The organism is Pantoea sp. RCC30.1, from assembly GCF_058148845.1.
On record NZ_JBXUHX010000022.1, the window covers coordinates 1 to 57671 of the forward strand.

Consider the following 57671-nt stretch of genomic DNA (forward strand, 5'->3'; position numbering starts at 1 on the left):
ACCCACATCGCCGACGCGGAACTGACGGCGGAGAGTAATCCCGGTGCGGTTTTCCCGGCTGCCGCCAGCACCTGCTCATCGCTGCCGCTGAAGCCGAGCTGACGCAGCGCCGCAATATTGGGACGCTCGTGCGGGGGGATCACTCCCTGCACGTAGCCCATATCGGCCAGCGCTTTCATCTTCAGCAACCCCTGCTTTGCCGCCAGACGGGGATTCGACGGCTGCAGCTGATTGCGGGTCGAGGCCTCGTTACCAAACGACAGCCCGGCATAGTGGTGCGTTAATCCCACCAGCCCATCAAAGTTGGCTTCGATTGCCTTCATGAACTCTTCTCCTGCGCGGAGAAATCGAGTCCCGGTGACAGCGTAGCGGGCAGCGTCAGGTCCGGCGTCTCCAGCGAAGCCATCGGCCAGGCGCAGTAATCCGCCGCATACCAGGCGCTGGCGCGATGGTTGCCCGAGGCACCAATGCCACCAAACGGCGCGGTGCTGGCCGCGCCGGTCAGCGGTTTGTTCCAGTTGACGATACCGGCACGCGCTTCAAGCAGCAGCTGATCGAACTGCTCGCGCGAAGGGGAGATCAATCCACACGACAGGCCGTAACGGGTCTGGTTCGCCAGCGCGATCGCCTCGTCAAAGGTGTCATAGCGGATCACGCCGAGCAGCGGGCCAAAAACCTCTTCATCCGGAATGCCCTGCACACCGGTTAAATCGATAATGCCCGGCGTCAGTATAGCGCTATGGCGATCCGGCCAGCGCATTGCCAGCAGCATCTCGCCGCCCGCCTCAACCCGCCGTTGCCACTCACTCATAATCTTCTCTGCCGCGCTGGTGGAGATCACACTGCCCATAAAAGGCTGCGGTTCAGCATTCCAGGCGGCCGGTTGCAGTCGCCCCGCCACCTCAGCCAGCCGCTGCAGAAAGGCATCACCCGCCTCGCCGCGTTTAACCAGCAGACGCCGGGCGCAGGTGCAGCGCTGACCGGCAGTAATAAAGGCTGACTGCAGCGTGATGTTAACGGCCGCATCCAGATCGGCCGGATCTTCCACAATCAGGGCGTTATTCCCGCCCATCTCCAGCGCCAGCATCTTCTCAGGCTGACCGGCAAACTGACGATGCAGCTGATAGCCGGTATGGGCGCTACCGGTAAACAGCAGGCCATCAATCTGGCTACAGTTTGCCAGCGCCTGGCCGGTTTCACGGCCGCCCTGTAACAACGCCAGCACGCCGGCAGGCAGGCCCGCAGCCAGCCAGATCTCAACCGTTTTTTCGGCGGTCAGCGGCGTCAGTTCGCTGGGTTTAAAGACCACGCAGTTGCCCGCCAGTAGCGCCGGAACGATATGACCGTTTGGCAGGTGGCCAGGGAAATTATAAGGACCAAACACCGCCAGCACGCCATGTGGACGATGGCGCAGTGAGCTTTCGCCCTCATGCTGCTCACCAGTGCGGCTATGGTACGCCTTCACCGAAAAGCCGATTTTGTTGATCATCGCGCCGACTTCAGTCAGTGCCTCCCAGCGAGGCTTACCGGTTTCACGGGCGATGGTTTCTGCCAGCTCCGTTTTATTGGCTTCAAGCCCGGCCGCAAATTTCTCAATGATCGCCTGCCGCTCCGCCAGCGGGCGTCTGGCCCATCCTGGAAAGGCGGCACGCCCCACGTCACAGGCTGCCGTGACCTGCACGGCTGAGGCCGCCTGGCCCTGCCATAACGTCTCGCCACTGACCGGATCCGCTTTGGTCAGGACCTCCGCGTCACCGTCTACCCATTCTCCCTTTATCAGGTGCGTCATGCTGTTTTCTCCTCTTTGCAGAGCGTCACCACGCGCAGGCTGTCGCCCGGCTGGCAGTGGAGCGCCCGCATCTGTTCATCCGAAAGTTGCACGCTGTCGCTATCGGCATGGGCCGGGATCAGCACAACACGGAACTGACGGTAATTGTTATTGGCAACCAGGCAGAGCGGCGCATCCGCCGGGTTTTCACCTCGTTCTGCGCTGCGCAGACGGCTTTTGCGTACGGCGCGGATGTGGTCGATATCGCACTCCAGCGTCGGGCCGCCATCAAAAATGTCGACATAGTTGAGGTAGCGGAAGCCCTCGGCCTCCAGCACGGCACGGGCAGGAGCCGTTTGTGGATGCACCTGTCCGATGACGGCTTGCGCCTCTGGCGTCAGGTAGTCGATATAGAGCGGATGCTTCGGCATCAGCTCAGCAATAAAGGATTTCTGGCCGGTGCCGCTGAGGAAATCGGCTTTACTGAATTCCATAGAGAAGAAGCGGCTGCCCACACTCTCCCAGAACGGTGAATGCCCCTGCTCATCGCTGACGCCACGCATCTCAGCCACCACGCGGTCTGTGAAGCGTTCACGGAAATTCGCCATAAACAGGAAGCGGGACTTCGAAAGCAGATAACCGTTTTTGCCGTCACGGTAATCGGGATCGAGAAACAGCGTGCACAATTCACTGCTGCCGGTGTGATCGTTACTCAGCGACAGAGTGGGCAGCGCGGCATAGACATTCAGCTCTTTCGAGGCGTGCACCTGTGTGCCGACGCGAAAGTTGTACCAGGGATCCTGCAGGCCGACCGCCACCTCAATGGCGCAGATGCCGACGGCGCGATTATCTTCACTGTCCGCCAGAACAAAGACATAGCCCTGCTCAGCGCGGGGCAGCGACTCCTCCCAGGTCTGCAGCGATCGATCAATACGTGCCTGTAACGTGGCGCTATCGACGGGCAGCGAGGTCAGTCCGCCACCGGTTTTGCCAGCCAGTGCCATCAGCTGGCTTAAGTCATCGCGTTCAACCGGACGGATTACCATCATGATGCGGACCCTCGTACCAGGCGTTCACATACCTCGGCAAAGCGAGCCATACCCAGCTTCACTTCCTGCTCACTGATATTCAGTGCCGGGGCAAAACGCACCACGTTAGCACCGGCAATCAGTACCATCACACCCATCTCAGCAGCGGCCAGGTTGATCTCTTTGGCTTTACCAGCAAAGTCGTCGCTCAGTACCGCGCCAATCAGCAGGCCCAGACCGCGCACTTCTTTAAACAAATGCAGGCGCTGATTGATCTCATCCAGTGCCGCAACAATCCACTCGTGACGCTGCGTGACACCCGCCATCAGTTCAGGCTGATTGATCAGCTCCATCACTTTTCCGGCCACTGCACCTGCCAGCGGATTGCCGCCATAGGTGGTGCCGTGGGTGCCGACGCCCATCACCATCGCCAGATCTTCGCGGGTGAGCATGGCACCAATCGGGAAGCCGCCGCCCAGCGCTTTGGCGCTGGTAAGGACATCTGGCGTGACGCCATAATGCATATAGGCGTAAAGCGAGCCGGTGCGGCCAACGCCGCTCTGCACTTCATCGAAAATCAGTACAGCCTGATGCTTATCACAGAGTTCGCGCAGTCCGCGCAGGAACGCCGGATCGGCAGGCAGCACGCCGCCCTCACCCTGAATCGGTTCAACAATCACCGCACAGGTGTGGTCATTAATCAGTTCAGCCGCCGCAGCCAGATCGTTGAATGGCGCATGCTGGATTTCTGGCGGCAGCGGTGCAAAATCTTTTGAGTAGGCGGGCTGCCCCCCAGCTGACACGGTAAACAGGGTGCGGCCGTGAAACGCATTTCTGAACGCCACGATGCCACTTTTATGGGGGCCGACACGGTCATGCGCCACTTTACGCGCCAGTTTCAGCGCCGCTTCGTTCGCTTCCGCGCCGGAGTTACAGAAGAAGACCCGGTCAGCGAAGGTGGCGTCGATCAACTGCTTCGCCAGACGCAGGATCGGTTCATTGGTGTAGCCATTACCGGTATGCCATAAACGTGCGGCCTGTTCCTGCAACGCCTGTTGTAACGCCGGATGCGCATGACCCAACGCATTGACGGCAATGCCACCGGCAAAGTCGATATAATCTTTGCCGTTCTGATCCCAGACGGTGGAGCCTTCCGCGCGAACGGGTACAAAGGTCGCAGGTGCATAAACCGGCATCATCCATTGATCGAAATCGTGACGTGAAACGTGCAGTGCCATAACCCACTCTCCTGCTTTACTTTACCGACTGGGTAAAGCTTATGTTTTGAAATTGTTAAAAGATGTTGTAATGCAGCCCTACTGTAGAGTGCAGATAACATGCCAGCCAGAGAATTAATGCATAAAATGGTCTTCATAACGGAATATCAATGGGTTACGAGCTGGCAACATTCACTTAATTTGCATAAATAGTGAATAATTGTCTGATTGCAACAGCAAAACCGGGTTTTAAACAGCGGAATTATGCATTCGCGGGATGAAATATCGCTTTTGTGATCGCTGATAAATTATCTCTCCAGAAAAGCCCATCTGGCGCCCTGTTTTAACGCAGTTTGCCTCACGCTGGTGCAGCGTGGGATGGGTGAGTCTTCCCAAAAAGCAGACGCTGACCAGCGAGATTTAACAAAATATTTTCATTTATCGCGGCCAGCGTGCGACTCTTCTCGCCTTTATATGGCTAAATTACCGGCAAACCGATCATTATTTAACCAGTGCGCGGGCGGATTACTTCTGAAGTGATTATCTGCAATAAAAATAGTATTTCTTAAAACATGAACAGATATTAATACGCAGACTAATGGTTAGGATAAAATCCTTATATTGTTAATACTTTAAAGGAGTAACCATAATTAAATCAGGTATTTTGTTGATTTAAAAACGCACAAATAATTCCCGTTTTTACGATCCAGTCAACGCATATGTTATTGATATTTATATTATTAAATAGATTTTATTGAGGATTGTGCATCAGAAGAAAATCTTATTACTTTGTTATTTAATCTTCTTTTACTCGCGCTTATCAGCCTGATGAATAACCAAATCACAATTTGTTACTTATATTCCACTTTGTAAATTTATCCTTTTGTGTCATTTTCATTTCACTCCGAAAACAGGGGAATAATAATTAATAAATACAGGGTAATAATTAAATGATGAAGCGCACTTTACTGGCGGCTGTGATGCCGTTACTGATTGGTCTCTCCTCCACGCAGGCCGCAGAAGTTTATAACAAGGATGGCAATAAGCTGGATCTGGTCGGCAAGATTAACGTGTCTCACCTCTTTTCTGACGACGATCAAAACAATGGTGACACCTCCTCTTATGCCCGCTTTGGTTTCAAAGGCGAGACTAAGATTACTGACCAGCTCACCGGCTATGGTTTCTGGCAATATCAGTACAGCCTTCACAACTCCGAAGGCAGTGACGCACAGGCCACCAACCGCACCCGTCTGGGCTATGCAGGCCTGAAATTTGGTGAGGCGGGTTCGCTGGATTATGGCCGGAACTATGGCCTGGTGTATGACGCGCTGAGCTACACCGATATGCTGCCGTTCTTTGGCGGTGACTCCGGTTATACCGACGCCTTCCTCTCTGGCCGCTCAACCGGCGTGCTGACCTGGCGGAACAGTAATTTCTTTGGTCTGGTCGATGGATTAAACCTTGCCGCACAGTATCAGGGCAAAAACGATCGCAGCAGTAATATCGACGGGGTGCGTCGTTCCAATGGCGATGGTTTCGCCCTCTCCGCCTCTTATGACTTCGACTTCGGCCTGAGCTTCGCGGGTGCGTTTGCCAGCCTGGATCGCACCACGGCGCAGAATGCGGCCGCACGCGGTGAAGGCGAGAAAGCCCAGCACTGGGCGACGTCGGTCAAATATGATGCAAACCAGATTTATCTGGCCGCGATGTACGGTGAAACCCTGAACGCTACACCCATTAGCGGCGGCTTCGCCAACAAAGCGCAGAACTTTGAAGCCGTGGCACAGTATCAGTTCCTGAACGGCTTCCGTCCGTCGCTGGGTTACGTCTCATCAAAGGGCAAAGAGATTGAAAATATCGGCGATGCCGACATCATTAAATACACCGCCGTGGGGGCGACTTATTACTTCAACAAGAACATGTCGGTGTACGGTGAATACCGCATCAACCTGCTGAAAGACAATAATCCGCTTAGTCTGGCGACCGACGACATCACCGCACTGGGTCTGATTTACCAGTTCTGATGAGACAGCGGGCCTGGCATTTCTCGCCAGGCCCGCTTATTGCCTCACGCCAGACCCTTACGGTGTCACACGACGTCTAGCCCAACGCCCTGACTAAGCTGACGGCCACCGCCTCTTCCTGCATCAACTCTTCTACATTGGCGGACGCCAGCAGCGTAGTTGCCTGCCCGGCGGGTATCGGACGACTGAAAAGATAGCCCTGACCGTAATCACAGCCGCGCTTTCTCAGCCATCTCAGCGTGGCGACATCCTCAATGCCCTCTGCCGTAATCACCACATTCAGTCCCTGACAGAGCGCCAGCAGCGTTTCCACCACTTTTCGCTGCTCCGCTCCATTTACGATCCCGGCGATAAACGATTGATCAATTTTTATTTTGGTAATACCCAGTCCCAGCAACACCGACAGGTTGGAGTAGCCGGTGCCGAAATCATCCAGTACCACGCCGATGCCTGACTCTTTCAGCAGACGAATCGCCTCGCGGGCGTCATCAGAAATAGCCATGACTTTCTCTTCGGTGATTTCAAGCTCCAGCATGACCGGGCTGGCATGCTGCATAATGCGGGACAGACAGGTGGTCAGCGACGGTCTCAGCAACTGCTCCGGAGTAATATTCAGCGACAGGCAAAGCCCGGCAGGCCATGCCCGTGTGGCACTGACCGCATCCTGCAGCAGCGCCACGGTCATGCTGTCCATCAGTCCCAGACGCTCGACCACCGGCAGAAACTCTGCAGGTGAAACGGTCTGGCCCGACGCGGTGATCCAGCGCGCCAGGATCTCAAAACCGGTAATGTTTCCGGTGCGCAGTGAAACCAGCGGCTGCAGGAAGGGAACAATGGCGTGACCGCTGACGGCGGCAACCACCTCCTGCTCCAGCCTTTCCCGCTGGCGAAAACGCAGCTCCATGTCTGGCGAGAAGCGCGCCAGATGAGAGCTCATATCCTGCTTCGCCTCGAACAGCGCCAGATCCGCCGCCCGCATCACATCAGCCTGCGCCGTGCAGGCCGAGCTGGCAATACCGGCTGACAGACTCAGGAACGTGTGCGGACCGGTGCGGATGGATGTCGCCTGCTCGCAAAAACGCCTGGCGGCGTCCAGTGCCTGGTCCGTCTGGGAAGCGTCGGCAACAATGGCAAATTCATCTCCACCCACTCGAAACACCTGACTCCCGCTGTCCGTCGAGGCCGTCAGCAGACTGGCCAGCGCAATCAACGTGGCATCGCCCTGACGATGACCGTTCATATCATTGATACTTTTAAATTCATTGATGTCGAGCAGCGTCAGGGTATAGGGCGTCCCACCAGCATCAAGTTCCGCAATATGCTCATTAAAGGAACGGCGGTTCAGGACCCCGGTCAGCGCATCGGTTCCGGCCAGTCTGAGCGCATCTTTTTCCGCAATCAGGGTTTTGCGGATCAGATTCACGATCAACAGCGACGGAATAAACATCGCCAGAACAGCAAACGAGGAGGAGGTCAGGATAAATCGCAGTCGCTCGCTGGTTTCAAAACTGGGATCATAGTCCAGGCCCAGCAGGATACAGATCCGTCCCTCCAGCCCAAATTCCCACAGCGTGGAGAGTAAAATGATGGTCGCAATATTCAGCATTGCGAGCCAGAAAAGTTTCAGGCGCATGCGTTAGTTCCCGGTGATGGCAAGTGTCAGAGTGTTGTTTTAATTGTCAGTAAAAACCGGGGCGTACTGCTCATAGCCTGTCAGCAAAGCTGCCGACAATAATCACCCCGTGGTATTTCTACTCATAGCATTCGCACGTTCTCAGCCACCTTACGGCAGCAAGGCAGACGATCGGCGGAGCCCCGCTCATGTCGGTTCCGTCATCGATCCTGCTGAGTGTTCTATCGGCAGCACGGGCAAAATTAACAGCCCCGTCCAGTTAATTTTGTGCATTTCGGCCGTTCTGGCTGGCTCAGTGAAGCGCCAAAAGGGTCACACTCACCAGACGCTAAAAGCAGAGTAATCAGTTTATTGAAGGGAATTACAGTCCCGCCACTGCCCACAATTTACTGACGTAAAACGATGAAGATGAATGCGGTTTTTTATTGCACAAAATTAAATAGCAAGCGATTAAGTTAAATGTAACCCTCCAGAATCCTTTTCTCCTGCCGATACCGTGGTATTCAATAAACTGTCCCGGAAAGAAAGATGAAAATTTCAACGCGCCTTGGCGCTGGTTTTGGCTTGCTTATTCTGCTGTTTGTTATCTGTGTCGGTACTGCGATTCACGCGCTGAATAGCGCCCGCACCAGTATGGATGAGGTGGTCAATGTCAGGCTGAAGAAGTACCAGACGGTACTGGATATGCGCGGCGGTGTGCGGGACATGGCCATTGCGGTGCGTAACCTTGCCCTGATGACCGATCCGATTGCGATGCAGCCAGAATGGGAACGTCTGCAAAAACAGCGGGCGCTTTATATCAGCAACCGCGAAGAACTTTCGCGCATGATGCAGGCGGATGGTGGCCAGGATGGAAAGGAGGCGATGAACCGAATCGTGTCCACAGAAGAGGCCGCCCTCTCTACCCTGATGACCGCCGGGAAACTGGGACTGGAAAACCGTCAGCAGGAAGTGACCGGCTATCTGTTAACGGTCGCACGCCCTGCTCAGCAGAGTCTGCTGAAGGCGATCAACGATCTGACCGAGCTTGAGATGCGTAATAGCCGGGATGCCGTTACAGATAACGCCAGTGCCATTACCCGCACCATCTGGATACTGATTATTCTGGCGGCGCTCTCCGTGCTGGCTGCGGTCGTTACCTGCGTACTGATTGCGCGGATTCTGATGCGACAGCTAGGTGGCGAACCGGGCCAGGCTCAGACACTGGCTGCGGCGATTGCCGCGGGCAATCTGACGTCGCCGGTGACGCTACGTCGGAGTGACAGCACCAGCTTGCTTGCCTCGTTAAGCGGCATGCAGACCAATCTGCGCGGGCTGGTGACGCAAATCAAGGATGCCTCTGCCTCCGTGGCGCTGGCAGCCGATGAGATTTCCCAGGGCAACACCGAGCTTTCATCCCGTACCGAGCAGCAGGCTGCTGCACTGCAGGAAACTGCCGCCAGCATGGAGCAGCTCACCGCCACGGTGAAAAGCAACGCTGCGGGCGCACAGCAGACGGCGGGTTCAGCGCGCGAGGCCGCTACTCTGGCTCAGGCCGGCGAAGCGGATGTTCAGCGCCTGTCGGAAACGATGCATGACATTTCTCTGAGTGCCGTTAAGGTGCGCGATATCACGTCGGTGATCGAAGGCATCGCTTTCCAGACCAATATTCTGGCGCTCAACGCCGCCGTCGAAGCAGCACGCGCCGGTGAAGATGGCCGCGGCTTTGCCGTGGTCGCGGGCGAAGTCCGATCGCTGGCCCAGCGCAGTGCCACCGCAGCACGCGACATCAAACAGCTGATTGAGCAGGCCGTGACCCAGGTCGAAGAAGGTGTGACCGTGGCGGCGGGAACGGGTGAGCGCATACTCAGGATTGTCAGCCGCGTGGGTGAACTGGCCGATGCGATGGACAACCTCTCCCTCTCCTCCGGTGAACAGATGCAGGGCATCTCCCAGGTCAGCATTGCGGTGAGTCAGATGGATGGCGTCACCCAAAACAACGCCGCGCTGGTGGAAGAGTCCTCTTCTGCGTCACAGTCACTGTTGGGTCAGGCGCGCGACCTGCGCGGCATGGTTGAGACCTTCACGGTATAAGCCTTTCCGGCAGAACCCCCTCTGCCGGAAAAACTGACCTCACAGGCCGATGACGGGTTCGATATTTTGACTTCAGCCTGAGTTAAAAGCTGAAAGTTGGTTGCCACTATCAGCGGCTTAGCACTCTTGCGCACGTTGTGCGCTGGGGTTGCGGCCAGTTATGTTGACTTCAATATAATTTGACTCAATACTGTTACACCTTTCAAACGGAGCCGCAGCTCAGCACTGTTTCTCCGCCGCGATAGCGCTTAAAGGTCTGGTGTCTTACACCAGTAAAGAGCGGACGCCGCAATCCACAACTTCCCGAGACATTTAGCGAGACTTCACGGCTGGCAAACCGCCGGTAGTCTGGCCGTCCCACCCCGGACTCAGAATGAGTAAAAATATGAATGATGAAACCGCAGGGATCTCTGATACGCCTCCCGCCAGTGCAGCGCCTGAAACCATCGACCAGTTTCTTTGCTTTGCGCTCTATTCCGCATCCCTTGCCATGACCAGGCTCTATCAGTCACGGCTGAAACCGCTGGGACTGACCTATCCGCAATATCTGGTTCTGCTGGTGCTGTGGGAAAAAGATGGCCTGACTGTCTCTGAGATTGGTGCCCGCGTCCGGCTCGATTCCGGCACGCTCAGCCAGCTTTTGAAGCGGCTGGAAGGCGCGGGCATCATCAGCCGTCAGCGTGACACCGGAAACGATGAGCGCCGGGTGTTTATCTCTCTGACGGAACAGGGCCACCAGCTTAAAGTCGACGCGGCTGGCGTCCCGGCGGATATGGTCTCGGTGATGGATACTGACTGTAGCGAGCTGGGAGAGCTGACGACCATGGTCGCCACACTGCGCGAAAAACTGCTTAAGGCTGTGCCATGAAACAGGCTTTCGCTACACGTTCGGACAAGCTGAGCGTTGTCATGACAGGTGCTGTTGAGCAGAACGGTTGCCGCTGGAGTTTCCGTTGAGTAGCAATAAACCGGCGGATATGGATGACGTCCATGCCGTGGTAGGCCAGGCTGTGTCGAGCCTGCTGAAGTCAGGCAAGACGGCAGGCATTCAGGAAATTATCGCTTTTCTGCAGCATCAGCAGGCGCGGTCGGTCAACGGTCAGCGAGAAGTCTATGCCAGAGCCGTTCGTATTGTGACGAACATGGTGAACTGATAACCGGGCCGCTGTGCTGAACGGCGGCGCTGCCCTTGCCTTTTTAATATCAATGCAGCGTCGTCAACCCGACCCTGGCTGCTCACCACGCCGCTATTAACTCCTCTATCCTTCCTGTGCAGTAAAGCATCCCAACTAAAGTGTGGTGCCAGCGGGTGCCATCAAATCATAGCGATCGTTCTGCGGGGCCGCGTCCAGCGCCATCGGCGGTTCAACCTTTAGCGTGATCCAGTTAGAGGTCACACGCTGCTGCTTACTGTCCTCCAGGGTTACCGACAGACGATATTCGTTGCTGGCCTCCGGTGCCGGATCCCACTGCGGTAAGATCACACTCCAGCCCTGCGGATCGGCGTTATTTGCCGGTGGCGTCAGGCTCAGCGCCTGGGTATCGCCCTGCCAGCTTACCGCCTTAATGTCATTGCTGGCCCGCACCTGCAGCTTCAGCGGCAGACTCTCGCCACTGCTCAGCTGCCAGGGTGGGGTCGCCAGAAACACGGAGAGCGTTTTGCGCTGACGGAATGAGAGCACCGGCGTATCACTTCGGGTCACGGTATCGTAACGGCTGCCGCGCAGGGAACGGGCTTCTGCGACGTTACCGGCATCGAGCTGACGGCTCAGCGCCACGCCAAAGCGATAGTTGAGTTTCAGCCCCAGCTGATCCTGGCTTTCACCGGCGCTGCTGGTTTTGTGGGTGGCGGATAAGGTCACCAGCGGCACCGGCGTGTAAGAGAGGCCAAACGACATGGCGGAGGGGTTGTGATAGCGGTTGCCGCTGTTAAACAGATCAACATTCTCACCCAGATATTGCTGATAGCTCACCGAAACGCCAACCTGACGATAAAATGGCAGATAGCTTTGGCTGGTGATGTCATAGCCGCGCGCCATGCGCTGCTGCTGTGAATCATTCAGGTTTTTCCAGCCGGAAAGCGGCTGATAGTAGTTGGCAGAGAAACGCATCGAATCGCTCCACGCCTCCGTGCCCATAGAGGCGCGCTGCAGGCCGCTGCTAAAGGTGCGGTCGATAAAACCGTTGTAACCCAGCAGCCAGTCACCCGCGTCCCAGCGTTGTCCCAGCCCCGCATTGCCAACCAGACCATCATCGGTATCATGCAGGCCAAGCTGGCTGAAGGTGAGCAGGCTGTTCTCATCGGCCAGGGCGCTGAAGAGATCGCCACCGGTGCCGTTGAAGTTCCCGTTCATATCGACTTTCAGATCCAGCTGCGCGTTGCCGTAAGGAGAAAGCAGTGACTGCCCTTCGCCCTCAACCCGATCGGCCACTTCATCGCGCAGATGATTGAACGCCCAGACGCCCGCCTGCTGACCAAACGTCACATTGCTGTCGCTGTTGTTACTGGCTTCACCGATACTTTTTGCTACGGTCGCCAGCTTTTTGCTCCACTCTTCATCCTGATCGCTGGCACCACCCAGCGTCGGTAGTGAGTCACTGTAGCGCGCCGGATTATCGAATGGCGTCTCAGACACCGTTGTTTCAGTCTGGAAGGCGCGGGCGTTCTGCGTGGCAGTCAGCGACAGCGCAATTAAAGAGAGAACCCCTGTTTTCCGTATCATGTCACCCGGCACGTTGATTAGTTCGTTGCTGCGATTAAAGACAAATCATCAGCACTTACCTTAACATATTGTGACGGCGATGCAGGACAGCAGCGGCGATATGTGCATATAACGGAAAAATCCGGGCCAAAAAAGGCCTGCGTTTATGCAGGCCCGACGTAGAAAAGCAGGTATCAGGAGAAGATTAAACCGCCATCCACATTGATGGTCTGGCCGGTGATATAGCGCGCATCGTCTGAGGCCAGAAACGCCACGAGTCCGGCGACATCCTCCGGCTGACCGGCACGCTTCAGCGGAATGTTTTTCACCCACTCTGCCATCAGCTCACCTTTGCCGTAGGTTTTCTCCTCGCTACTGAGAATCTCGCCCCAGACGCGATCGTTGTAATCCCACATCTCACTTTCAATGATGCCGGGACAGAAGGCGTTGACCGTGATGTTCCACGGCGCCAGCTCCAGCGCCAGACTCTGGGTAATGCCAATCACCCCCATTTTGCTGGCGGCATAGTGTGGCGTGTAGATAAAGCCCTGCCGTCCCTGTCCCGATGAGGTATTAATCAGGCTGCCGCTGCGCTGCTGTACCATATATTTTGCTGCTTCACGACAGCAGAGCCAGACGCCGGTGGTGTTAACCGCCAGAATCCGCTCAAAGTCGCTTTTCGGCATGGTGTCGAAGCGGTCGATGGTGATCACACCCGCATTCTGTATCGAGACGTCAATCTGACCAAAGCGTTCTGCGGCCTGCTGATAGAGCTGTTGTACCGCGGCTTCATCCGTGACATCGACCTGCAGCGCCAGTATCTCACTGCCGTACTGCTGCTGAAGCTGGTCGGCCGTAGTGAAGACCCGCTCAGCATTCGATACCATCACCAGCCTGGCCCCGTCGCGGGCGAAACGCGCCGCGATCCCGGCACCAATGCCACGACAGGCACCGGTAATCACCACTGTTTTACCACGTTGTTCGCGGCTCATAATCGCTCCTGTTAACTGTGACGGACATCAGTGAGAGGCACTGACTGCTGCTTTTTTTCATGGCGACGCAGCAGCACCACTTTGCTTTGCAGACGTTGCTGGAACTGGTCGATCACCACCGCAGTCACAATCACCAGACCTTTAATCACCATCTGCCAGAAATCGCTGACGCCCATCATCACCATGCCATCCGCCAGGAAGACGATAACGAAAGCGCCAATAATCGAACCGGAAACCCGTCCACGGCCGCCCGCCAGCGCCGTGCCGCCCAGCACGGTGGCACCAATGGCGTCCATCTCAAACATGTTGCCGGTCATCGGGTGTGCGGTCTGCAACTGAGAGGCCACCACCAGCCCGACAAGACCGGCGCAGAGGCCGGAAAAGGCGTAGACAAAGATTTTCACTTTGATAATCGGCACGCCCGCCAGTCGCGCAGCGGACTCATTGCCGCCGATGGCATAGATGTAACGGCCCAGCGGGGTTTTGCGCGTCAGGTAGAGGCCGAGCAGTAAAAAGCCGAGCATCAGCCAGATCGGCAGATAAACGCCCAGCACGGAGCCGGAGCCAAGCAGGGCAAAACCGGTGTTACCGAGTGCGGGTACGCCCACCAGGTTGGCGTATGTGCCGCCGTCGTTGAACAGCAGTGCCGCACCGCGCGCCACATACATCATCCCCAGGGTGCAGATAAAAGGGGCCACGCCCAGCCGGGTGATCACCGTGCCGTTAATCAGCCCTACCAGCACGCCGAAGATGGCCACCACCAGAATCACTTCAGGCACGTTGAGAAACAGCGTATTGCCGCCCCACAACGGGATGCCATTGGTCAGCAGCGCGCCCGCCACCATGCCGCAAATTCCGGCGACCGCGCCGACAGAAAGATCAATACCGCCGGTAAGGATCACCAGCGTCATACCTATCGCCAGCAGCCCGGTGATCGCCACGTGCTGCGTCATGATCAGCAGGTTGGAGGGAGTCAGAAAGTTCGGCACCATCACGCTGAAAAAGCCGACCACAATCAGCAACGCAATAAAGGTGCGCGCCTTGAGCAGGTACATGTAGAGCAGATATTTTTGGTTCATGACATTCTCCGGCCAGCTTATAGCCTGGCCCAACAGGCGTAATTGTTGCAGGCAATCTGAAATAGCCCAATGGGCCAGGCGCTTAATCCTGTGGTGTTGATGCCGCAATCAGATGTTCTCGCGTCGCCGCTGCACGCGGCAGATCGGCAGTAATCCGGCCATCGGCCATCACTAAAATGCGGTCCGCCAGCGCCATCACCTCATCCAGTTCGGAGGATGAGAACATCACTGCCAGCCCCTGCTGTGCCAGGTTGCCGATCAGGTGATAGACGTCGGTTTTAGCGCCCACATCGATGCCGCGTGTCGGCTCATCCAGCAGTACGACCTGCGGTCCGGTCATCAGCGCCTTACCCAGTACCACTTTCTGCTGATTACCACCGCTCAGCGCCGTCACCGGCAGGTCAGGATCGCTGACTTTAATCGCCAGATGGCCGATCATCTCGTTCACCCGCTGCCGCTCCCGGCCCGGATTCAGCAGCCCCAGCGCCCGACGGAAACCGCGCAGGCTGAAGTCAGAGAGCGTCATGTTGGCGGTAACCGACATCAGTTCAATCACCCCTTCGCCTTTGCGATCTTCGGGCACCAGCGCGATGCCACTTTTCAGCCGCTGCTGGAAGCTACGTTTCGCCAGATCTTTACCGGAGAGCCGTACCCGGCCCGACTGACAGGGCATCAGGCCAATCAGCCCCTTAAACAGCTCGGTACGTCCGGCACCCAGCAGTCCATAAATGCCGATCACCTCGCCTTTGCGCAGGGTAAAACTGACCTCATTCAGCTTGTAGCCGCCGTTCTGATGCAGCGCGGTCAGGCCCTCGACCTCCAGCACCGTTTCCCCTTGTGGCGCAGGCTGATAGTCGAACTGTTTTTTCTTATCACCCACCATCTGGGCGATGATCCACGGCACGCTGGCGTCGCGTACCTCACGCTCACTGATAAAACGGCCATCGCGGAAAATGGTGATGTGGTCGCCAATCTCCATCAGCTCTTCCAGCCGGTGAGAGATGTAGATGATGGTCACGCCGCGCCGCTTCAGCTGGTCAATGACGCTGAACAGCACTTTGACTTCAGACTGGCTCAGGGCGCTGGTCGGCTCATCCATGATCAATACCCGGGTATCCTTCGACAGCGCGCGGGCGATCTCCACCAGCTGCTGATGACCAATGCCCAGCTCGCCCAGCGGCGCGTAGGGATCGACATCCAGCTGCAGCCGATCCAGCAGCGACTTCGCCAGCGCGTACTGATACTTTTCATTGATCACCCCGCGCTGGAAGAATTCGTTGGCGATAAAAATGTTGTCCATCACGTTCATGTTGGGAAACAGGTTCAGCTCCTGAAAAATAATGCTGATCCCCTGCTTCTCCGCCTGATGCGTGGAGTTCAGTGACACCACCTTGCCATCCAGCAGAATCTCGCCCGACGACGGCGTTTCCACCCCCGCCAGCATCTTCATCATGGTGGACTTACCGGCCCCGTTCTCCCCGATCAGCACATTCACTTTATTGCGGTAGACCCGATAGCTGACCTGATCGAGCGCAGTCACACCGGGATAGAGACGCGACACATGGCGTGTTTCGATAATCACGTCGCCGGAGGGTTGCGGTTGAGGATTTTGCATCTGCCGCTCCTTATTGCCGGGTGATGGCAGCCGGGGTGATATCCGGCAGCTGTTGTGGAATGTCCCAGCTGCTGAACACGCCGGAAACCATCACTTTGTCGCCCACCTTCGGCGCGAACGTCTGCATCAGGCTGGAGGCGTGCTGGTTAATCGCCTTACCGTAATCGCCGAACAGCACCTGGTCATTGAAGTCCTGATAGCTCGCCCCTTTGTAAACATCGCGCAGCGCCGTGCCGCGAATGATAGGACCGACCTGAATTGTGACACTGTCACCTGAATCATCCTTCACGGTCATCTTTCCGCTGCGTGATGTGGTATTCACGGCAGTCACTTCGCCGCGAACGGAGACGCTGAAGGCACAGGGGTTCTCAGCCTGACTGCGATAGCCGTAGATCTGGCAGGCGCTGTCAAAGTCTTTGGCAGACTGCAGGGACTTCATCAGCGTCGCCAGCGGTTTAGCTTCCGTCTGAACCTGCGGCACCAGCTTCTGCTGCCACAGCTGGTCGATGTTCGCCATTTTCGGATTAGGGGGATTTTTCAGGGCAGCCAGCTCCTGCTGCGACACAATTTTGCAGCCGCTTAACAGCAAGATCACCAGCGTCAGCCAGACTCTTCGGGACATCATCTTCTCCCTGGCGCCCGCTTTCGCAGGCGCGACAGCGGTTAATTACGACTTGTAGTTAAAGTCCTGTACGCCTTTGGCGTTTTCCGAAGTAATCAGAATGCCGCGGAACATCACGCGCTGTTTGGCCGGCTTGACGCCTTTCTGGATAAAGTTATCGAGATCGGTTACGCCTTCGGCGGCAATCGCCTGCGCCTGCAGCATCACCGTGGCTTTCAGCGTGCCCGCTTTCACCGCATCACGTTCGTCGTTGCTGCCATCAATGCCCACCACAATCACATCGTTGCGACCTGCGGCTTTGAGCGCTGCAATCGCGCCCAGCGCCACCGGACCGTTACCGCAGATCACCCCTTTCACATCCGGATGCGCCTGCAGGATACTGTCCATAATGCGCTTACCGTCGATCAATGTGCCTTTGGCATCCTGACGCGCCACACTCTGCATATCAGGATATTGATCCAGCACCTGATGGAACGATTTAGAGCGGGTCACGCAGTTATTGTCGGCCAGGTTACAGGCCAGTTCGGCGTATTTGCCCTTTTCGCCCATCTTTTCGACAAAGACGTTGGCCACGTCTGAACCCGCCTGGAAATTGTTGTGGGTGATCTGCGCCAGCGCCACGTCATCCACCGGGATTTCGCGGTTGATCAGCACCACCGGGATCCCGGCATCTTTGGCTTTTTTAATTGCCGCCACGCTGGCGGTCGAGTCGGCGTTATCCAGCACGATACCCTGCACTTTCTTCCCAATAGCCGCGTCGATCAGTTCGCTCTGCTTCTTCACATCTTCGCCGTGCGACAGCACCGTGGTTTTGTAACCCAGCTCCTGCGCTTTGAGATTGGCGCCTTTGGCTTCGGAGGCGTAGTAGGGATTATCGAGTGAGTTAACCAGAATCATAATGGTGCCTTTTTCGGCGGCAAACGCCGCCTGCGAAACCAGACAGGCAACTACGGCAGTGCACAGCAGGGTACGGTTTTTCATGATGTTCTCTCTTATCGTTATGGCAGGGTATGAAGTCCCGGGTGTTGGGTTCGCCTTACCAGATGGTGAAGCCACCATCGATCATTAAATCTGCGCCAGTGATCATGTCGCTGCCGTTGCTGGCAAAGAACAGCACGGCGGCGGCGATCTCATCGGTATAAGCAAAGCGACCCAGCGGAATCAGTTTTTTCATCTGCTCTCCCTTCTCGCCGCGCCAGGCTTTCTCGCCCATCGGCGTCAGCACCACGGTGGGCGACAGGGTGTTCACGTTGATGCGATGCGGAGCAAACTCTTTGGCCATCACTTTGGTCATGCCCAGCAGACCTGCTTTGGCGGAGGTATAGGCGACATGGTTGTCGATAGCGATGGACGCCGCCTGTGAGGCGATATTAATAATCTTGCCGCCCGCACCGGCACGAATCATCAGCTTTGCAGCCGCCTGCGAGCAGAGAAAAGGCCCGGTAAGATTCACGGCGATCTGCTTCTGCCACTCGGCAAAATCGGTTTCAATCACCGGCTGCAGCATCACGTAGCCCGCGCAGTTCACCAGGATATCGATGCGGCCATAGTGGGAAACTACTGCGTCAAACGCCTCTTCCACCGACGCGGGCTCGGTGACGTCACAGCAGACAAACTGCACCCGATCGGCCGCGAAGTCCGCCTGAAGGCTGGCGACCTTATCCGCTTCAAACGGTGGATAGAGCAGTGCCAGACGCGCGCCCTTCTCCAGCAACATGCCATTGGTCGCCATGGCGATGCCGCCCAGCCCACCCGTCACCACCGCGACTTTGTCGGCCAGACTCATTGCGGTATCCACGCCGTAGCGCAGGTTTACGTCATATTCACCACTCATCCCACTCTTCCCCCTGAATTTTTGCTGATACGAATGATTTACTCATTTTCGAACAAAAATATAAGCTATCGAAAAGAAATGATGTGTGGGGCAGATCAAATTTCGACCATCTGTCGCCTAAAGTGGCTTATCTGATTGAAAAGACGTGATCTGACTTCCAGTCCCGAAATAAAGCCGCTCTGCTGCAATCGGGAAAGCCTGAGAGATTCAATAACCTGCGGATTATTAATTTTCGTTCGAAAACCAATGGCCTATCTGGCTATCTCGCATTCATAAAAATGGCGCGTTAAACTCAGCCAAAGAGACCTTGTTTGCCCGACCTCTCAGGTTATTGGAAAAGGGAGCATTTCGATTGAAAAGCAAAAGTGAGCAGTTCGCTGACATGCAGCAACGCCGCGAGAAAATTCTGGAGATGATCCGTGAGGATGGCACGGTCACGGTCAAAGCGTTGACAGAGACCTTTGGCCTGACCGAAGCCACATTACGCAGCGACCTGCGCATGCTGCAAAAACAGGGCTTTGTGCAGCGCTACCATGGTGGCGCGACGCTGATGACGGGCAAGCAGAATACCGGGGCGATGCTGCTGGAGCGGCAGACTCATCTGGAAGAGAAAGAAGCGATTGGCCGACTGGCGGCGCAGCATATCGAAAATGGCGACACGGTGATTTTCGATTCCGGTACCACGACCACTGCGATTACCGACGCCATCAGCCACATCCGCCGTCTGTCAGTGGTGACCACGGCGGTGAATATCGCCCTGAAACTGGGTGGCGAGCCGGGGATCAACATTCTGCTGACCGGCGGCACCTTTAAATTTCCGACGCTCTCCACCTCTGGCGAGAAAGCGGCCAGTTTTTTCGAAAACGTGCTGGCCGAAAAACTCTTCCTGGCGACCGCCTGCATCTCGCCGCGTCTGGGCCTGAGCTTCCCCAGTGAAACTGACATCAAAGTAAAACTGGCGATGATCAAATCCGCCAGCACAGTTTATGTGGTGGCGGACTCCAGCAAAATCGACAAGGTATCCATGTTCGCTCTCCCCTGTGACTGGAGCAACATCCACTACCTGATCACCGACAACGGCATCAGCCCCGGGCAGGTCAAAGCGTTTGAAGCCCTGGGAGTAAAAGTGCTTGTGGCCCCGCTGCCGCTGAAGCGGGCGATGTAATTATTATCGCTTCCGCTTTTCTTTGTGCAGAAAGCCTGGCCCGCACACTACACCTGATGAAACACGACAATACCCACCGTCCAGGCTCACATCACTTGTGTATACAATGTATATTGCGCTGACATGTATCTACATTGTGTATTAGAGGCATGTTAAATGATTCATGGAAATGTTAAACGCTGGGGTAACTCTCCAGCAATACGCATCCCGGCGACATTGATGCAGGCACTAAATCTTAATATTTATGACGAAATAAAAATCGATTTGGTTGAAGGAAAACTCATTATTGAGCCTGTAAAACAGGAAGTCGGTTACTCTCTTGCAGAACTGCCTGAAGAGCAAAGTGTGTGAGCCAGGGATGGCGAGCCCAATCCGCAGGGATGCGGGATCCCTTTGCGATCAGGCAGGCTTTTCCTGCACGACGCACCGGCTCATCGGCTCCCCACCCCGCACCTGCAAATCCGCCCGATAAAACCGCACCACCTCACCCACCACCAGCAGCGACGGCGAAACCGGCTGATCCCGCGCTACCGTCTCAGCCAGCTCACCCAGTGTGGTAATCAGCACCCGCTGGTCCGGCCGGGTCCCCTTCTCAATAATCGCCACCGGCGTCTCCGGATCGCGCCCCTGCGCCTGCAACTGCGCACTGATCGACGCACTCCAGCTCAACCCCATATAAAACACCAGCGTCTGATTGACCGCCGACAACGCGGCTGCATCCAGCTGCGGCTCGCCACTCCGTCCATGCCCGGTAATCAAACGCAACGACTGCGCACAATCCCGATGCGTCAACGGAATCCCGCTGGCCGCCGCACAGCCCACCGCCGCCGTAATCCCTGGCACCACCTCACAGCGAATCCCGGCCTCCTGCAAACTCACCATCTCCTCACCACCGCGACCAAAAATAAACGGATCGCCGCCCTTCAGGCGGATCACATCGCGCCCGCTGCGCGCCAGATCCACCAGCAACTGATTAATCTGCGCCTGCTTCAACCCGTGCTGCCCCGGCTGCTTACCCATATCAATGCATAACGCACTCTCTGGTACCTCCGCCATCACGGCTTCACTCACCAGCCGGTCATACACCACCACCTCAGCCCGCTGCAGCAACCGCAACGCCTTCACCGTCAGCAACTCCACATCGCCAGGGCCTGCACCCACCAGCCACACCACACCCTGCGGCTTAGCCACACCGACCGGGGCCAGTAACTTATCCAGAGAATCAATTGCTCGCGTCATCATTCCTCCACAACCACATCGGATAGCAACAACTGCTTCAGCTCCGGAATACAGGAGCCGCACTGCGTGCCGCACTTCAGTTTCTCGCCCAGCGCCTGAGTGCTGCGACACCCCTGCGCCATCGCCTGCAAAATCGTCTGCTCGCCCACCGACATACAACTACAGATAATCCGGCCCGCCGCGCTGCGCTGCATCGCCTGACCCGCCAGTACGCTGTGCCGCCCGGCAGCCTCCTGCGGCGCATCCGCAAACGCCGCCGCGACAAACGCGCTATCCAGCGACGGCAACGTGCTGCCGGCATAAAACGCCAGCTGCAACTCACCGTCGCGCCATGCAAGCAACCGGTAATCACGGCCGCTGCCGATGGCGACCTGCACTTCACACCCTGACAAGTCAACCTGCTCTGCCAGCCACGCCTGCGGCGATCCCTCGCCCGCTACCGCATAACGCTGCACCGCCGGATAAGGTGCACGTGACCAGTAACGCAATCCCGTCAACTGTGCAATCTCACGCTGCCACAGCCAGCCCTGCCAGCTCACCGCCAGCGGCAGAATCCGCACCGGCGTCTGCTTCAACGCGGGCTGCCCCGAAAACGGACAGGCCTGGGCGGCGACCAGCATATCGACGTGACTCTGCTGACTGAACTGGCGGTTCCAGTGCATCGGCACAAACAGCTCGCCGCGCCGCATCCCGGAATCCGCCCGCACCCGGACGCTGATCCAGCCCTGCACCGACTGTACCCGCGCCAGACCGCCTGCCGTCACGCCATACCGTGCGGCGTCAGCAGGATGCAGCGCCACAAACGGCTCATCGCAATGTTGCATCAGACGCGGCACCAGCCCGGTGCGCGTCATGGTATGCCACTGATCGCGCACGCGGCCGCTATTCATCACCAGCGGATAGGCCGCATCATGCGGAGTTAACACGGGCGTAGCCGGGACAAGCAGCCGGGCCTTGCCGTCCTCGTGGAAAAAGCGGCGATCGCCAAACAACCGGGCACAGCCCTGCGGGAAATCACTGTTCACCGGCCACTGAACCGGACGCAGTGCGTCCCATTCCGACTGGTTTAACTGCGCCAGCCCGCTGATATCAAACGCCCGCTGGCCCTGGTTCTCAAAACCCGACAGCGCCGCGTGCTCGCGGAAAATCTCCGACGGATGCTGCCAGCTGAACCCCTCACGGAACCCTAATCGCTGCGCCACCTGCGCCAGCAGCCACCAGTCAGGCCGGGCATCTCCGGGGGCGGCGGTAAAGGCGCGCTGACGCGAAATACGCCGCTCTGAATTCGTCACGGTGCCATTCTTCTCGCCCCATCCCTGGGCGGGCAGCAGAATATCGGCAAAGGCGCTGGTATCGGTCTGCGCCATCACGTCTGACACAATCACCAGCGGGCAGGCCGCCAGCGCCTGCGCCACGCGATTGCCCTCCGGCATCGACACCGCCGGATTGGTGCCCATAATCCACACCGCTTTCACCTCGCCTTCCGCAATCGCCCTGAAGAGATCCAGCGCGGTCAAACCGGGCTGGCGGGCAATCGACGGGCTGCGCCAGAAACGCTGCACCCGATCGCAATCCGCTGCTGTAAAACCCATGTGCGCCGCCAGCTGATTCGCCAGACCACCCACCTCGCGTCCGCCCATCGCATTCGGCTGTCCGGTCAGCGAAAAAGGCCCGCAGCCCGCACGGCCTATTTTGCCTGTCAACAGATGCAGATTAAGAATCGCCTGGTTATTGTCACTGCCGGTGGCGGACTGATTAATTCCCATGCACCAGAGCGTCAGCACCCGATCGTGCTGGCTGACCAGCTGGAAAAAGTGTGTCACCTGCTGCACCGTTAAATCACAGGACGCTGCCACCCGCGCCACATCCCACTGCGCGGCGGCGGCCAGCGCCTCAGTCACGCCATTCAGGTGCGGCAGCATGCTGCTATCAAGGCCATCGTGCTGCGCCAGCCAGTGCAGCAGACCGGAAAACAACGCCGCATCGCTGCCGGGACACAGTGGCAGATGCAGATCGGCCTGATCACAGCTCGCCGTGCGGCGCGGATCCATCACCACAATGCGCATCGCCGGTCGTTGCAGCTTCGCCTGCATCAGCCGCTGCCAGACCACCGGATGCGCCCAGGCGGCGTTAGAGCCCACCAGCAACACCAGATCGGTCTGCTCCAGATCCTCATAACAACAGGGTACCGCGTCAGCCCCCAGTGCCCGCTTATAGCCAACCACTGCTGACGCCATGCAGAGACGCGAATTGGTATCGATATTGGCAACGCCGATATAGCCCTTCATCAGCTTATTGGCGACGTAGTAATCCTCGGTCAGCAACTGGCCGGAGCCATAAAACGCCACCGCCTGCGGACCATATTGATCGATCACCGCACGCAATCCCGCCGCTGCCGCATCCAGTGCCGTGTCGAGGCTGACCTGCTGACCGTTAACTTCGGCGGTCAGCAGACGCCCCTGCGGGGTCAGCGTCTCACCCAGCGCCGCACCCTTAACGCACAACCGGCCTGCATTGGCAGGATGCTGTGGATCGCCGACTACGATTGCCTGATGAGGTCCCTGCGGCGTGACGCAGACGCCACAGCCGACGCCGCAATAGGGACAGGTGCTATTCATGATGCCTGTGCCAGCTGATTAAGCGGACGGTTTGCCAGCCAGATCTGCCCCGCTTCCAGCTTCACCGGCCAGCAGCGCAGCTGATGCTGCGGATTATCCAGACTCTGCCCGTCACGCAGCCGTATCCGCTGCTTGTAGAGCGGAGAGATCACCACCGGCTCGCCGCCGACATCGCCCAGGATCCCGCGCGACAGCACGCTGGCGTCACTGCCAGGTTCGCGATCTTCCAGCGCAAAGAGCGCATCACCAAAGCGGAACAGTGCGACACGCTCACTGCCAAGTCGTGCGCCGATCCCCGCCTCTGGAGGAATCGCCTCCAGCGTGCAGATAGCACTCCATGGCTCGGCAGGCAGCTGCAGCAGCGGACGCACGGGCACGACTTCAGGCTGGCGCTGACCGCGAACGCGGCTATAGTGCAGCGATTCATCAGGCTGGTCGCTGTTGACCGTCGGCGTAAACAGCGCCCGGCGCGACGGGTCCGCCAGCGTGGTCTGCCACTCACACTGGTACGCGTCGACCACCCGCTGCATCTCCTGCTCCAGCGTCGCGCCCAGCCCGAGGCTATCCTCAATCACGACCTGCCGCAGGTAATCCAGACCGCCTTCCAGATTGTCCATCCAGACGCTGGTACGCTGCAGGCGATCGGCGGTGCGGATATAGAACATCAGCAGGCGATCGACATAACGCAGCAGCGTAGCGTCATCGAGATCGCTGGCGAACAGGTCAGCGTGACGCGGTTTCATACCGCCATTGCCGCAGACGTAGAGATTCCAGCCCTTTTCGGTGGCGATCACGCCGATATCTTTGCTCTGCGCTTCCGCACACTCGCGGGTACAGCCCGAAACGGCCATCTTGATCTTATGCGGCGCGCGCAGCCCCTTGTAGCGATTCTCCAGCGCAATGGCGAAGGCGGTCGAATCCTGCACGCCGTAGCGGCACCAGGTTGAACCGACACAGGATTTCACTGTGCGCAGCGACTTGCCGTAGGCGTGACCGGTTTCAAAACCGGCTGCGAGCAGCGTCTGCCAGATATCGGGCAGCTGATCGAGCCGCGCGCCAAACAGGTCGATACGCTGACCGCCGGTGATTTTGGTGTAGAGATCGTAACGCGCCGCCACCTCGCCAATGGCAATCAGCCCCTGCGGCGTAATTTCGCCCGCCGGGACGCGCGGCACGACCGAATAGGTGCCATCTTTCTGGATGTTGGCGAAGTAGCGGTCGTTGGTGTCCTGCAGCGGCAGATGCGCCGGTTTCATCAGATAGTCATTCCAGCAGGAGGCGAGCAGCGACGCCACCAGCGGCTTGCAGATCTCACAACCCTGCCCCCGTCCGTGCGCTGCCAGCAGCGCATCAAAAGTCCTGAACTCACCGGCCCGCACCAGGTGATAAAGCTCCTGGCGTGAATAGCTGAAATGGTCGCAGAGATCTTTTTTCACCTCAACGCCGAGATTTTCCAGCTGAAACTCCATCACCTGCTTCACCAGCGCCGCGCAGCCGCCGCAGCCGGTAGCCGCTTTGGTGCAGCGCTTAATGCTGCTCATCTCACCGCATCCGCCTTTCACCGCCGCGCAGATATCGCCTTTGCTGACGTTGTGACAGGAGCAGACCTGGGCGCTGTCCGGCAACGCCGCGACGCCTGGCGCTTTCGGCGCACCAGCGAGCGCAGGCAGAATCAGGCTTTCTGGTGCGGTGGGCAGCGGCAGATCGTTGAGCATCATCTGCAGCAGCGTGGCGTAGTCACTGCTGTCGCCGACCAGCACGCCGCCCAGCAGCCGTTTGCCCTCGGCAGAGACCACGATTTTCTTGTAGATACCTTTTGGCCCGTCGGTCCAGTGATAGTGCTGGCTGCCCGGTGTACGGCCATGCGCGTCACCAAACGAGGCCACCTCCACGCCCAACAGTTTCAGTTTGGTGCTCATGTCCGCGCCGCTGAAGGCGGCAGGTTCGGCCGCCAGATAGCCAGCCAGCACCCGCGCCATCTGATAACCCGGCGCGACAAGGCCAAAGATCTGGCCGTTCCACAGCGCGCATTCCCCAATGGCAAACACGTCGTCATCGCTGGTCTGGCAACGATCATTAATCTCAATGCCGCCGCGGGGTCCCAGCGTCAGGCCCGCCTCACGCGCCAGCTCATCGCGCGGCCGGATACCGGCGGAGAACAGCACCAGATCGCCAGGTAAACTGCTGCCGTCGGCAAAGCGCAGCACCACGCTGCCATCGGGCTGATGCTCAATCATTTCGGTCTGTTTCGAGATGTGAACCGTGACGCCCAGCGCATCGATCTTCTGACGCAGCATCAGCGCACCGCCCTCATCGAGCTGCACCGCCATCAGGCGCGGCGCGAACTCCACCACGTGCGTTTCGAGCCCGAGCTGCCGCAGCGCATTCGCCGCCTCCAGACCCAGCAGGCCGCCGCCAATCACAATGCCGCGCTGGCTATGGCGGGCGCAGGCGGCAATGGCATCAAGGTCATCCAGCGTGCGATAGACAAAGCAGCGTTCGCCGTCGTGGCCCGGCACCGGCGGCACAAAAGCGCGTGAGCCGGTCGCCAGCACCAGCTTATCCCACGCCAGTTCATTGCCCGCGCTGTCACGCAGGCTGCGCTGCTGGCGGTCGATCGCCACTACCGTACAACCGCTGCGCAGTTCGATACCGTGCAGGGCAAAGAAGTCTGCGCCGACCAGGGACAGATCGTCGGCCGTTTTGCCGTTGAAATAGTCCGACAGATGCACCCGATCGTAAGCCTGCTGGCGCTCCTCGCCGTAAACCACGATGTGATAGTGCTGATGCAGTTCACGGGTAACCAGCTGTTCAAGAAAGTGGTGACTGACCATGCCGTGACCAATCACGGCTAAAACCGGTTTACTCATCTCAGGACTCTCTGCAGCCTGTGGCTGCGGTTCAGGTTGATCGTGATCGAACAGGGCATCGAGCGTGACAGGTTCGGCGCGCTGCAGGCGTTCCAGCCACGCTGCGCCCTGCCGGGTGTCGCCAGAGAGCAGCACGCCACAGAGGCGGCCCTCACGGAGAAAAAGGCGGCGATAGTCGCCGGAGATCGGATCAAAACTGCTGATGGAGGGCGCCTCGCTGACGTCACCGGCGCTGAACAGCGAAATGCCGCTGACCTTAAGCCGCGTCGCCAGTGGCTGGCTGACAAAATCCGGCAGCGGCGATCCGCCCAGTTGCGCCGCCAGAATCTGTGCCTGCGTCAGACAGGGCGCGACCAGGCCAAAGGTTTCGCCTGCGATTTCGCAGCACTCACCCACGGCGTAAACCCCTGGAATGGCGCTGCGCAGCTGACCATCCACCAGAATGCCGCGCTGACACGGCAGACCCGCCGCCTGCGCCAGCGTCACCTCGGGCTTAACGCCGATGGCGATCACCACCTGGGTGGCGGCACAGTGGCGGCCGCTGGTCAGCGTCACGCCCGCCTCGTCAATCGCTACAAGTCCACTGTTCAGTTCGCAGCGGATGCCGCGCTGCGCTAATGCCGTCAGTAATAGCTCGCCCGCTTTTGCATCCAGCTGGCGATCCAGCAGCCAGGATTTGTGATGCACCAGCGTGACCTCACGGCCACGGGCGCGGAGTGCCGCCGCCGCTTCAATGCCGAGAAAGCCGCCGCCCAGTATCACCACCGGTCCCCTGCCCGCCAGCAGTCGCCGGACGTCAGCGATGCTGCGAAAAACCATCACACACTCCGCGTCGATGCCGGGAATCGCCGGCAGACGAGGCTGTGAACCGGTGGCGAACACCAGCCGATCCCAGCCGAGCTGACGCTGATCGGTCTGCACCGTGCGCGCGGCCAGATCGATCTGCAGCACAGTTTCACCGGTCAGCAGTGTGACGCCGTGCCGCTGATACCAGTCGCGATCGTGGATCAGTGTGTCAACAAAGGACTTTTCACCGGCCAGCACCGGCGACAGCAGCACGCGGTTGTAGTTGCCGTGCGGCTCGCGGCCAATGACCGTGATGGCGTAATGTTGCGGCGCATGTTGCAGCAGGCTCTCCACCATCTGCATTCCCGCCATGCCATTGCCTATCACCAGCAACCGTTGCCTCATGGTCTGCTCCTTATGCCGCCGTAGTCTGTTTTTCATAGAGAAAATGCAGCACTTTCTGGCGCAGCTGGTGGTAGCGGGGCTCATCCGCCAGCGCCACCCGCGAGCGCGGACGTGGCAGATCGACAGTGAGGATTTCGCCGACCTGCGCCGCCGGGCCGTTGGTCATCATCAGCACCCGGTCGGACAGCAGCACCGCTTCATCCACGTCATGGGTGATTAGGACGATGGTGGTGTTCAGCTCCTGCTGAATGCGCATTACGCTGTCCTGCAGATGGGCACGGGTTAACGCATCCAGCGCACCAAACGGCTCATCGAGCAGCAGCACGCGTGGCTTCATCGCCAGCGCCCGCGCAATGCCGACGCGCTGCTTCATGCCGCCGGAGATTTCGCCAGGCCGCTTGTGCATGGCGTGGCTCATCTGCACCCGATTAAGGTTGTGCTCGATCCAGTCATGCATCTCCGCTTTGCTGAAGCGCCCTTTAAATACCTGCTGCACCGCCAGTTCGACGTTCTGAAACGCCGTCAGCCACGGCAGCAGCGAATGGTTCTGAAACACCACCGCGCGCTCCGGGCCGGGTCCGGTGATTTCGCGGTTATCACACAGCAGCACGCCGCTGCTGGGACGGGTTAAGCCGGCAATCAGGTTCAGTAGCGTCGATTTGCCGCAGCCCGAGTGACCAATCAGGCTCAGGGTTTCCCCTTCGTGAATATCAAAGCTGACGTTGTCCAGTGCCAGGAACTCGCCGCTGGCAGTGTTGAAACGCTGGCTCACCTGCTGAACGCGAATAATGTGTTGCTCCATGATGTTCTCCTTATTTTTCCCAGCTGAAACGACGCCCCAGCAGCATCAGACCCTGCTCCAGCAGCAGCCCGACCACGCCGATAATCAGAATGGCGATCAGAATGTTTGCCACGTTGAGGTTGTTCCACTCATTCCAGATCCAGAAGCCGATCCCCAGCCCGCCGGTCAGCATTTCGGCGGCGACAATCACCAGCCACGCGATGCCGATAGAGAGACGAACCCCAGTGAGCACTGCAGGCAGCACGGCGGGCAGCAGAATCCGGCGCATCACCGTCCATTCGGAGAGCTGTAACACCCGCGCGACGTTGAGATAATCCTGCGGAATGCGCTGCACCCCTTCGGCGGTGTTGATGATCATCGGCCAGATGGAACAGATGAAAATGGTCCAGCTGGCGGCCGGCTCGGCGCGCTGAAACAGCAGCAGTCCAATCGGCAGCCAGGCCAGCGGGCTGACCGGACGCAGCAGGGCGATAATCGGATTGAACATCCGCGCCATAAAGGTGAAACGTCCCAGCAGAAAACCGGCTGGAATGCCCACCAGCGCGGCGAGGCCGAAGCCGATGGCGACGCGCTGCAGCGAAGCCAGCACATTCCAGCCGATGCCCTGATCGTTGGGGCCATTGCTGTAGAACGGGTCAGCGAACAGAACCTGCGCGGCCTGCCAGGTCGCGTAAGGCGAAGGAAACGAGGGCTCGGACAAAGCGGCGATCTGCCACACCAGCAACATCAGCAGCAGCCCGCCCGCCGCCGGAATGCAGCGCTGTAAAAACGGACGCAGCCGTGCCGGACGAGCGGCAGCTTTGGGGGTGACCTGTAACGGAATAACGGTGGCACTGCCGGGGGTTTGCACCGGCTGAGCCAGAGCGCGCGCGTCAGTTTTCATTACAACCTCTCTTAACGTTTGATAGCGAAACTGGCGGCGTAGGCGGCAGGATTGCTGCCATCCCAGACTTTGCCGTCGATCAGGGTGCTGCTGCGCGTCTCACTGGCGGGCAGTGCAATCTGCCCGACTGCGCTGGCGGCCTGTTTATAGATATCAATGCGGTTGATCTGGCGGGCCACGGCGAGGTAATCGGGATCGCTGACGAGCAGCCCCCAGCGTTTCATCTGCGTCAGGAACCACATGCCATCTGAGAGCCACGGAAAACTGACGTTGCCGTTGTCGAAGAAGCGCATCGGATGCGCGTCCTGCCATGACTGCCCCAGCCCGTTCTGATACTGACCGAGCATTCGCCCCTGAAGCGTCTCCACTCTGGTGTTGATCCAGGCGCGCCCGGCTAACACCTGCGCGGTTTCACGACGGTTATCGTCTGAGGCGTCGATCCAGCGCGCGGCCTCCAGCACGGCGGCGGTCAGCGCGCGGGCTGTGTTGGGATTTTCTTTCACCCACTGCGCGCGGGTGCCGAGCACTTTTTCCGGATGCTCCGGCCAAATCTGCTGACTGGTGGCGGCGGTAAAGCCGATGTTGTCGCTGATGGCACGCTGGTTCCACGGCTCACCGACGCAGTAGCCGCTCATATTGCCAATCTTCATGTTCATCACCATCTGCGGCGGCGGCACAACCACGGTGCGCACGTCGTTAAACGGATGAATACCGGCATTGGCCAGCCAGTAGTAGAGCCACATGGCGTGCGTACTGGTGGGAAAGGTATGAGCAAAAGTCAGGCTGCCTTTAGGGCGGCTATCAACGGCTTTTTTCAGGCTGGCCGCATCGGTGACGCCACTGGCTTTCAGCTGGTTCGACAGGGTGATGGCCTGGCCGTTGTGATTGAGCGTCATCAGGTTCGCCATGTCGTGCTGCGGTCCCGCCACGCCAAGCTGCAGCGCGTAGATCATGCCGTAGAGCACATGCGCCGCATCCAGTTCACCGGAGGTCAGCTTGTCACGCACCGCTGCCCAGCTCGCCTCTTTGCTGACCTGGAGTGTCAGGCCATGTTTCTTATCGAAGCCTTTTACCGACGCCATGACCACCGGCGCGCAGTCGGTAAGCGGAATAAAACCCACCCGCACCTGCGCCTTTTCTGGCGCATCAGAGCCTGCCGCCCAGACTGCATTTCGTAATCCCGGAATGATCCAGGCCGCACCCAGCGCAGCACCGGAGATCAGCGCCTGACGTCGTGTCAGTGAAAATGGCGTTTTGCTCATCATGTTGCCCCTGAACAGAAATAAAAAAAGGCGTCCTCCGACAAGCCGAAGCCTGCGGATGGACGCCTTTATCCAAAGCACTGACCCCACCGCCATTGGCGGGAGCAATGCGTACTCTCTGTAAGGTCAAAGCAAAGGATGTGCCAGATCGCCAAACCCGCGTGAATGCCAACTTGCAGCAATGCACTGGTGAAAAGTTAGCCGTTTTTGCACGTTTCTGACGCAGATCACGCACAACGGCTGTGCAGCTACCTCATCCGGGTTAGTTGTTCAGGGTCTTCGCCACCGCCAGCACCGCCTGCGCGATTTCCAGTACCCGCTTGTTCTGATTCATCGCACTTTTGCGCAGCGCCTGCCATGCGGCCTCTTCGGTGAAGCCCTGCTGCTGCATCAGCCAGTGTTTGGCCTGATCGATCACCCGTCGTTCGTCCAGTGAGGCGCGCATCGACGCCAGCTCATCCGCCTGCTGTTGCAGACGCTGCGACTGCTCACCAATCAGCGACAGTACCGAGCGGCCGAGCTTCGGGGCCAGGCCGTCACTGTTGAGCGCAGCCGCACCGGGCAGCCAGTCAGCCCCGGAGACGTAGAGTGAGAAGTTGCTGTCGCCCTGCAGGACCGGGAGTGCGGCCTGCTGCTGCGCCTGATCAATCGCCTCACGGCAGCGCTGCATCAGCGTGGCCGTCAGGGCATCCTCCAGCGTTTTCATCTGGTCCAGGCGCTCAGAGAGCAGGGAAAACCAGTACAGCGCGCCGGTCTCGTCATACTGGCCGCCAGTGCAGGCGATGCGCCGCAGACGTTCGATGTCCCGACCGGGCTGAGCCAGCGGTTGCCAGCAATCACAGGCAGCGCTGTCGGCAAACTCCCGGAAGGTGGTAAAGCTGTTCTCCTGGGCCGCGATCAGGGACACCATCTGGCTGCGCTGGTCTGACGTAAACTGCCCCGCCGCAAAGCCAGCGGAGCCGATGGCCCGCTCCTGTCCCGCCAGCTCTTTGCCCTGCATAAAGCTGAACAGGGCGATAAGCGCCCGGGAAATTCCGGGATAGCTGGCGGTGTCAGCCGCCTCAAACACCAGATTGAGTAAGGTACGAATGATCTGATTAAAGGCGGCCATCGCCGCAGCCTGATCCTGCTCACGCTGGCTGATTTGCTGACGCAGCGCGGGCAGTCCGTCCAGCGCCTGCAGGGCGGCAGCAATCAGGTTGCAGAAGCGGCTGTAGCCGGGCTGCGCCACGGCGGGCGGCAGCGCCCGATAAAAGTGCTGCAGGCCGTCGCTGACCTCCTGCTGGCGGGCGAGACGTTCGGCGCAAAATAGCGCGCCGTCCGAGCAGATCCACAGGTTGTTTGCGCCACGTTCCCGCTGCAGTCGATGAACAAGTTCACTAATGGCCGCGATCAGCTCGCCGGTCTCAAGCAGCCGTTGCAGACTGGCAATATCGCTGTCACGCGATGCCTGCAGCCATGTCAGGGCATCACTCATTGCTCACCTCTGTCCGGTTAAAAGCTTTCAGTAGCAAAAGGCGTGCCGCTTTCGGTAAAACGTGGATCAGAACAGGGCGTAAATTCTGATTTTGATAATATTCTTAACGCAAACCGATAAAATTTTTCGACAACAAGCCATTAGTAAATCTTAACAGTTTCCAATCGGATTAATTGCATGTCAGAATGCGCGGCACTGTTCTCAATCAGTTTGTCGCTGTGATAATTCAGTTCGCTTTAACTATCGCATCAGCTGGCGCTTTTCGGATACCGAAACCCGCCTGTAAAGCGCCTGCTATCACGCATCGGCAGTGGGTGCAATGGTTTGAATTCTCAAAAGTCTTAGGTAGACTGAATACGTTACTATCCTGATGTAAACTGACCTTTTTTTGAAAAACAGAATTTCGGCACGATGCGGCGCGATGAATAGCGCCTCCTGGCATCGGGCCCGGCAACATGCAGATACTTTGATGAGATCACGAGGAACATGGTGAAAAAGAGTCTTGCGTTAACACTGCTGGCGGTTCTTACCCTGGCAGGCTGTAAGGCCCCGCCGCCGCCCGTCACTGACGATACGCTGGTCACCAGCGAAATTAACGGCGTCAAACTGGTCCATCGACACGCTGTCGCGGCACCGACGGAATTTGAGCCGGTCAATCAGACCTGGCGCGCGCTCTATGGTGCCTCCGTCATGACCTCGCCGGATTACGGCGGCAAAGTGGTTCGCTATCTCGAAACGGGTAAACCGTTTGAAGTATTAGGTAATGTGGAACACAGCTGGCTGGCGATTGCTGACCAGGCTGACGGCCCGCTGATCGGTTATGTGCCGCTTAAAGCCGGTGTGGCGAGCGATCGTTACGATGCCACGGTGCAGAGCGATCGTCCCCGTCCCCGCAAAAGCAAACAGGTCTGCGTAGCCGTCGGCGGCGCCAGCAAAGCCTGTCGGACTAACGATACCGCGACCTGGATCTTAGACTGAATATGAAATCCGGCGCATATTGCCCGCAGCACCGTCCCGGGCTGCGGGTACAGGGATTGGCCATTGGCTGGAAGATCACTAATTAATGACTGTGGAATCCCCTGCGCGTGAGGCGACCCCCTCAGGCAATGAGAATCTATTACTTCAGGCTGCGGCGCCACTGCTGAACGCGGTGGTGCAAATTCGTCAGGCAGCCACTCACGACGATCCTGCGGGTCTGCGCCAGTCTCTGATCGATGAAATCCGTCAGTTTGAACAACGCTGTAAACAGTCAGGGCTGCCGTTTGAGATGATTATTGGCGCGCGTTACTGCATCTGCAGCGTGCTGGATGAAGCGGCGGCGCAGACCCCCTGGGGCACGCGTGGCGTCTGGTCTGGCAACGGCATGCTGGTGACTTTCCACAATGAAAGCTGGGGCGGCGAAAAATTCTTTCAGCTGCTGTCGCGCATTTCCCAAAGCCCGCAACAGCACCTCTGGCTGCTGGAAGTGGTGCAGTACTGCCTGCTGCTGGGCTTTGAGGGCCGCTATCGTGGCAGTGAAAATGGTCGCGTCCAGTGCGACGGTATCCGTAAACGCCTGAAAACCCTGATTGACGAAACGCGCGCTCAGCGTCAGATCCCACAACCGCCACTGGTTGAAGTGCATCCGCTGGTGAGCACCCTCGCCCGTCCGATGGTGCCGCTCTGGGCCTGTGCCATGCTGGTCGCCCTGATCGGCTGCCTGATCTACAGCGGCCTGAACTGGCGGCTCGGCAATGCTGCCGAACCGCTGCTGCGTACCATCTATCAGACGCCGCTGCCGCAGATTACCGCGGGCCGCCGTCCCTCTTCCCCGCAGGCGCTGCTCGATCTGCGTCAGCGCCTGAATGATGTCATCGCCGCCGGACAACTTGAAGTCAGCGATGGTGCCTTTGGCAGTAAAGTGATCATTCCGGCGGACAAACTGTTTGCCGAGCAAGGCACGGTGATCAATCCGGTGGGCCGTGCGCTGCTGGCCCGCGTCTCAACCGCCATGAAAGATGTTAAAGGCACCATTCTGGTCTCGGTGTTTACCGACGATCATCCGGTGGATAACAGCCGCTTTGCCTCCAGCTATGAATTTTCCTTTGCCCGCGCCCGTGCGATCACTCAGCTGTTACAGGTTCAGCTGAATGACGGTCATACGGTTCGCTCTGAAGGCCGTGGCGACAGCGATCCGCTGCTGCCCAACGACAGCAGCGAAAACCGGACCCGCAACCGCCGCGTTGAAATCACCCTGTTTGCCGCGCCTGAAACGCTCAGTAATCACCAAGGAGCACAATGATGCGCGCCTCCCTTCGCCTGCTGCTAACGCACCGCCTGCTGTGGAGTTTTATCGGCGTCACGGCATTGAGCTGTCTGGTCTGGATGCTGGGCCCGTTCTGGTCATGGGGCGAGTCACGCCCGCTGGAACCGGTTCTGCCTCGTCAGCTCACCGTGAGCGCCCTCTTTTTTCTCTGGATCCTGTTCCAGCTGATCCCGTCGCTTTATCGTGCCTGGTTTAACAGCCGCCTGCTGACCCAGCTCGAACTGGCGGGCCACGAGGATTCGGCGGAACGTCAGATGACAGAAGAACGGCTAAACCAGCGCTTCAGTGAAGCTGCAATGCAGCTGAAACGCACCCAGTTTGGCCGACGTCACAGTGGCAGCCTGCTCTCGCGCTTTAACGCAAATTATCTCTATCAGCTGCCCTGGTATCTGGTGATGGGTGCGCCCGGTGCCGGTAAAACTACCGCGCTGTTTAATGCGGGCCTTGAGTTTCCGCTGACCGATACGCTGGGAAAACAGGCGATTCGTGGCGTCGGTGGCACCCGCAACTGCGACTGGTGGTTCACTGACAGCGCGGTGCTAATCGATACCGCCGGACGCTATGCGCTGCAGGAGAGCCAGCGCGTGCGCGATGCCGCGGAGTGGCACAGCTTTATTAACCTGCTGAAACGCTATCGCACCCGCCAGCCGATCAACGGCGTGATTATGACGATCAGCGTTGCCGATCTGCTGAGTGATTCAGCCGAGGCGCGTTTCGCCCAGGCCAGCGCGCTGCGTGAGCGCATGGCGGAACTGCATCAGCAGACCGGCATTCACTTCCCGGTCTACGTGATGGTGACCAAAACCGATCTGCTGAAAGGCTTTATGAGCTACTTCGGCTCCATGGATAAAGCGCGGCGTGACGCCATCTGGGGCTTCACGTTTAACTGGGATCTGGGTAAGCCGCACAAAGATGACTGGCATCGCCATTTTGGCCAGCAATTTCAGCGGCTGGAAGAGAATCTCCAGCAGGACCTGGCCGAGCAGATGACCCTGGAGCGCGACCTGAACCAGCGTGCGGAATGTTTCCTCTTCCCGCAGGAGTTCGCCTCGCTGCGTCCGCTGCTGAATGAATATCTGGATATCGTCTTTTCTGACCATCAGGATGCGGTCGCCTGGAGCCCGCGCGGCCTGTTCTTCACCAGCGGTACTCAGGAAGGCCTGCCGTTTGATCGGGTGATGGGTGAACTGAGCCGCAAGCTGCAGCTGCGACAGGCGGGCGATCACTCGATTGCGGCCTGGGACAGCGTTAACCGCAACAGTCCGATTCCCGGCAACAAGGGCCAGAGCTTCTTTATCCGTGACCTGCTCAGCGATCTGATCTTCAAAGAGAGCGGTCTGGCGGGCAGTAATCGTCGCTGGGAGTACCGTAATCAGCTGTTCCACTGGATTGGCTACGGCGTGCTGGCCGGTGCGCTGCTGATCGCCTCCAGCCTGTGGGGCCTGAGTTACTACCAGAATCAACATTATCTGCAACAGGTTGCCTCGCGGGTACCCGCGATTCGTGAGCAGAGTCAGCAGGTGATTCATCAGCCTGCTGATAATATTTTTGATCTGCTACCCTTTCTGAATAACCTGGTGAAGCTGCCGCTGTCGGAACGTTTTTCTCTCGATAATCCGCCGCTTACTATGCGGGCTGGCTTATATCGCGGCAGTCAGGTCAGCGACGCCGCCTGGGTGCTTTATCAAAATGCGCTTAAGTCTTTGTTGCTGCCGCGCGTAGCGCAGCAGATCACTAACATCCTGCGCAACGATCCGGGGGATGATAACGCCTACAGCCGCAATGCGCTGCGCGCCTATCAGATGCTCTATCAACCGCGTAATTATGACGGCGAATTTTTACGGGCCTGGCTGCTGCAAAATTTACAGCGTTCTCTGCCGGATACGGTTAGTGCCCGCGATCTGCAGCAGCTCGACTGGCATCTAAGCCAGCTGCTGGACCAGCAGATTCAGTCGTCGCCTTATGCACGGGATAATGCACTGATGATGCGCAAGCTGGCGGATAATCTGAAAATTGCGGGTGAGGCGGGTTCTGTGCTGGCGGTAACGCCTCTGCACCCGGCCCCGCGGTCAAACTCGCATAGCGAGTAATGGTGAGGTGAACATGGCTGCTTACACGGCCCCCGGCTGGTATGGCAAGCTGCCGTCGACCGGTGACTTTCTGCACCATCGGCTGAGCGAGCAACAGATTAGCCCGTGGAATCACTGGTTCCAGCAGGGATTGATGCACTGGCATCAGCAGGCCTGGTCCTTCAGCGCGAATTTTCTTCACGCGCCGGTGTGGAATTTTGTCCTGCCGGTAACGGCGACCCGGCCACAAATACAAATGGGCTGTTTACTGCCCTCCTGCGATCGCGTCGGACGCGCCTGGCCGCTGCTGGCACTGCACAGCTTTCCGCTGGCGCAGTGGCATCCGGCCCAGCTGACTATTTCCGGCGACTGGTTTCAGGATCTGGGCGCAACGCTGTTACAGGCGGTTCAGACCCCGCTGAACGGTGAGCAGTTAGAGCAGCAGATTCAGGCATTGCCGCCGCTGCTGGTGCCCGCCCGCAAGCCCTCTGAAATTATGGATGTGCTCGGCTTTCAGGATTTGCCTTGTACGCTGAGCTGGCGTGAAGTGGCAGAACGTTTCGATCCGCAGCAGCATATGAGCTACTGGTGGAGTAACCGCAGCGATGGGTTTGTCCATGCGACTCACAAGCACAGCGGCAATCTCTCCGCCCAACTGTTTTCGTTACTGTTTAACCCGGCGGCAGGTTCACAGCCGGGACGTAATGGCCTCTATCCTCCGATGTTCGAGTGAGGCCGGATGCGTTTGCCGTTTAATCTGGGATAACTCATGCAATTTACCATTGTGCAAAGCACTACGGATGTTCCGGTCAAAAGCGTCGCGTTTCAATCGCCTGGCGGCACCATCGGCCGCAGTCAGGATAACGATCTGGTGCTGCCGGATGAGACACGGGCCATTTCGCGTCTGCAGGCGCTGGTTCATCTGTCTCATGACGGAGAGTGCCGTCTGACTAATCAGGGCAGCGTGACGCCGGTAGAACATAACGGCATTTCCCTGGGTCGCGGCATGCAGGTGCTGCTGAAGCATGGCGATGCATTACGCATCGGCAACTATGCGCTGGAGGTGCGTGACCCCGCCTGCCAGAACGCGCAGAACGATCCTCTCGCGCTGTTTGCGGGCAACAGTGCCGAGCCGGCGAATCCGCTGGGCATTCACGAACATCATGAGATTGATGACCGCCTGCTGGTCAATGAGGTCACCCCTTCCCGCCACGATCGCCACAACGATGCGCGGCTGGCGATTGATCCGCAGGCCAGTGAGCCGCGTCGGGCGCTGGTGTCACAGCCATTGGATCAGGATAGGCTCATTGCCGCCCTGCTGGACGGCATGGGGCTGAGCAACGGTCACGCCACGCCGGTTGACGAAGAGCAGATGCGCATTACCGGCCGGATGCTGAGCCTCTTCTCCCAGGGCACTGTCGCGCTGCTCTCGTCACGATCCATTCTCAAGCGTGGCGTAAAAGCGGACATGACGATGATCCTGAACGAGGCCAATAACCCGTTCAAGATCCTGCCCTCCGGCAAAACCGTGCTGATGCAGATGTACCAGAGCCAGATGCCCGGTTTTATGCCGCCGGAACAGGCGGTTCGCGATGCGCTGGTCGATCTGCAGGCCCACCAGTTGGGCATGATTGCCGGTATTCGCGCCATTATTGCGGCGATGCTGCAATCCTTTAATCCACAGCGGCTGGAAGAGCAGGCGCGCGCCGATGGTCTGATGTCAAAACTGCCCTTTTCCACCGCGAAGAAAGCGGCACTGTGGGACTACTTCATGCGTAATTACCAGCGTACCGCCGGAGAGATAGAAGACGATTTCCACACGCTGTTTGGCGAGGCCTTTCTGCACGCGTATGACATGGAGGTGAATCAGTATAAGGACTCTCAGACGCGGGTAGATGAAGCATGAAAATCGTTTTTGCCAGCCGCTGCCAGCAGGGGCTACGTGATGAGAATCAGGATCGCACCGGCGCGGAGCTGGACGAGCACAAAGCCTGTTTTGTGGTCTGCGATGGTGTGGCCGGTCTGCCCGGCGGCGAGATGGCGGCACAACTGGTGCGTGACACCCTGCTGAGCCAGATACAGGCACACGACGACTTCACGCCGGAAATGACCCGCCAGGCGATTGAGCAGTGCCGCCTGGCGCTGCAGGAGGCACAGGGTAATAATCCGAAATATTCACGCATGAGTACTACCCTGGCGGCCCTGTTTATTGACCGTCAGAAACAGCGTGCATGGTGGGCGCACGCGGGTGACAGCCGGGTTTACCACTTCCGCCGTGGCGCGCTTCATGAGGTCACCCGGGACCACAGTCTGGCCCAGCAACTGAAAGATGCAGGCTATGAAAATACCGGCATTAACAGTAATTTACTCTATAATGCGCTCGGCGCTGAACCCTCTCGTCTGGTGAGCTTTTCGCAGGAGATTGGGCTGGAAGACGGCGATGCTTTTCTGGTCTGCACCGATGGCTTCTGGCTGAATCTGACCAGTGATGAAATGGAACAGGCGCTGCGCATGGTGAATGCCTGCGAAGAGTGGCTGGCTCTGATGGAACAGGCGGTGAGCCGCAACGTGAAGAAAGATAATCTCAGCGCACTGGCGGTCTGGATTGGTGAGCCGGAGGAGGCAACACTGCTCTATTCACTGGCTGATTCGGCGCGCTTTCTGCCGCCTCGTTTTTGATTCCAAGGATCCTTATGAAACTGTGGTTGCCCGGCATCATCACTCTGCTGATTGCCTTTAATGCCCAGGCTGAAAATTATCGGGTGGTCTACTCGCCCAGCCTGGCGCTGGAGGTCTATATCGATAATGTGGTGAGCAAAGCGCCTGACGACTGGTGTAAAGAGACGCTGCCACTGCGCATCGTCTCCGGCAAAAGTAAGGATTCGGCGGTGCTGACTACCTTTTTACCACGCGTCGGCACCCTGCTCGCGAATCAGTGCGGATTACTGGACGAGCTGCCCTGGCAGATGACCAGTAAAGAGGGGGGCGTCCTGGCCAGCGGTAGCGCCAGCAAGTTGCAGAACTGGCGTCCTATTGTGATGGCAGATGCCACAGCCAGCGCCAGTGCGAGTAATGCCGCACCGCTCGACCTGTCCCGTCCCGCCAACAGCACGCCGCTGCAACATTTTGATCTCCCAAGTGGCTGCCATTTTCGCACTGCCTGGGATGAAAATGCCCAGACCCTGTTTATCCCGGACGTCAGCAAGCAGCAGTGCTCACCGGATGGCTGGGCAGAAGGCAAAAGTGAGCTGACGCTGGCGATACAGGATCACTCAACGCCGGTGGCGGTCACCTTTTATCAGGGCTATCCCATCGCCAATCTGACGATCCCGGACAGCAAGCTGGAGGTTATCGCCGCGAACAATCAGCGCATGATTGTGACACGCCCGGATGCTACCGATAGCTGGCTGGTGCTGCCCTTTGATGCCCGACAACATGTCTGGCGTTTCAATGGTGCCCTGTTGATAAAGATGGATAAGAATGCTGCGCAGCAGGATGCTGACGCTGTGAAATCGCGAGTCGATACGTTGCGCAGCCACTGGGCGCCCTATTTCATGCCACAGCAAAAAGTGAATGTGTTACTCATCGACACCCTGCACGCGGATCTGGTTGATCCTGCCATTGGTGCCTGGCGTAACATCAATTAATTACCGCGCAGCCTGGTGAGCAGGCCGTGTACAGAGAGTTCACTATGTCGGCAAATGATAATCCGAAAACTATTCCGAATGCCCTGCCTGACGGCTACCGTTTCAATGAGTTTGAGATCAAGGAAGTGATCGGGGGCGGCGGCTTCGGCATCGTCTATCGCGCGTGGGATCACCAGTTAGAACGTACTATCGCCATAAAAGAGTATATGCCGGTGTCGCTGGCTGTCCGTGCCGCCGATTTAACGCTGGAGCTGCGCGGTGAGCGTTTCCAGAAGCTGTTTAATGCCGGGCTGAACAGCTTTATTCAGGAAGCGCGTCTGCTGGCCCGCTTTAATCATCCGGGGCTGCTGCATGTGCTGCGCTTCTGGGAACAGAATGGCACGGCCTATATGGGCACGCTCTACTACAGCGGCATGACGCTGAAAGAGTGGCAGGTCACCAGCCCGGCGTCGATCTGTGAAGCCTGGATCCGCCGTCTGCTTCCGCCACTGCTGGGGGCGATCAGCACCATTCATCAGGCTGGGTATCTGCATCGCGATATCTCGCTCGACAATATCCAGATTCAGGAAAACCAGCTGCCGGTGCTGCTCGATTTCGGCTCGGCGCGTAAGGAGATTGGCAATCTCTCTGACGAAACCGAAATCATGCTTAAACCTGGCTTTGCGCCAATTGAGCAATACAGCGAAGAGGGTGAAATTGAACAGGGGCCGTGGACCGATATCTATGCCCTGGGCGCGGTGCTGCATAGCCTGATTACCGGTAATCCGCCGCCGGTGAGCGTGGTGCGCTGCATTGAAGATAATTATCAACCGCTGGTGGAACGCCAGCCTGAAGGCTACTCGCTGCCGCTGCTGCACGCCATTGACTGCGCGCTGGCCATGAAACCCGGCGATCGTCCGCAAACGATTGACGCCTTTGCGGCACTGATCGATCTGCCAGTCAGTGATGTGGAAGCCGTAGTGAACAGCTTCCCGGTGCCGGGCGAACCACCTGCTCTGCCTGTCGAAGAGGGGGTTGAGGCGGCTCCGCCGGTTGTGATGGCGATGAACCATGCCGCCGCGTCTGCTGAACCGGTGACGCCGCGCACCGTGCGCAGACTGTCTCCTGGCCTGCTGGGCCTGGCGGCCGTGGCTATCCTGGCGGTGATCGTCACGGCATGGCTGACTAATCGCCACAGTGCGACACCGGAGGTGGTAAGCAACAGCTCAGCCGTGACGCATGCGCCCGCAGCGGCTCCGTCAGTCGCCGCCGTTCCGGCCGCGCTGGCGACAGTCTACCTGAAGCTGGAAAGTGGTGAGAGCGTGGTGCTGAACGGACAGCCGGTCGAGGTGAAACCAGGCAGCAGCGGATTTGCCGCGCTGAATCTGGCGGCAGGACAGTATAAAATCGACGTTAAGAATGGCAGTGAGACGCACTCCCAATCCCTGACCATCGATAAGCCCGGCACCTGGCTGATTAATCCGGGTAACGAGTTCCGGTAACAAAGGCCAGGATCGTAAAAGGGCGCGACAATGTCGCGCCCTTTTCTATGCTGCTTCTAAGCTGTTGACCCGCCTCAGGCGTGCTTCAGGCAGGATTGCTGCAGCGTCCGTACCTGATGCGCCAGTCGGCTCAGACTCTCCTCCTCCATGCCGCGTCGGGTCAGTTCCTCTTCCAGCGCAAACAGATATTGCGCATTCGAACCCAGCGGGCCACTGGCGGCGGCGATGAGTGGCGCAATCGCCTCCGGGCAGGAGTCTGATTCATAGAGCGGATGGCGCGGATCCATTATAAAGGTCAGCGCAGTCACGCTGCGGCCATCCTCCAGCTGTAACTCACACCATGTCGGCAGATAGCAGCCGGTGATCATCTCACGCTTCCACAGCAGCGCCAGCTCTTCATGCAAGCGCTCTTCCGGCAGACGAAACGCCAGTCCGGTGGTGCGGCCACCCTGCTTCAGCGCCAGCATGCGGCCTGGATGCGTGGCGGTGCCACGTCCGGCAATCAGCCGCAGGCAGAAAGCGCGGTGCCAGCCCTCCAGCGAACCGGATGCCACTTCATCCGCCTCAAAAATCGGGTTCCACATCAGCGAGCCGTAACCAAAGATCCATACCGGGCTGTGATCGGGACGGCAGGCCAGGGTGGCTGCCAGCGAGGCCGCGCGCTGTTCACAACTCCAGAGTAGCGTCTCATCGATATCCCCGAACGATGTTTTACAATCCGCTTTTAATAGAAATTCCCGGGTAAGCAATGCGACCTCCTCAACGTCAACGGCGTCCTGCAGAATGGCTCCTGTAACATGATCTCCAAAACGGCGCTGCGTTTCGTTCATTAAATTGACATTAATCTATTTCCGCGCGGGGTTACAAGCGTGATTCCGGTCGCAGCTTAAAAAAAACCAGATAAACCTGATAGCGAAGACGAAAAAAAAGGCCAGATAATCCTGGCCCTTTGGCACGAACAGGCTAGAGAGGGCATTATTTTTTAGGATGCCACTTATCATCATCGCCTTTTTCATACTCTTTTTTCACGGCTGACCAGGCGACTTTGTGCGCCACCTCTTCCTGCGACTCATCGCCTCGTCGATCTTCCGCCTTTTTATACTGATCCCACGCACTGTTAAATGCCTGCTGATAGATATCCTGTGCATGCGCGGGCAACACGTGTTTAACATTGTCTGGTAAGTCGGTTCGGTTAGCGTAAGGCATAACTACTCCTCAGTTTATGGACACATACTAAGCCTGGCGCAGCACAGCGAAAACACAAACAAAGACTTATCGCCACTTCAGATTAAAAACGTGGCTCAGGCTACACAAGTTATAATGAATAGCGATTTTTATAGCGAATAATCACCCGTTAGATGGATAAGCCAGAATTGTTGTACACTGATTAATATTGCAATATTTTAGATAACCTCAGGTTAATCCCACTTCAACAATTTATTGTACTTAAGTAAAAACCAGTAAATTTCTCCCGTTCGGGCGGGTGAAAAGATAAACTGCGCCCTGCCATAAAACTGATTATATTTCTAACAGCAGCACTCGCTGTGTCCGGATAATCATTAACCAGAGAGGATGGTGAATGCCTTCACATGAAAAAACACGTCACAAGGAATTCTCGCTGATACTTCCCCTTGTCACGCTGGGGATACTCTATTTTTTTGGCGCAAACACGTCATTTCCGATAGTCGTCGGTATCAACTTAGTGGCGCTGGTTGCCATTCTGAGCAGCGCGTTTAGCGTTGTACGACATGCAGACGTGCTGGCCCACCGGCTTGGCGAACCCTATGGCTCTCTGATTCTGAGTCTGTCTGTTGTTATTCTGGAAGTGAGTCTGATTTCGGCGCTGATGGCGACTGGCGATGCCGCACCCGGCCTGATGCGCGATACGCTTTATTCGATTGTAATGATTGTGACCGGCGGGCTGGTCGGCTTTGCGCTACTGCTGGGCGGTAATAAATTTGCGACGCAGTACGTTAATCTGGCGGGCGTGAAGCAATATCTGATCGCTATCTTTCCCCTTGCAATTCTGGTACTGGTTTTTCCCAATGCCCTGCCGGGCGGTAATTTCTCGGTCACCCAGGCACTGCTCATCGCGGCAATTTCAGCAGCGATGTATGGCGTTTTCCTGTTGATCCAGACTAAAACTCACCAGAGCCTGTTTGTCTACGAGCACGAAGATGAGAGTGACGATGGGGACCCGCACCATGGCAAACCCTCGGCGCACAGCAGCGTCTGGCACACTATCTGGCTGCTCGTGCATCTGATTGCGGTGATTGCCGTGACCAAGATGAATGCGAATACGCTGGAAAGCCTGCTGACGGACCTGAATGCACCGGCACAGTTCACCGGTTTCCTGGTGGCTCTGCTGATCCTTTCACCGGAAGGTCTGGGCGCGATTAGAGCGGTGCTGATGAACCAGGTGCAACGCGCTATGAACCTGTTCTTTGGTTCGGTGCTGGCGACCATCTCCCTGACGGTACCGGCGGTAACCATTATCGCCACTCTGACCGGACAGGAGCTGATATTCGGTCTGGAGCCGCCGCAGATGGTGATTATGATGGCGTCGCTGATTCTCTGTCAGCTCTCCTTCTCGACCGGACGCACCAATGTACTGAACGGTGCCGCCCATCTGGCGTTGTTTATCGGTTATCTCATGACCATCATGCTGTAACTTCACCGGATTGCAGGCGAAAAAAAAGAGCGATTAATCGCTCTTTTTTTTTCAGCAAATCTATTTGCTGGTATCAAGTTCCGGGAAGCTTTTCACCAGATCGTCAATCGCTTTCATCTGCGCCAGGAATGGCTCCAGTTTATCCAGCGGCAACGCAGAGGGGCCATCGCACAGGGCGTGTTCCGGATCCGGATGCGCTTCGATAAACAGACCGGCAATGCCGACCGCCATACCGGCACGCGCCAGCTCAGCCACCTGCGCACGACGACCGCCTGATGCTGCGCCAAACGGATCGCGCGTCTGCAGCGCATGGGTCACATCGAAAATTACCGGGCTGTTTTTGGTGACTTTCTTCATCACGTTAAAGCCCAGCATATCGACAACCAGATTGTCATAGCCAAAGTTGCTGCCGCGATCGCACAGGATAACCTGCTCGTTGCCGCCTTCAGCGAACTTATCAACGATGTTGCCCATCTGCCCCGGGCTGACGAACTGTGGCTTCTTCACGTTGATGACAGCGCCGGTTTTCGCCATTGCTTCCACCAGGTCAGTCTGACGCGCCAGGAAGGCTGGCAGCTGGATGACATCAACGACTTCAGACACCGGCTGCGCCTGTGACGCTTCATGGACATCGGTGATGATCTTCACGCCGAAAGCCTGCTTCAGCTCCTGGAAAATCTTCATTCCTTCTTCCAGGCCTGGGCCACGGTAAGAGTGAATTGAGGAGCGGTTCGCTTTATCAAACGACGCCTTAAACACGTAAGGAATACCGAGTTTACTGGTGACGGTGACGTAATGTTCGCAGATGCGCATCGCCAGGTCGCGCGACTCCAGCACGTTCATCCCGCCAAACAGCACAAATGGCAGATCGTTTGCGACTTTGATATCGCCAATACTCACGACTTTCTGTGTCATGCCCTTTCCTTTTCAGTGGGTCCGCTTAGTGCAGCGTGACCTGTTTTTGTTCGATTGCGTGAATCTGAACTTTGATCATTTCGCTGACCGGGTCTTCAGGACACTGTTCAACGAAGTAGGTTAAATCATTCAGGGCGATATGGTCGCACTGCAGCTGCGCGTAGATCAAACCGCGATCGCGGATTTCGTAAGGATCATCAGGATCGATACGTAACAGCACCTGACTAACGTTCAGCGCCAGCTCCATTTTCTGCTCTTCCATCAACGCCGCTTTCAGCGTATCGAGCATTTTGCGCATCACGGTGACAGTTTTCGCTTCGTCCAGGTCATCGTCATACAGACGCGCGGTCGGGCTGATATTGCCCTTGAGCCATACTTCCAGCGTGTGGCGATCCAGGGTTTCCCCATTGAACGGGTTAATCATCCACTTATCGCCATCAATCCAGTCGGCGCGCAGAATCAGCTGCGTCGGGAAAATCACCGGCATCAGTGGCAGTTCCAGCTCGGCGGCGATGTGCAGCAGAATCACGCCCAGTGACACTGCGGTACCCTGACGGGTCTTCAGCACATTGTCGATCCACAGCGCATCAGAAAGTTTGTAGACGCCGCTGGCACCGCGAAATCCCCACTGGCGATAGAACAGCTCCAGCAGCTTTTCGAGTTGCATGTCAGCATCTTCGATGTCGCTGACATACTCACGCGCTTCGGCGACTAACGCCGCAAGTTGCGTTTCCACCGACAACGCCGGGAAATCGGCGCGGATGGCAAGCGTAGCGCCAATCACCGCTTCACACAGCGGTGTCTGGCTGAAATCTAATTGTTCGGTCGAGGTCATGCTATCCCCATAACGGCATTTTGGTCAGCGCCAGCTTAATGATGGTCACCAGGGCGATTAACGCTACCAGAAAAGCGATCCAGCGGGTGCGATCAGTGCGTGGACGGCGACTCAATGCCACAAATCCTAAGGCGATGTAGATGATAACCGCTAAAAGCTTCTCCGTCAGCCAGCTTCCTTGCGGTGTGAAGGGATAGAAGTGGGTAATCATCACCAGTGAGATACCGGTCACCAGTAACAGGGTGTCGTTAACGTGCGGCAGAATGCGAACCCAGCGTTTCGTCATTATCGACGATCCCCGTCGCAGCCAGTAAAAACGTAGCAGGAACAGCGTCACGGTCAGCACTACCGTTAAGATGTGCAGATTTTTAATCAGGGGATAAAAGGCGAACATCATCAATCCTTTTTAAAGCGCTTTTAAGAGGGGAACTGACCTAAGGTCACACGCGGATTGCCGCCGTAATCCTTGACCGTTTCAACGGCGTGATAACCATTTTGCCGCATCAGCGCGGCCACCGCCTCGCCCTGCTGCCAGCCATGTTCCAGCAGCAGCCAGCCACCCGGCTGCAGCCAGGCGGGTGCCTGCTCGATCAGCGTGCGCAGATCCGCCAGTCCCGCCTCATCGGCCACCAGCGCACTGCGCGGTTCGAAACGCACGTCACCCTGCTCCAGATGAATATCGCTGGCATCAATATAGGGCGGGTTGCTGGCGATGAGGGTAAAGCGCTGCGGCGTGAGTGCCTGGAACCAGTGACTGAGCAGAAAGGTGGTGTTGCTGAGGCTGAGCTGCCGCGCATTGCTGCTTGCCAGCTCAACCGCGGCCTCGATGCGATCCACGCCAGTGACCTCGCAGTCGGGTCGCTCGCTGGCCAGTGCCAGCGCAATCGCCCCGGTGCCGGTGCCCATATCCAGAATGGTCGAAGGTGTCGCGGGCAGATGCGCCAGCGACTGTTCAACCAACAGTTCGGTATCCGGACGCGGGATCAGCGTGGCGTCAGTAACGCGCAAAGGCAGCGACCAGAACTCGCGTTCGCCCACCAGATGCGCCACCGGTTCACCCCGGGCGCGACGCGCCAGCAGGCTATTGAGCTGTTCCAGCTGCTCATCGCTGAGCACCGTTTCATCAAAGGCAATTAACCAGCTGCGTGATTTGCCGGTCACAAAACCTAACAGGATCTCTGCGTCACGCTTCGGACTGTCACCACCGCACAGCGTGGCGGCCGCCTGTTTCAGCCAGTGACGAATATCCATTAATCCTGACCAGCCAGCGCCGCCAGCTGATCTGCCTGGTACTCCTGAACAATCGGCTCAATCAGGCTGTCGAGTTTCCCTTCCATCACTTCATCCAGACGGTAGATAGTGAGGTTGATACGGTGGTCGGTCACGCGGCCCTGCGGGAAGTTATAGGTACGGTTACGGTCAGAGCGATCGCCGCTGCCCAGCAGGTTGCGGCGGGTACTGGCTTCGGCGGCGTGACGGCGGGCCATCTCTGCCGCGTGAATACGCGAACCCAGTACTGCCAGCGCTTTGGCTTTGTTTTTATGCTGTGAACGTTCGTCCTGACACTCCACCACGATGCCGGTTGGCAGGTGGGTAATACGAATTGCGGAGTCGGTGGTGTTAACGTGCTGACCGCCTGCACCGGAGGAGCGGAAGGTATCGATCTTCAGATCACCGGCGTTGATTTCCGGCAGTTCCGCTTCCGGGATTTCCGGCATCACGGCCACGGTACAGGCTGAGGTATGAATACGGCCCTGAGATTCGGTCTCCGGCACACGCTGCACGCGGTGGCCGCCTGACTCAAACTTCAGGCGTCCATAGGCACCTTCGCCAGTCACGCGGGCAATGACTTCTTTGTAGCCGCCATGCTCGCCTTCGTTGGCGCTGATGATCTCCACGCGCCAGCGACGCGCTTCGGCATAGCGGCTGTACATTCGGAACAGATCGCCAGCGAAGATCGCGGCTTCATCGCCGCCGGTTCCGGCGCGCACTTCGATAAAGCAGGCGCGCTCATCATCGGGATCTTTCGGCAGCAACAGAACCTGCAACTGCTGCTCCAGCACTTCGCTCTTCTCACGCGCTTCCTGCAACTCTTCCTGCGCCATATCGCGCATTTCAGGATCGTCGAGCATCTGCTGCGCCGTTTCGATATCTTCCTGCACCTGCTGCCAGTCGCGGAAGCAACGGGTCACATCGGTCAGTTGAGCATATTCGCGTGACAGCGCACGGAAACGCTCCTGATCGGCGATGACGCCAGCATCGCCCAGCATCGCTTCCACTTCTTCGTGGCGCTCCTGCAGGGCTTCCAGTTTGGCAACTATAGAGGTTTTCATTTAAATGTGGGATTCCCGTAACAGGTGGCGACAGCGGTGTGCCTAATCGAGACCCAGGCTGTCGCGTAAAATCTGCAGGCGTTCATTATCGCCATCGCGGGCGGCCTGCTGAAGTGATTTGGTTGGAGCGTGTATTAAACGGTTGGTCAGCTTATGCGCCAGTTCCTGCATGACTTTCTGCGGGTCGGCACCCTGCTGCAGCGCCTGTAGCGCACGGCCTTCCAGCTCAGCGCGGATCTCATCCGCCTGAGAACGATATTCACGGATCGTATTCACCGCGCCCTGTGAGCGCAGCCACGCCATGAATTCGCTGCTTTCCTGCACCACGATGCTTTCGGCCTGAACCGCGGCCGCTTTGCGCTGCGCCAGGTTTTGCTCGATGATCGCCTGCAGGTCATCCACGCTGTAGAGATAGGCGTTAGGCAAATCGCCCACTTCCGGCTCTACGTCGCGCGGTACGGCAATATCCACCAGCAGCATCGGTTTGTTGCGTCGCGCTTTCAGGGCGCGCTCCATCATCCCCTTGCCGATAATCGGCAGCGGACTGGAGGTTGACGAGATGATAATGTCGGCTTCTGACAGACGGGCATCGATCTCCGCCAGCGTGATCACCTCAGCGCCCACTTCCGCCGCCAGCGTCTCGGCGCGCTCGCGGGTACGGTTAGCGATGATCAGATTTTTGACCTGATGTTCACGCAGATGACGCGCTACCAGCTCAATGGTTTCACCTGCGCCCACCAGCAGCACATTGACGGAGGAGAGAGATTCGAAGATTTGACGGGCCAGGGTACAAGCGGCAAACGCCACCGAGACCGCGTTAGCACCGATATCGGTTTCCGTGCGTACGCGCTTGGCAACAGAGAAGGTTTTCTGGAACATGCGTTCCAGTTCACTGCTCAGCGCCTGACCGCGTGAAGAGTCGGCAAACGCTTTTTTTACCTGACCGAGGATCTGGGGTTCGCCCAGCACCAGTGAATCGAGTCCGCTGGCGACGCGCATCAGGTGGCTGACCGCCTCGTTATCCTGATGCCAGTAGAGGCTGTTGCGAACATCCTCTTCATCCAGCTGATGATAATTACATAACCAGCTCACCAGACGCGCCTGTAAATCGGCCTGCTGCTCTACACTCAGGTAGAGTTCAGTCCGGTTACAGGTGGACAACACCACGCCGCTCTGCACCATTGGCTGTGATAACAGGCTATTTAACGCCTGCTCAAGCGTCTCCGGCCCGAACGAGACGCGTTCGCGCAGAGCAATGGGGGCTGTCTTGTGATTGATTCCGAGAGCGAGCAGCGTCATGGTGGTTTTGGTTGGGATGTCCCAATAATGTCAGGGTTTTGTGAGGCGCATTCTACAAGATGCGGCAGATCAAGAAAAGCCATACAAAGGCTATGACTGTAATAAGATTAACCCGATCGTGCTCAATTTGCTGCATAACAGCATTGACGGTTAAAACCGGGACGGTTAGCGTTATCCGTTACGAATAATAAATGTGTCCGAGGAGATGACCACTTGATGCTTAATTCACCACGCAATCTGTTGCGCCTTTTGCCCCTTGCCAGCGTCCTGCTGGCGGCCTGTAGCGTCAACAAACCGCAAGGCCCGGGCCCCAGCGTTACCGCGCCACAGTGGCAACAGCATCAGCAGGCGGTCTCAAAGGTCACGCACTACCAGACCCGCGGCGCCTTTGCCTACCTTTCTGACAAACAGAAAGTCTATGCCCGCTTCAACTGGCAGCAGACCGCGCCCGATCGCTATCGTCTGTTGCTGACCAATCCGCTAGGCAGCACCGAACTGCAGCTCGATGCGCAGGGCTCTGTGGTGCAGATCGTCGACAACAAGGGCAAGCGCTACGTCAGCAATGATGCGCAGAAGATGATTTCGCAGCTGACCGGCATGAACATTCCGCTGGCCAATCTGCGTCAGTGGATGATGGGTCTGCCTGGCGATGCCACCGACTATCAGCTCAACGATAGCTATCAGCTGAGCAGCCTGAAATACAGCCGCGACGGCCAGAACTGGCAGGTGTCTATCGCGGGTTACGACAGCAAAGTCACCCCGCCGCTGCCGTCCAGCCTGGAGCTGAAAGAGGGTGATCAGCGGATTAAACTGCGAATGGACGGCTGGAACGTTCAATGATCACCCACTGGCCTGCCCCGGCAAAACTGAATCTTTTTCTCTACATCACTGGCCGTCGTCCCGACGGCTATCACAACCTGCAGACGCTATTTCAGTTTCTGGATTACGGTGACCAGTTGCAGATTAGCGTTAATGACAGCGATTCGATTCAGCTGTTAACACCGGTGGCGGGCGTCGCGGATGCAGACAACCTGATTATGCGCGCTGCGAACATGCTGAAACAGGCAGCGCAGGATAACCATCGCCTGACTTCGCGCGCGGGTGCGCAGATCGCTATTGAGAAACGCCTGCCCATGGGCGGCGGCCTCGGTGGCGGTTCGTCTGATGCGGCAACCGTGCTGGTGGCGCTGAATCATCTGTGGCAAACCGGCTTCACACCGGATGAGCTGGCGGCGATTGGCGTGAAGCTGGGTGCGGATGTGCCGGTTTTCGTGCAGGGCTTCGCGGCCTTTGCGCAGGGAGTTGGTGAACAACTTCAGCCCGCAGAGCCGGAAGAAAAGTGGTATCTTGTCGCTCATCCCGGCGTGAACATCAGTACACCAGTGGTATTCAACGACCCCGAACTGACGCGTGATACTCCATCGCGCAGTTTATCGACGCTTTTAGCTGCACCCTTCACCAATGATTGTGAAGCAGTGGTAAGAAAACGTTTTCGTGAGGTTGATGAGCTTGTTTCCTGGCTGCTAGAATACGCGCCGTCACGCCTGACTGGCACGGGCGCTTGTGTGTTTGCTGAATTCGACACTGAGTCTGCTGCCCGTCAGGTGCTGGAGCTTGCCCCGAATGGGGTGCGCGGATTTGTAGCCCGGGGCGTAAATGTTTCGCCGCTACAGCGTACCCTGCGAGGCGATTAGCGAATGCGTGACAGTGTCACCCCGTTCCAGACACTGCACGTTTCGCATCAACACACCCGTGTGAACGAACATGACCGTACGCGCCGGTTACCGTCATGCCGTTCATTCTCTGGACGCAAAGCCTGAGGTTCTTCTCGTGCCTGATATGAAGCTATTTGCTGGTAACGCCACCCCGGAACTAGCACAACGTATTGCCAACCGCCTTTACACCAGCCTGGGAGACGCCGCAGTAGGACGTTTCAGTGATGGTGAAGTGAGCGTACAGATCAATGAAAATGTACGCGGTGGTGATATTTTCATCATCCAGTCCACCTGTGCTCCCACTAACGATAATCTGATGGAACTGGTTGTGATGGTCGACGCACTGCGTCGTGCTTCTGCTGGTCGTATTACCGCAGTCATTCCCTACTTTGGTTATGCCCGTCAGGATCGCCGCGTGCGTTCCGCACGTGTGCCTATTACCGCTAAAGTAGTGGCAGACTTCCTTTCCAGCGTCGGTGTTGACCGTGTTCTTACGGTTGACCTGCACGCCGAGCAGATCCAGGGCTTCTTCGACGTCCCGGTTGATAACGTATTTGGCAGCCCGATCCTGCTGGAAGATATGATGCAGATCGGCCTGGAAAACCCGATTGTTGTTTCACCTGATATCGGTGGCGTAGTACGTGCCCGTGCTATCGCTAAACTGCTGAACGACACTGATATGGCCATCATTGATAAACGCCGCCCTCGTGCGAACGTTTCTCAGGTGATGCACATCATCGGTGACGTTGCTGGCCGCGACTGTGTGCTGGTCGACGACATGATCGACACCGGCGGCACGCTGTGTAAAGCGGCTGAAGCGCTGAAAGAGCGTGGTGCAAAGCGCGTGTTTGCTTACGCGACTCACCCGATCTTCTCCGGCAATGCGGTTGAAAACCTGCGTAAATCTGTCCTCGACCAGGTGATCGTCTGCGATACCATCCCACTCTCTGACGAGATCAAGTCACTGCCGAATGTGCGCACGCTGACCTTATCTGGCATGCTGGCTGAAGCGATTCGCCGCATCAGTAACGAAGAATCTATCTCGGCAATGTTCGAGCATTAATCTTCGCGGAACCGGGCTCTGGGCCCGGTTTTTTTATGCCTGCCTGTCGTCCGATTAACGCGCTTCTTTTTCTGAGATTTCCGCGATAAATTCCCCCACAATCCCCTATTTTCAACGCCACTCACTCTTTTGCTAAAACGCTGCGTTCCCCGCTTCTGCCCGATGCCGTTAAGTGGTAATTTGCAACGCAATTTTCATAAGAACCCGGCCCTCATGAACCTCGATATTTATACCTTATTTATTTGCGAGCTTTATGTGCTGGGGTTTCTGAGCATCATTATGGTTTTTGCCTGGATCGGTTCGCAGTATGACCGCGTTCTGGGCTTCACCTGCCTGTCGCTGGTTTTTACCCTGATTTCCGTGTTTTTAAGTAGCCTGCGCAGTAGTGGTCTGCATTTTCTGCCAGTTGCGGTGGGTAATGTGCTAGTGATGCTGGCTTATGGCGGATTATTGAATGCATTTCGCCGCTTGTGCGGCAAACCCATCGGCATCCACTGGCTGCTGGGCGCCCTGCTCTGGTCACTCTTCTGCTGCTTTCCGATGTTCTATTACAGCTTACCCAAACGGGTGCTGGTGCTTTGTCTCGCCTGCGTCGCCTACACCGCTGCACTGATTCATCTGATCTGGCTGGCGCGTAACTCGCTTAAGGCGACCTTCTGGCCGGCGCAGTTACTGCTCTGGATCCATCTGCTGTTTCATCTGGCACGCCTGTTTCTGGACCCGGCTATTCCCAGCACTCAGCCCGGTGCAATTGGCGGATCCAACTTCTCGGTTTACGTTATCCTTGAATCGATTCTGTTTGTCATCGGTCTGACGTTTACTATCCTGGCAATGGTGAATGAACGGATGCAGTCAGACTTAAAACATGCCTCGATGCACGATCCGCTGACCAGCGTCTGGAATCGTCGTGCTCTGTTTGATGAAGCAGAGAAAATTGTGGCGCGATGCCGCCGTCAAAAGCAGCCTTTTAGCGCGATACTGTTCGACCTTGATCATTTCAAAAACATTAACGATCAGTATGGTCATCATCAGGGCGACCAGATTTTGATCCATTTCTGCGGGATTGTCAGAAAATTACTGCCGGTTGAAGGGCGTTTTGCGCGACTGGGCGGAGAAGAGTTTGCGGCGATTATCCCGGTGACGGCAGAGGATACAGAAGCCTGGTGTGAAGCGATCCGGCTTGCAGTCTGTGCGTCACAACCCAATGCGATTAGCTATTCGGTCAGCATTGGGTTTGCGACGGTAACGAACCACCAGCAGGAGTTTGAGGATTTACTGGCGCTGGCAGATGCAGCGCTCTATCACGCTAAGGCCAGCGGCCGGAACCGCACAGCGCAGCATCCGGTCACTGCAGCGCTCAGTTAATGGTGTGAATTGTGCGACCGGCGGCAGCGATTGTCATAGCGACGATGCCAGTAATAACGATCTTCCACCTTTTCACGACCACTCAGACCCGCCCCCACCAGCCACAGCAGAGCACCGATAAAGATGCCTAACATCGCACCCTGCGCCAGAAGCTGCGGCAGGTCGAGTGAAGGAAGCTGATTAATAATTGAAAAACCAACGCCCAGTACCATTGTGACTAATCCCAGTACCATCAAGCTGTTACCCGCTACGCGGCAGTGTTGATGTTTCATGCTGCACCTCCATCCATATGAGTTAATAACCGCACACAATGTTAAGTGTCATAAGTTTAGGCAATGGATAGAAGCAACGTTGCGGAGTGGATCACACATCAGCCATAAAGAGATCCCTGGTCCTGATTGCAGCCTGTTGATTCAGATAGAAAATGAATAATCACCGGTCTGAATCATTTCAATGCTTCTGCTTTGTCATCCTGACTGTGGCGAAGTAAACTAACGCCCTTTCGCGATAACAGCAGGATAATCATTGTGAGCAGCATTAAACTGATTGTGGGCCTTGCCAATCCGGGCGCTGAATATGCCGCCACGCGCCACAATGCGGGTGCCTGGTATCTGGATTTACTGGCTGAACGCCACAATCAGTCACTAAAGGAAGAAGGCAAATTCTTTGGCTACACCGCCCGCCTGGCGATAGCCGGAGAGGATGTGCGCCTGCTGGTGCCGACCACCTTCATGAACCTGAGTGGAAAAGCGGTGGCGGCGATGGCGACCTTTTATCGCATTGCACCGGAGGAGATTCTGGTGGCGCATGATGAACTCGATTTGCCGCCCGGCGTGGCGAAGTTCAAGCAGGGCGGCGGGCATGGCGGCCATAACGGGCTGAAAGACATCATCAGCAAACTGGGCAACAACAACAATTTCCATCGGCTGCGGATCGGTATCGGTCACCCCGGCGATCGCAACAAGGTAACGGGATTTGTGCTGGGCAAGCCGCCCGCCAGTGAGCAGAAGCTGATTGATGATGCCATTGATGAAGCAGCGCGTTGCACCGAATTGTGGCTCAAAGAGGATCGCATCAAGGCGATGAACCGGCTGCACGCCTTCAGGCCTGCTTAAACGCCCGAATCGTCGTGATTCCGTGTATAATGCGCGAAATTTTTCAATTCTTCTCCGACAGTCCGTCTCCTGGCGCGCTGTCCATCCAGTTATAAAGGGTATCAAACCATGGGATTCAAATGCGGTATCGTGGGCCTGCCGAACGTCGGTAAATCCACTCTGTTTAACGCGCTGACTAAAGCGGGCATCGAAGCGGCTAACTTTCCCTTCTGTACCATTGAGCCAAACACAGGCGTGGTACCCATGCCTGACCTGCGTCTCGACCAGCTTTCTGAGATTGTTAAGCCGCAGCGCGTGGTGCCGACTACCATGGAATTCGTCGATATCGCGGGCCTGGTAAAAGGCGCGTCAAAAGGTGAAGGCCTGGGTAACCAGTTCCTGACCAACATCCGTGAAACCGAAGCGATCGGCCACGTGGTGCGCTGCTTTGAAAACGACAACATCATCCACGTGGCGGGTAAAGTGAACCCGGCTGAAGATATTGATGTGATCAACACCGAGCTGGCGCTGTCCGATCTTGAAACCTGTGAACGTGCCATTCAGCGTGTGCAGAAGAAAGCCAAAGGCGGCGACAAAGATGCTAAAGCTGAACTGGCTGCGCTGGAGAAGTGCCTGCCGCATCTTTCAGAAGCGGGCATGCTGCGTTCACTGAATCTGGATGAGGACGACAAAGCGGCCATCCGCTATCTGAGCTTCCTGACCCTGAAACCAACGATGTACATTGCTAACGTCAATGAAGATGGTTTCGAGAACAACCCGTACCTGGATCAGGTGCGTGCTATCGCAGAAGCGGAAGGTTCAGTCGTGGTGCCAGTGTGCGCCGCTGTCGAGTCAGATATTGCTGAACTGGATGATGAAGACCGTGACGAGTTCATGGCAGAACTGGGACTGGAAGAGCCAGGCCTGAACCGCGTGATTCGCGCCGGTTACTCCCTGCTGAACCTGCAGACCTACTTCACCGCTGGCGTGAAAGAAGTCCGTGCCTGGACCATCCCGGTTGGTGCAACAGCGCCACAGGCAGCCGGTAAAATCCACACCGACTTCGAGAAAGGCTTTATCCGCGCCCAGACCATCGCGTTTGATGACTTTATCGCCTACAAGGGTGAGCAAGGGGCGAAAGAAGCCGGCAAGATGCGTTCAGAAGGTAAAGAGTACATCGTGAAAGATGGCGATGTGATGAACTTCCTGTTTAACGTCTGATTAAAAATTGTTGTCTCATGAGGTTTCATTGAATCTCATGAGCTTCACAAAAACTGATTAAATCCACGCAGTTGCGTGGATTTTTCATTTCATAGCGTCTCAAATGATTTCGTAGAAGCGCAGTCAAAAATGAGTACGTAGGTGAGTACATCAAACTTTCATCTTTATTTTTAGTGAGTACAATAACGGTATAATAAATATACAAGGAATCGTTATGCTCACTGATACTCAATGCCGCACAGCAAAAGCGAAAGAAAAGCTCTATCGTCTCAACGATTTCAATGGCTTATACCTTGAAGTTAAACCTAATGGCAAAAAGGCGTGGCGCTATCGGTTTAAACTTAACGGTAAATCCAGCATGTTTGCGCTGGGTGAGTACCCGGCGGTTAAACTTGCCGAAGCTCGCGAGAAATGCGAGCAAGCGCGTAAACAAGTCGCAAATGGAGTTAGCCCTACCCAGGCTCGACAGTTAGATAAGATCCGCAAGTTCAATGACGCATCCAACACCTTTGAGCTAGTCGCTAAAGAGTGGTTGCAGATGAAAGACTGGGCCGAAATCACCAAAACGCGGCGACTAGATAGGCTTAAACGTGTGGTTTTCCCCGCAATAGGTAAGCTCCCTGTCAGGGAAATAACCCCGCACCACATTCTAAAAATTCTTCAGGAAACGGCTAAGCGCGGCGCTCCGTCCGTTGCCGCTGAAGCCCGCCGCACCATTTCATCGGTTTTTGAACTAGCAGTAGCGACGCTCAGAGCAGATAGCGATCCTGTCTGGCCAGTACGTAAGGCGATTCCGGCAAACAAGACTCAGCACAAACAGGCCTTGAATCCACAGCAAATCGGGAAGCTATTAAGCTGTTTTGATAACAGTCGCGGCTCATATCAGGTTAACTATTGCATGTGGCTAATGTGGTGGACGCTGGCGCGTCCAGCCGAAGCCACCGAAGCAGCATGGGCCGAATTCGATCTTGGTAACGCACTGTGGACCATTCCGGCGATGCGTATGAAAGCTCGCAGAGAACATGTTATTCCCCTTCCCTCCCAAGCCGTCAACATGCTCAAAACACTACAAGGATTAACCGGACATCGGCAGCATCTTTTTCCGGGCAGGGATAATCCTCTAGGTCCAATGACATCTCACTCACTGCGTCAGATACTTAGAAGCCTCGGCTGGAGCGGAACGTATAGCCCGCATGCCACCAGAACTACAGGCAGTACACGTTTAAATGAGATGGGCTATCGACCAGATGCTATCGAAGCTCAGCTAGCGCACGCTGATACCAACAATGTTCGCCGCGCGTACAACCATGCGACCTACCTTGATGAGCGTAAAGTGATGATGCAGGAATGGGCTGATATGTTGGACAAATGGGTAGCAGGATCCGAGTAGAAGTTAGTGCACTTAGTGAACCACGAGATAGAACTCATTCCTCAAGGTCCACTTTGTGCCAAAAGCGGAAGTTGCTAAAACGGTTTACTGTGGCCAAAGGAATCAGGATCATCAACCGACATTACTGACTGAAGGTTCTATCTAATGTTGGGGGCAGGTCAGAATGTCCCGGAA

Annotated in this window: 49 protein-coding genes and 1 pseudogene; 22 read left to right on the top strand and 28 right to left on the bottom strand. The window is 57.1% G+C overall.

Annotation, left to right across the window (positions count from 1 at the left end):
• The 4 genes from AC2LB6_RS17620 to AC2LB6_RS17635 all read right to left on the bottom strand — a co-directional run.
• Window positions 1-323 (bottom strand): N-succinylarginine dihydrolase (locus tag AC2LB6_RS17620; RefSeq protein ID WP_490094464.1); only part of this gene is annotated, 323 nt, incomplete at its 3' end.
• Window positions 320-1789, bottom strand: coding sequence for a succinylglutamate-semialdehyde dehydrogenase (astD, locus tag AC2LB6_RS17625; RefSeq protein ID WP_490094465.1), 1470 nt, complete (start codon window positions 1787-1789; stop codon window positions 320-322). The genes AC2LB6_RS17620 and astD, both read right to left, overlap by 4 nt.
• Window positions 1786-2817 (bottom strand): arginine N-succinyltransferase, encoded by a 1032-nt coding sequence (gene astA / locus AC2LB6_RS17630; RefSeq protein WP_490094466.1) that lies wholly within the window; start codon window positions 2815-2817, stop codon window positions 1786-1788. Before astA ends, astD begins: the two co-directional genes overlap by 4 nt.
• Window positions 2814-4034 (bottom strand): aspartate aminotransferase family protein, encoded by a 1221-nt coding sequence (locus AC2LB6_RS17635; protein ID WP_490094467.1) that lies wholly within the window; start codon window positions 4032-4034, stop codon window positions 2814-2816. Before AC2LB6_RS17635 ends, astA begins: the two co-directional genes overlap by 4 nt.
• A 929-nt stretch (window positions 4035-4963) precedes the next feature.
• On the opposite strand from AC2LB6_RS17635, the gene AC2LB6_RS17640 reads away from it, so the two are divergent.
• Window positions 4964-6037 carry a porin gene (locus AC2LB6_RS17640; RefSeq protein ID WP_490094468.1) on the top strand — a complete coding sequence of 358 codons (1074 nt, stop codon included), beginning with the start codon at window positions 4964-4966 and terminating at the stop codon, window positions 6035-6037.
• A gap of 76 nt (window positions 6038-6113) precedes the next feature.
• Here AC2LB6_RS17640 and AC2LB6_RS17645 read toward each other — a convergent pair whose 3' ends face one another.
• On the bottom strand, window positions 6114-7670 hold the full coding sequence (locus AC2LB6_RS17645; protein WP_490094469.1) for a putative bifunctional diguanylate cyclase/phosphodiesterase: 1557 nt from the start codon (window positions 7668-7670) through the stop codon (window positions 6114-6116).
• A 528-nt stretch (window positions 7671-8198) separates the two neighbouring features.
• Here AC2LB6_RS17645 and AC2LB6_RS17650 point away from each other — a divergent pair.
• The 3 genes from AC2LB6_RS17650 (at window position 8199) to AC2LB6_RS17660 (ending at window position 10897) form a co-directional block, all read left to right on the top strand.
• Entirely contained in the window at window positions 8199-9743 is a 1545-nt protein-coding gene (locus AC2LB6_RS17650) for a methyl-accepting chemotaxis protein (RefSeq protein ID WP_490094470.1), read from the top strand.
• Window positions 9744-10116: 373 nt separating this feature from the next.
• On the top strand, window positions 10117-10611 hold the full coding sequence (locus AC2LB6_RS17655; protein WP_490094471.1) for a MarR family winged helix-turn-helix transcriptional regulator: 495 nt from the start codon (window positions 10117-10119) through the stop codon (window positions 10609-10611).
• 85 nt (window positions 10612-10696) lie between these two features.
• Window positions 10697-10897, top strand: coding sequence for a hypothetical protein (locus tag AC2LB6_RS17660; RefSeq protein ID WP_419138015.1), 201 nt, complete (start codon window positions 10697-10699; stop codon window positions 10895-10897).
• Between the two features lie 135 nt (window positions 10898-11032).
• On the opposite strand, the gene AC2LB6_RS17665 is transcribed toward AC2LB6_RS17660, so the two are convergent.
• The 7 genes from AC2LB6_RS17665 to AC2LB6_RS17695 form a co-directional block, all read right to left on the bottom strand.
• Window positions 11033-12466, bottom strand: coding sequence for a YchO/YchP family invasin (locus AC2LB6_RS17665; protein WP_490094472.1), 1434 nt, complete (start codon window positions 12464-12466; stop codon window positions 11033-11035).
• Window positions 12467-12639: 173 nt separating this feature from the next.
• Complete coding sequence (locus tag AC2LB6_RS17670; protein WP_490094473.1) at window positions 12640-13437, bottom strand: SDR family oxidoreductase; 798 nt, start codon at window positions 13435-13437, stop codon at window positions 12640-12642.
• 11 nt (window positions 13438-13448) lie between these two features.
• Window positions 13449-14516, bottom strand: a complete 1068-nt coding sequence (locus tag AC2LB6_RS17675) for an ABC transporter permease (protein WP_490094474.1) — start codon at window positions 14514-14516, stop codon at window positions 13449-13451.
• Between the two features lie 82 nt (window positions 14517-14598).
• Window positions 14599-16131 (bottom strand): sugar ABC transporter ATP-binding protein, encoded by a 1533-nt coding sequence (locus tag AC2LB6_RS17680; RefSeq protein WP_490094475.1) that lies wholly within the window; start codon window positions 16129-16131, stop codon window positions 14599-14601.
• Window positions 16132-16141: 10 nt separating this feature from the next.
• Window positions 16142-16753 (bottom strand): DUF2291 family protein, encoded by a 612-nt coding sequence (locus AC2LB6_RS17685; RefSeq protein ID WP_490094510.1) that lies wholly within the window; start codon window positions 16751-16753, stop codon window positions 16142-16144.
• A gap of 45 nt (window positions 16754-16798) precedes the next feature.
• The gene (locus AC2LB6_RS17690; RefSeq protein ID WP_490094476.1) at window positions 16799-17734 is read right to left on the bottom strand and encodes a D-ribose ABC transporter substrate-binding protein; all 936 of its coding nucleotides are present in this window, start codon (window positions 17732-17734) and stop codon (window positions 16799-16801) included.
• A gap of 55 nt (window positions 17735-17789) precedes the next feature.
• Window positions 17790-18587 carry a GolD/DthD family dehydrogenase gene (locus tag AC2LB6_RS17695; RefSeq protein ID WP_490094477.1) on the bottom strand — a complete coding sequence of 266 codons (798 nt, stop codon included), beginning with the start codon at window positions 18585-18587 and terminating at the stop codon, window positions 17790-17792.
• 352 nt (window positions 18588-18939) lie between these two features.
• Here AC2LB6_RS17695 and AC2LB6_RS17700 point away from each other — a divergent pair, with 352 nt between their 5' ends.
• A complete protein-coding gene (locus AC2LB6_RS17700) occupies window positions 18940-19752 on the top strand; it encodes a DeoR/GlpR family DNA-binding transcription regulator (RefSeq protein WP_490094478.1) in 813 nt (270 codons plus the stop codon).
• 156 nt (window positions 19753-19908) lie between these two features.
• A pseudogene (locus AC2LB6_RS17705) lies at window positions 19909-20082 on the top strand (AbrB/MazE/SpoVT family DNA-binding domain-containing protein); the annotation flags it as partial.
• Window positions 20083-20151: 69 nt separating this feature from the next.
• Here the strand turns inward: AC2LB6_RS17705 and cobA are convergent.
• From cobA to AC2LB6_RS17740, 7 genes are all read right to left on the bottom strand, one after another.
• A complete protein-coding gene (gene cobA, locus AC2LB6_RS17710; RefSeq protein ID WP_490094511.1) occupies window positions 20152-20991 on the bottom strand; it encodes a uroporphyrinogen-III C-methyltransferase in 840 nt (279 codons plus the stop codon).
• On the bottom strand, window positions 20991-23609 hold the full coding sequence (locus AC2LB6_RS17715; protein ID WP_490094479.1) for a nitrate reductase: 2619 nt from the start codon (window positions 23607-23609) through the stop codon (window positions 20991-20993). Before AC2LB6_RS17715 ends, cobA begins: the two co-directional genes overlap by 1 nt.
• On the bottom strand, window positions 23606-27670 hold the full coding sequence (gene nirB / locus AC2LB6_RS17720) for a nitrite reductase large subunit NirB (protein WP_490094480.1): 4065 nt from the start codon (window positions 27668-27670) through the stop codon (window positions 23606-23608). The genes AC2LB6_RS17715 and nirB overlap by 4 nt, the downstream gene beginning before the upstream one ends.
• 10 nt (window positions 27671-27680) lie before the next feature.
• Window positions 27681-28472, bottom strand: coding sequence for an ABC transporter ATP-binding protein (locus AC2LB6_RS17725; RefSeq protein WP_490094481.1), 792 nt, complete (start codon window positions 28470-28472; stop codon window positions 27681-27683).
• Window positions 28473-28482: 10 nt separating this feature from the next.
• Entirely contained in the window at window positions 28483-29355 is an 873-nt protein-coding gene (ntrB, locus tag AC2LB6_RS17730) for a nitrate ABC transporter permease (RefSeq protein WP_490094482.1), read from the bottom strand.
• Window positions 29356-29366: 11 nt separating this feature from the next.
• Window positions 29367-30617, bottom strand: coding sequence for a CmpA/NrtA family ABC transporter substrate-binding protein (locus tag AC2LB6_RS17735; RefSeq protein ID WP_490094512.1), 1251 nt, complete (start codon window positions 30615-30617; stop codon window positions 29367-29369).
• Window positions 30618-30879: 262 nt separating this feature from the next.
• The gene (locus AC2LB6_RS17740) at window positions 30880-32094 is read right to left on the bottom strand and encodes a nitrate- and nitrite sensing domain-containing protein (RefSeq protein WP_490094483.1); all 1215 of its coding nucleotides are present in this window, start codon (window positions 32092-32094) and stop codon (window positions 30880-30882) included.
• A 486-nt stretch (window positions 32095-32580) separates the two neighbouring features.
• Here AC2LB6_RS17740 and AC2LB6_RS17745 point away from each other — a divergent pair, with 486 nt between their 5' ends.
• From AC2LB6_RS17745 to AC2LB6_RS17780, 8 genes are all read left to right on the top strand, one after another.
• Complete coding sequence (locus AC2LB6_RS17745; RefSeq protein ID WP_490094484.1) at window positions 32581-33072, top strand: SH3 domain-containing protein; 492 nt, start codon at window positions 32581-32583, stop codon at window positions 33070-33072.
• Between the two features lie 85 nt (window positions 33073-33157).
• Window positions 33158-34375, top strand: a complete 1218-nt coding sequence (gene icmH / locus AC2LB6_RS17750; protein WP_490094485.1) for a type IVB secretion system protein IcmH/DotU — start codon at window positions 33158-33160, stop codon at window positions 34373-34375.
• Window positions 34375-36489, top strand: coding sequence for a type VI secretion system membrane subunit TssM (gene tssM / locus AC2LB6_RS17755; protein WP_490094513.1), 2115 nt, complete (start codon window positions 34375-34377; stop codon window positions 36487-36489). The genes icmH and tssM overlap by 1 nt, the downstream gene beginning before the upstream one ends.
• Before the next feature lie 13 nt (window positions 36490-36502).
• A complete protein-coding gene (gene tagF / locus AC2LB6_RS17760) occupies window positions 36503-37201 on the top strand; it encodes a type VI secretion system-associated protein TagF (RefSeq protein ID WP_490094486.1) in 699 nt (232 codons plus the stop codon).
• Between the two features lie 36 nt (window positions 37202-37237).
• Window positions 37238-38374: a type VI secretion system-associated FHA domain protein TagH gene (gene tagH, locus AC2LB6_RS17765; protein ID WP_490094487.1), complete on the top strand. Its 1137-nt coding sequence runs from the start codon at window positions 37238-37240 to the stop codon at window positions 38372-38374.
• A complete protein-coding gene (locus AC2LB6_RS17770) occupies window positions 38371-39147 on the top strand; it encodes a PP2C family protein-serine/threonine phosphatase (protein WP_490094488.1) in 777 nt (258 codons plus the stop codon). The genes tagH and AC2LB6_RS17770 overlap by 4 nt, the downstream gene beginning before the upstream one ends.
• Window positions 39148-39161: 14 nt before the next feature.
• Window positions 39162-40115 carry a hypothetical protein gene (locus AC2LB6_RS17775; RefSeq protein ID WP_490094489.1) on the top strand — a complete coding sequence of 318 codons (954 nt, stop codon included), beginning with the start codon at window positions 39162-39164 and terminating at the stop codon, window positions 40113-40115.
• 44 nt (window positions 40116-40159) lie between these two features.
• Window positions 40160-41596, top strand: coding sequence for a serine/threonine protein kinase (locus AC2LB6_RS17780; RefSeq protein ID WP_490094490.1), 1437 nt, complete (start codon window positions 40160-40162; stop codon window positions 41594-41596).
• Between the two features lie 74 nt (window positions 41597-41670).
• Here the strand turns inward: AC2LB6_RS17780 and AC2LB6_RS17785 are convergent, their stop codons facing one another.
• Together AC2LB6_RS17785 and chaB are read right to left on the bottom strand one after the other, a co-directional pair.
• Entirely contained in the window at window positions 41671-42345 is a 675-nt protein-coding gene (locus AC2LB6_RS17785; RefSeq protein ID WP_490094514.1) for a gamma-glutamylcyclotransferase, read from the bottom strand.
• A gap of 226 nt (window positions 42346-42571) precedes the next feature.
• The gene (gene chaB, locus AC2LB6_RS17790) at window positions 42572-42802 is read right to left on the bottom strand and encodes a putative cation transport regulator ChaB (protein WP_490094491.1); all 231 of its coding nucleotides are present in this window, start codon (window positions 42800-42802) and stop codon (window positions 42572-42574) included.
• 373 nt (window positions 42803-43175) lie between these two features.
• Between chaB and chaA the strand changes: the two genes are divergently transcribed.
• Window positions 43176-44267 carry a sodium-potassium/proton antiporter ChaA gene (gene chaA / locus AC2LB6_RS17795; protein WP_490094492.1) on the top strand — a complete coding sequence of 364 codons (1092 nt, stop codon included), beginning with the start codon at window positions 43176-43178 and terminating at the stop codon, window positions 44265-44267.
• A 60-nt stretch (window positions 44268-44327) separates the two neighbouring features.
• Here chaA and kdsA read toward each other — a convergent pair whose 3' ends face one another.
• From kdsA to hemA, 6 genes are read right to left on the bottom strand one after another with little or no spacing between them, the layout of a single operon-like run.
• Window positions 44328-45182, bottom strand: a complete 855-nt coding sequence (gene kdsA / locus AC2LB6_RS17800; protein ID WP_283545581.1) for a 3-deoxy-8-phosphooctulonate synthase — start codon at window positions 45180-45182, stop codon at window positions 44328-44330.
• 25 nt (window positions 45183-45207) lie between these two features.
• Window positions 45208-46017 carry an invasion regulator SirB1 gene (gene sirB1, locus AC2LB6_RS17805; RefSeq protein WP_136198304.1) on the bottom strand — a complete coding sequence of 270 codons (810 nt, stop codon included), beginning with the start codon at window positions 46015-46017 and terminating at the stop codon, window positions 45208-45210.
• A 1-nt stretch (window position 46018) separates the two neighbouring features.
• The gene (locus AC2LB6_RS17810; RefSeq protein WP_490094515.1) at window positions 46019-46411 is read right to left on the bottom strand and encodes a SirB2 family protein; all 393 of its coding nucleotides are present in this window, start codon (window positions 46409-46411) and stop codon (window positions 46019-46021) included.
• 23 nt (window positions 46412-46434) lie between these two features.
• Window positions 46435-47268, bottom strand: a complete 834-nt coding sequence (gene prmC / locus AC2LB6_RS17815; RefSeq protein WP_490094493.1) for a peptide chain release factor N(5)-glutamine methyltransferase — start codon at window positions 47266-47268, stop codon at window positions 46435-46437.
• Window positions 47268-48350: a peptide chain release factor 1 gene (prfA, locus tag AC2LB6_RS17820; RefSeq protein WP_490094494.1), complete on the bottom strand. Its 1083-nt coding sequence runs from the start codon at window positions 48348-48350 to the stop codon at window positions 47268-47270. The genes prmC and prfA overlap by 1 nt, the downstream gene beginning before the upstream one ends.
• A gap of 42 nt (window positions 48351-48392) precedes the next feature.
• Complete coding sequence (gene hemA, locus AC2LB6_RS17825) at window positions 48393-49649, bottom strand: glutamyl-tRNA reductase (RefSeq protein WP_490094495.1); 1257 nt, start codon at window positions 49647-49649, stop codon at window positions 48393-48395.
• 216 nt (window positions 49650-49865) lie between these two features.
• Here hemA and lolB point away from each other — a divergent pair, with 216 nt between their 5' ends.
• The 4 genes from lolB (at window position 49866) to AC2LB6_RS17845 (ending at window position 53792) form a co-directional block, all read left to right on the top strand.
• Window positions 49866-50489, top strand: coding sequence for a lipoprotein insertase outer membrane protein LolB (lolB, locus tag AC2LB6_RS17830; RefSeq protein ID WP_490094496.1), 624 nt, complete (start codon window positions 49866-49868; stop codon window positions 50487-50489).
• Window positions 50486-51343 (top strand): 4-(cytidine 5'-diphospho)-2-C-methyl-D-erythritol kinase, encoded by an 858-nt coding sequence (ispE, locus tag AC2LB6_RS17835; RefSeq protein ID WP_490094497.1) that lies wholly within the window; start codon window positions 50486-50488, stop codon window positions 51341-51343. Before lolB ends, ispE begins: the two co-directional genes overlap by 4 nt.
• A 136-nt stretch (window positions 51344-51479) precedes the next feature.
• On the top strand, window positions 51480-52427 hold the full coding sequence (gene prs / locus AC2LB6_RS17840) for a ribose-phosphate diphosphokinase (protein WP_003850825.1): 948 nt from the start codon (window positions 51480-51482) through the stop codon (window positions 52425-52427).
• A gap of 213 nt (window positions 52428-52640) precedes the next feature.
• Window positions 52641-53792, top strand: coding sequence for a GGDEF domain-containing protein (locus tag AC2LB6_RS17845; RefSeq protein WP_490094498.1), 1152 nt, complete (start codon window positions 52641-52643; stop codon window positions 53790-53792).
• Here AC2LB6_RS17845 and ychH read toward each other — a convergent pair.
• On the bottom strand, window positions 53789-54064 hold the full coding sequence (ychH, locus tag AC2LB6_RS17850; protein ID WP_090961868.1) for a stress-induced protein YchH: 276 nt from the start codon (window positions 54062-54064) through the stop codon (window positions 53789-53791). The genes AC2LB6_RS17845 and ychH overlap by 4 nt on opposite strands.
• Window positions 54065-54319: 255 nt before the next feature.
• Between ychH and pth the strand changes: the two genes are divergently transcribed.
• From pth to AC2LB6_RS17865, 3 genes are all read left to right on the top strand, one after another.
• The gene (gene pth, locus AC2LB6_RS17855) at window positions 54320-54907 is read left to right on the top strand and encodes an aminoacyl-tRNA hydrolase (protein ID WP_490094499.1); all 588 of its coding nucleotides are present in this window, start codon (window positions 54320-54322) and stop codon (window positions 54905-54907) included.
• Window positions 54908-55015: 108 nt separating this feature from the next.
• Complete coding sequence (ychF, locus tag AC2LB6_RS17860) at window positions 55016-56107, top strand: redox-regulated ATPase YchF (RefSeq protein WP_090961871.1); 1092 nt, start codon at window positions 55016-55018, stop codon at window positions 56105-56107.
• Window positions 56108-56321: 214 nt separating this feature from the next.
• Window positions 56322-57497 carry a tyrosine-type recombinase/integrase gene (locus AC2LB6_RS17865; protein WP_490094500.1) on the top strand — a complete coding sequence of 392 codons (1176 nt, stop codon included), beginning with the start codon at window positions 56322-56324 and terminating at the stop codon, window positions 57495-57497.
• Window positions 57498-57671: the final 174 nt, after the last annotated feature.

Coding starts and splice junctions, on each gene's coding strand:
- astD (WP_490094465.1), bottom strand. CDS start 1,789: ATGACGCACCTGATAAAGGGAGAATGGGTAGACGGTGACGCGGAGGTC.
- astA (WP_490094466.1), bottom strand. CDS start 2,817: ATGATGGTAATCCGTCCGGTTGAACGCGATGACTTAAGCCAGCTGATG.
- AC2LB6_RS17635 (WP_490094467.1), bottom strand. CDS start 4,034: ATGGCACTGCACGTTTCACGTCACGATTTCGATCAATGGATGATGCCG.
- AC2LB6_RS17640 (WP_490094468.1), top strand. CDS start 4,964: ATGATGAAGCGCACTTTACTGGCGGCTGTGATGCCGTTACTGATTGGT.
- AC2LB6_RS17645 (WP_490094469.1), bottom strand. CDS start 7,670: ATGCGCCTGAAACTTTTCTGGCTCGCAATGCTGAATATTGCGACCATC.
- AC2LB6_RS17650 (WP_490094470.1), top strand. CDS start 8,199: ATGAAAATTTCAACGCGCCTTGGCGCTGGTTTTGGCTTGCTTATTCTG.
- AC2LB6_RS17655 (WP_490094471.1), top strand. CDS start 10,117: ATGAGTAAAAATATGAATGATGAAACCGCAGGGATCTCTGATACGCCT.
- AC2LB6_RS17665 (WP_490094472.1), bottom strand. CDS start 12,466: ATGATACGGAAAACAGGGGTTCTCTCTTTAATTGCGCTGTCGCTGACT.
- AC2LB6_RS17670 (WP_490094473.1), bottom strand. CDS start 13,437: ATGAGCCGCGAACAACGTGGTAAAACAGTGGTGATTACCGGTGCCTGT.
- AC2LB6_RS17675 (WP_490094474.1), bottom strand. CDS start 14,516: ATGAACCAAAAATATCTGCTCTACATGTACCTGCTCAAGGCGCGCACC.
- AC2LB6_RS17680 (WP_490094475.1), bottom strand. CDS start 16,131: ATGCAAAATCCTCAACCGCAACCCTCCGGCGACGTGATTATCGAAACA.
- AC2LB6_RS17685 (WP_490094510.1), bottom strand. CDS start 16,753: ATGTCCCGAAGAGTCTGGCTGACGCTGGTGATCTTGCTGTTAAGCGGC.
- AC2LB6_RS17690 (WP_490094476.1), bottom strand. CDS start 17,734: ATGAAAAACCGTACCCTGCTGTGCACTGCCGTAGTTGCCTGTCTGGTT.
- AC2LB6_RS17695 (WP_490094477.1), bottom strand. CDS start 18,587: ATGAGTGGTGAATATGACGTAAACCTGCGCTACGGCGTGGATACCGCA.
- cobA (WP_490094511.1), bottom strand. CDS start 20,991: ATGACGCGAGCAATTGATTCTCTGGATAAGTTACTGGCCCCGGTCGGT.
- AC2LB6_RS17715 (WP_490094479.1), bottom strand. CDS start 23,609: ATGAATAGCACCTGTCCCTATTGCGGCGTCGGCTGTGGCGTCTGCGTC.
- nirB (WP_490094480.1), bottom strand. CDS start 27,670: ATGAGGCAACGGTTGCTGGTGATAGGCAATGGCATGGCGGGAATGCAG.
- AC2LB6_RS17725 (WP_490094481.1), bottom strand. CDS start 28,472: ATGGAGCAACACATTATTCGCGTTCAGCAGGTGAGCCAGCGTTTCAAC.
- ntrB (WP_490094482.1), bottom strand. CDS start 29,355: ATGAAAACTGACGCGCGCGCTCTGGCTCAGCCGGTGCAAACCCCCGGC.
- AC2LB6_RS17735 (WP_490094512.1), bottom strand. CDS start 30,617: ATGAGCAAAACGCCATTTTCACTGACACGACGTCAGGCGCTGATCTCC.
- AC2LB6_RS17740 (WP_490094483.1), bottom strand. CDS start 32,094: ATGAGTGATGCCCTGACATGGCTGCAGGCATCGCGTGACAGCGATATT.
- AC2LB6_RS17745 (WP_490094484.1), top strand. CDS start 32,581: ATGGTGAAAAAGAGTCTTGCGTTAACACTGCTGGCGGTTCTTACCCTG.
- icmH (WP_490094485.1), top strand. CDS start 33,158: ATGACTGTGGAATCCCCTGCGCGTGAGGCGACCCCCTCAGGCAATGAG.
- tssM (WP_490094513.1), top strand. CDS start 34,375: ATGCGCGCCTCCCTTCGCCTGCTGCTAACGCACCGCCTGCTGTGGAGT.
- tagF (WP_490094486.1), top strand. CDS start 36,503: ATGGCTGCTTACACGGCCCCCGGCTGGTATGGCAAGCTGCCGTCGACC.
- tagH (WP_490094487.1), top strand. CDS start 37,238: ATGCAATTTACCATTGTGCAAAGCACTACGGATGTTCCGGTCAAAAGC.
- AC2LB6_RS17770 (WP_490094488.1), top strand. CDS start 38,371: ATGAAAATCGTTTTTGCCAGCCGCTGCCAGCAGGGGCTACGTGATGAG.
- AC2LB6_RS17775 (WP_490094489.1), top strand. CDS start 39,162: ATGAAACTGTGGTTGCCCGGCATCATCACTCTGCTGATTGCCTTTAAT.
- AC2LB6_RS17780 (WP_490094490.1), top strand. CDS start 40,160: ATGTCGGCAAATGATAATCCGAAAACTATTCCGAATGCCCTGCCTGAC.
- chaB (WP_490094491.1), bottom strand. CDS start 42,802: ATGCCTTACGCTAACCGAACCGACTTACCAGACAATGTTAAACACGTG.
- chaA (WP_490094492.1), top strand. CDS start 43,176: ATGCCTTCACATGAAAAAACACGTCACAAGGAATTCTCGCTGATACTT.
- kdsA (WP_283545581.1), bottom strand. CDS start 45,182: ATGACACAGAAAGTCGTGAGTATTGGCGATATCAAAGTCGCAAACGAT.
- sirB1 (WP_136198304.1), bottom strand. CDS start 46,017: ATGACCTCGACCGAACAATTAGATTTCAGCCAGACACCGCTGTGTGAA.
- AC2LB6_RS17810 (WP_490094515.1), bottom strand. CDS start 46,411: ATGTTCGCCTTTTATCCCCTGATTAAAAATCTGCACATCTTAACGGTA.
- prmC (WP_490094493.1), bottom strand. CDS start 47,268: ATGGATATTCGTCACTGGCTGAAACAGGCGGCCGCCACGCTGTGCGGT.
- prfA (WP_490094494.1), bottom strand. CDS start 48,350: ATGAAAACCTCTATAGTTGCCAAACTGGAAGCCCTGCAGGAGCGCCAC.
- hemA (WP_490094495.1), bottom strand. CDS start 49,649: ATGACGCTGCTCGCTCTCGGAATCAATCACAAGACAGCCCCCATTGCT.
- lolB (WP_490094496.1), top strand. CDS start 49,866: ATGCTTAATTCACCACGCAATCTGTTGCGCCTTTTGCCCCTTGCCAGC.
- ispE (WP_490094497.1), top strand. CDS start 50,486: ATGATCACCCACTGGCCTGCCCCGGCAAAACTGAATCTTTTTCTCTAC.
- AC2LB6_RS17845 (WP_490094498.1), top strand. CDS start 52,641: ATGAACCTCGATATTTATACCTTATTTATTTGCGAGCTTTATGTGCTG.
- ychH (WP_090961868.1), bottom strand. CDS start 54,064: ATGAAACATCAACACTGCCGCGTAGCGGGTAACAGCTTGATGGTACTG.
- ychF (WP_090961871.1), top strand. CDS start 55,016: ATGGGATTCAAATGCGGTATCGTGGGCCTGCCGAACGTCGGTAAATCC.
- AC2LB6_RS17865 (WP_490094500.1), top strand. CDS start 56,322: ATGCTCACTGATACTCAATGCCGCACAGCAAAAGCGAAAGAAAAGCTC.